The organism is Providencia sp. PROV188 (assembly GCF_027595165.1).
GTDB lineage: Bacteria > Pseudomonadota > Gammaproteobacteria > Enterobacterales > Enterobacteriaceae > Providencia > Providencia lanzhouensis.
In genome coordinates this window covers 3,633,304-3,690,974 of sequence record NZ_CP097291.1, presented here as the reverse complement: position 1 = coordinate 3,690,974, position 57,671 = coordinate 3,633,304, and the positions used below count along the sequence as shown (strand labels likewise).

Below are 57,671 nucleotides of genomic sequence, written 5' to 3'. Positions count from 1 at the left end.
CGGGCGGCGTCGCGAAAGAGTTTAACACTATTGCAGTGGATGATGGGATTGCAATGGGACATGGTGGTATGCTGTATTCCTTACCTTCCCGTGAACTGATAGCAGACTCAGTAGAATATATGGTGAATGCGCACTGCGCAGATGCCATGGTATGTATTTCCAACTGTGACAAAATCACCCCAGGTATGTTAATGGCATCCTTGCGCCTGAATATTCCCGTGATTTTTGTTTCCGGTGGACCAATGGAAGCAGGAAAAACCAAGCTTTCAGATCAAATCATCAAACTTGACCTTGTGGATGCGATGATCCAAGGCGCGAATCCAAATGTCAGTGATGAAGATAGTGAAAAAATTGAACGTTCAGCATGTCCAACATGTGGGTCATGCTCAGGGATGTTCACTGCGAATTCAATGAACTGTTTAACCGAAGCATTGGGTCTTTCTCAGCCAGGAAATGGTTCATTACTTGCGACTCACGCTGATCGTAAAACGTTATTTATCAATGCAGGTAAGCGAATTGTTGAGCTGACTAAACGTTATTACGAACAGAATGATGAAAGCGCATTACCGCGTAATATCGCGACAAAGGCTGCATTTGAAAATGCGATGACATTAGATATTGCGATGGGAGGCTCTACAAATACTGTTCTGCATTTACTGGCAGCTGCACAAGAAGCAGAAGTAGATTTCACCATGGATGATATTGACCGCTTATCTCGTCAAGTCCCTCATTTATGTAAAGTTGCACCAAGCACACAAAAATATCATATGGAAGATGTACACCGTGCTGGTGGTGTGATTGGTATTCTTGGGGAGCTGAGCCGTGCAGGTTTATTGCAGGAAGATGTGAAGAATATTCTAGGTCTTTCATTACCAGAAACATTAGCTCAGTACGATGTTATGTTGACGAAGGATGAATCTGTAAGATCTATGTTTTCAGCGGGACCTGCGGGTATTCGTACCACTCAAGCATTTTCTCAAAATTGCCGTTGGCCATCGCTAGATACTGACCGTGAAAATGGTTGTATCCGCAATCTTGAGCATGCTTATAGCTTGGATGGTGGTTTGGCGGTACTTGCTGGCAATATCGCCGAAGATGGCTGTATCGTGAAAACGGCAGGGGTTGATGAAGGTAGCTTAACTTTCCGTGGACCTGCAAAAGTGTTTGAAAGCCAAGATGATGCGGTAGAGGCTATCTTAGGTGGAAAAGTTGTTGCCGGCGATGTTGTTGTTATCCGTTATGAAGGTCCTAAAGGCGGACCAGGTATGCAAGAAATGTTGTACCCAACTTCTTATCTGAAATCGATGGGATTAGGTAAAGATTGTGCACTGATCACCGATGGGCGTTTCTCAGGAGGAAGTTCAGGTTTATCAATCGGGCATATCTCTCCTGAAGCGGCAAGTGGCGGGTTACTGGCGTTGGTACAAGATGGGGATATTATCGATATCAATATTCCAAAGCGTACCATGTCCCTAGATGTTAACGACAGTGAGTTAGCCAAACGTCGCGAAGCAGAATTAGCGCGTGGAGATAAAGCCTATACTCCGCGTAATCGTCAGCGTGAGGTTTCTTTCGCTTTGCGTGCTTATGCTTCTTTGGCGACGAGTGCGGATAAAGGTGCTGTACGCGATAAGTCTAAATTAGGAGGCTAATTGTGGCAGCCGCAAAACCATTACCTGCGGCACCGACAGGTGCCGATTATCTCAAAGCGGCGCTTAGTGCGCCTGTTTATGAAGCAGCACAAGTGACGCCGCTACAAGAAATGAGCAAGCTCTCTTCACGTCTGGGTAATACGATTTTAGTCAAACGTGAAGATAGGCAGCCAGTACACAGTTTTAAATTACGTGGCGCTTACGCCATGATTGCGGGCTTGACCGAAGAGCAAAAAGCCAAAGGTGTTGTCACTGCATCCGCGGGGAATCATGCGCAAGGCGTAGCGTTGTCGGCTAATCGTGTCGGAATTAAGGCCAAAATTGTTATGCCAGTGGCAACCGCAGATATCAAAGTGGATGCTGTTCGCAGCTTTGGTGGAGAGGCCATTTTATACGGCGCAAATTTTGATGAAGCAAAAGCTCACGCAATTGAGATGGCAAAACGTGAAGGATATACCTTTGTGCCGCCATTTGATCATCCGTCAGTGATAGCCGGTCAAGCAACTATTGCACTAGAACTCCTTCAGCAGGATGCGCACCTCGACCGTATTTTTGTGCCTGTTGGGGGCGGTGGATTGATTGCCGGTGTCGCTGTATTAATCAAACAGTTGATGCCTGAAATTAAGATTATCGGTGTAGAAGCTGAAGATGCAGCCTGTTTAAAAGCGGCATTAGAGGCTGGTCATCCTGTTGATCTCCCTCGTGTTGGTTTATTTGCGGAAGGCGTTGCTGTGAAACGCATTGGTGACGAAACCTTTCGCCTATGCCAGCAGTATGTCGATGATGTGATCACCGTAGATAGTGATGCTATTTGTGCAGCACTGAAGGATATTTTTGAAGATGTGAGAGCGATTGCAGAACCGTCGGGGGCGTTAGCGTTGGCGGGACTAAAAAAATATGTTCAGCAACATAACATTAAAGGTGAAAGGCTGGCGCATATTTTGTCAGGTGCAAACATGAACTTCCATGGTTTACGTTATGTCTCCGAGCGTTGCGAATTAGGTGAACAACGAGAAGCGCTGCTTGCGGTGACTATTCCTGAACAGAAAGGTAGTTTTTTGCGATTCTGCCAATTGCTTGGTAACCGCTCAATCACTGAGTTTAATTATCGCTATACAGATGCTGACCCAGAGCGTGCCTGCATTTTTGTGGGTGTTCGCTTAAATGGTGGTGAGCAAGAGCGGCACGACATTATTCAAGGGCTGCAAAATAATGGTTATGAAGTCGCTGATTTATCGGATGATGAAATGGCGAAGTTGCATGTGCGCTATATGATTGGTGGGCGCCCATCGAAGCCATTGGATGAAAAGCTGTATAGTTTTGAGTTTCCTGAATCTCCAGGGGCGTTATTGAAGTTCTTAGAAACACTAGGAACTCACTGGAATATCACGCTATTTCATTATCGTAGTCATGGAACGGACTATGGGCGAGTGCTGGCGGCCTTTGAGCTTTCGGGTCCAGAAGTACGCTTTGATCGCCACCTTGATGCGCTAGGGTATGAATATCATGATGAAACAGGGAATCCATCCTTCCGTTTCTTTTTAGCGCCTCAAGATAGCAGAAAAACATTAGATTGAGTGTTCTGGGAGCAATTCCCAGAATGCCTTAATTAATGGCTCACTTAGGCGTTTGCTGAGAAGGCAAACGCCAAGTTCAAATGGTTCTACCATCGAAATATTATCGAGTTGAGAGACACGGCTACGAACAGGCTCGGGGCTATTATCGACGACGACACTCGGTATCAATGCAATACCGCAGCCCAATGCCACCATAGAAACAATGGCTTCATGACCCGAAACAGTCGCGTAAATCAAAGGGTTATGGATTCTATGGCGCTTAAACCATAATTCAATACGTTTACGAGAGGGCCCATGTTCAGGAAGAATAAATGGCACTGTAGACCAATCAGGCTCCTCTTCAGTCACCATACTCCGTACTGCACAAGGCAGTGATGGGGCAATAAGTACTAGGGGGATTTCCCCAATTTTTGCGAATCTCACGTTATCGGGCAATTTTTCAGGTTTACCTGCGATGCCTAAATCGGCTTCTTTGGTTTCGACTTTTTCAACGGCATCTGCGGCATCGCCTGTAGTGAGTTTTATTTCAACGAGTGGATGCAAAGCACGAAATTTATCAAGTACTTGAGGTAAATGACTATACGCGGCGGTGACTGAGCAAAATAGGCGTAATTCCCCGCTTAATGACGGGCTTTGCTGATTGAGAGCATGTTTTAGTTGCTGATATTGCAACAGCGTTTGCTGGGCAAATTGCTTGAGATGCTCACCCGCTTGGGTCAGTTTTACCGAACGGTTATCACGGATGAACAGAGGATGACCCAATTGATCTTCTAAACGCTGAATTTGTCTTGATAGTGTGGATGGGCTGACATGCATGGCCTTTGACGTTCGACCAAAGTGGCAGCTTTCTGCTAAGTGCAAAAACAGTTGTAGTTCACGAATATCCATTTTGCCCTCTGATGATACCTTGATTATCGTTGCAAATATTGCAACATTATATTGTTAATATATCAATTTAAGCAATGCTCATCATCGCATATAGTAAATCCATAACTGCTCAATAATGAGCAACAGGTAACGAAGTTGCCTGATAATACGAACACAACAGAACACTGACCGAATAATGGAGTAAGACCATGGCGAATTATTTTAATACATTGAATTTACGTGAGCAGTTAGCGCAATTAGGCAAATGTCGTTTCATGAAACGCGAAGAATTTGCGGATGAAGCTGGCTATCTGAAAGGTAAAAAAATCGTCATCGTCGGTTGTGGTGCTCAAGGTCTGAACCAAGGTTTGAACATGCGCGATTCTGGCTTAGATATCGCTTATGCGCTGCGTCCAGAAGCAATCAACGAGAAACGTGCATCATGGCGTAAGGCGACAGAAAACGGTTTCAAAGTTGGGACTTATGAAGAACTGATCCCTGAAGCAGATTTAGTTGTTAACTTAACGCCAGACAAACAACACTCCACTGTTGTTCGTGCTGTTCAGCCAATGATGAAACAAGGCGCTGCGCTGGGTTATTCTCATGGTTTTAACATCGTTGAAGTGGGTGAAGAAATCCGTAAAGACATCACGGTTGTGATGGTTGCACCAAAATGCCCAGGTACCGAAGTTCGTGAAGAATATAAGCGTGGTTTCGGTGTTCCAACATTGATCGCAGTTCATCCTGAAAATGACCCGAAAGGCGAGGGGATGGCAATTGCGAAAGCATGGGCTGCAGCGACTGGCGGCCATCGTGCGGGTGTTTTGGAGTCCTCTTTCGTTGCTGAAGTTAAGTCTGACTTAATGGGCGAGCAAACTATTCTGTGCGGTATGTTGCAAGCTGGTGCGTTACTGAGCTATGACAAAATGGTTGCTGATGGCGTAGAGCCAGGCTATGCAGGGAAATTAATTCAGTTTGGTTGGGAAACAATCACTGAGGCACTGAAGCAGGGCGGCATCACCCTGATGATGGATCGCTTATCTAACCCAGCGAAAATCCGTGCTTATGCATTATCAGAGCAACTGAAAACCATCTTAGCACCACTGTTCCAAAAACATATGGATGATATTATTTCTGGTGAGTTTTCATCAACAATGATGGCTGACTGGGCGAACAATGATAAAAACTTGCTGACATGGCGTGAAGAGACCGGTAAATCGTCTTTTGAAAATTACCCAGAGTTTGCGGGTAAAATTGCGGAACAAGAATATTTCGACCACGGTGTTCTGTTAGTTGCGATGGTTAAAGCGGGTGTTGAGTTAGCGTTCGATACCATGTTAGAAGCGGGTATCTTAGAAGAGTCAGCATACTATGAATCACTGCATGAGCTGCCACTGATTGCTAACACAATCGCACGTAAGCGTTTATATGAAATGAACGTCGTTATCTCTGATACTGCAGAGTACGGTAACTATCTGTTCTCATTTGCAGCAGTTCCAATGCTGAAAGAGTTTATGACCAAGTTACAAGCCGGTGATTTAGCGAAACCAGTTGCAGATAATGGTACCGATAACGCGCAATTACGTGATATTAACGAAGCTATCCGTAATCATCCTATCGAGAAGATCGGTAAGACTTTACGGGGGTATATGACGGATATGAAGAAGATTTCTAGCGCACAATAATTCCTCGTCATCCTTCGTACTATAGGTGCGTTGGCTTCACTAAACTACCCTAGTCACATACTTTTGTATGCTCCTAGGGATAGTTTTGTTTGCCGCCTTCCTCTAGTACAAATGATTTAGAGGAAGCCAACTGTGATTATTTTAAGTATAAAATTGAAGTCGTGCCATTTTATGGTGCGGCTTTTTTGCTTCTATAATCTTAATTACTTTAGATTGTCGACTATTAGCTCAGTTATTTTTCTGTGAGGTTTGGTTTCTGCTACAATTCGGGCTGCATCTTTTAGCATTAGAGAGTGACGTAAAAAACCATGCGATTAAATCCTAGCCAGCAACAGGCAGTTGAATATGTAGATGGTCCGTGCCTTGTTTTGGCCGGGGCAGGCTCGGGCAAAACACGGGTTATTACCAATAAAATTGCGCATTTGATCCGCCATTGTGGCTATCAACCTCGGCAAATTGCGGCGGTGACATTTACCAATAAAGCCGCGCGCGAAATGAAAGAGCGTGTGGGGCAAACATTAGGTAAAAAAGAAGCCCGTGGGTTAATTATTTCCACATTCCATACTTTGGGACTGGAAATTATCAAACGTGAATATAAGGCGCTAGGGATCAAAGCCAATTTTTCTTTGTTTGATGACCAAGACCAAATGGCATTACTGAAAGAACTCACGTTTGATTTGCTTGAAGAAGATAAAGATCTTCTCCAACAATTGATCTCTGCGATCTCAAATTGGAAAAACGATCTTATTTCTCCTCAGCAAGTGGTTGGGCAAGCGAGAACGGAAAAAGAGCATCATTTTGCTGAGTGCTATCGCCGCTATGAGCTGCATTTAAAAAGTTGTAATGTCTTGGATTTTGATGACTTAATCAGTAAACCAACATTGCTGCTGTATCATAATGAAGAAGTTAGGGAGCGCTGGCAGCAAAAAATCCGTTATTTGCTGGTGGATGAATACCAAGATACGAACACCAGCCAGTATCAGTTAGTGAAATTGCTGGTGGGTAGCCGTGCCCGCTTTACCGTCGTTGGCGATGATGATCAGTCTATTTACTCTTGGCGTGGCGCAAGACCGCAAAACTTAGTATTACTCAGCCAAGATTTTCCAAAGCTGAATGTGATTAAATTGGAGCAAAATTACCGCTCATCAGGTCGTATTTTAAAAGCCGCTAATATTTTGATTGCCAATAACCCCCATGTCTTCGAGAAAAAATTATTTTCTGAATTGGGCTTCGGGGCGCCATTAAAGGTGCTGACAGCAAATAATGAAGACCATGAAGCGGAACGCGTGATTGGTGAATTAATTGCTCACCACTTTATTAATAAAACCCAATATAAAGACTATGCAATTTTGTATCGCGGTAATCATCAGTCGCGTATTTTTGAAAAAATGCTGATGCAAAACCGCATTCCTTACCGAATTTCAGGTGGAACATCATTTTTCTCGCGTCCTGAAATTAAAGATCTTTTAGCTTATTTGCGGGTGCTGACTAACCCTGAAGATGACAGCGCTTTTTTGCGCATTGTGAATACGCCACGCCGAGAAATTGGCCCTAAAACTATCCAAAAATTGGGAGAATGGGCGAATCAACGAGGCAAAAGCTTATATCACGCCAGCTTTGATTTAGGTCTGGAACAGACTTTAACAGGGAAAGGGTTGGAAGCGTTGCAACGTTTCACTCATTGGATGGAAGGGATAGTCCGGATTTCGGAGCGTGAACCGTTGATAGCGGTACGGGATCTTTTACGGGAGATGGATTACGAAAGCTGGTTGTACGAAACCTCTGCCAGTACCAAAGCCGCCGAAATGCGAATGAAAAACGTCAATCAATTGTTTACATGGATGAGCGAAATGATTGAAGGGGATGAGCTGAATGACCCAATGACGCTCAATCAGGTTGTCACTCGTTTTACATTGCGCGATATGATGGAACGTGGGGAAGATGATGAAGATTCAGATCAGGTTCAGTTGATGACATTGCATGCATCTAAAGGTCTTGAATTTCCTTATGTTTTTTTAGTTGGAATGGAAGAGGGATTATTACCTCATCAAAGTAGTATCGATGAAAATAATATTGATGAAGAGCGCCGACTGGCTTACGTGGGTATTACGCGAGCACAGCGAGAGTTATTCTTTACTCATAGCCGTGAGCGTCGCCAATACGGTGAACTGATCCGCCCTGAACTGAGCCGCTTTTTGATGGAATTACCGCAAGATGATTTGGTGTGGGAGCAGCAACGAAAAGTAGTTACTGCTGAAGAGCGAATGCAAAAAGGGCAGTCTGCTTTAGCGGATATCAAGGCACGCTTAGGGTTAAATAAGAAAACCGATCAGTAGCGAAAGAGTTTAAGAGAGTTCCCACTACAAGGTGGGAACCTATCATCACCAATTTAGAACGATATCAATTGGAGCTATTACGCTCTTCTAAGGCCAATTGCCAATTCACATACCCTTGCCACTGAACCTCTTGCTGTAAATTCTCAGCTCGTAAAGGGTGCTCCTCAAGCCAGCGGTACGGCAATGCGATGGTTAAATCCTGTCCATTAGCATTAAGGCGCAATGCTGGTAATGTATCATCACGTCTACGGCTGGCGAAAATAATGGCTAGTCGTAATAAACGGCATAATGCGTAAGTTTGCTGAATGGGTAGTGCATTTTGTTGGCTCAGGGAAGCGAGATCGATTTGACCTTGCTGGTTCTTGAGAAGAACAGCGAGAAAACGTTTTTGCGCGGGAGTGAAGCCTGGTAAATCAAGGTGAGTGATTAAATAGCTTGCGTGCTCTGGACCTTTGCGAAAATCAACACTCAGCCCAATTTCATGTAATGCACAAGCGCTGGATAACAAATCACGGCAGCGGCTATCTAATTCCCACTCTTTGACTACTTGCAGGTAGAAATGTTCAGCAAGCTGACGCACGCGGGTAGCTTGCTCAATATCCACAAGGAAGCGTCGCTGAATATTGCGTAGCGTGCGCGCGCGAATATCTTGCTCAATAGGCAGTTCAAGCATGCCATACACTAAGCCTTCGCGAAGAGCGCCACCGGCTAATGTCATATTTTCGATATTCAGTGCTTTGAAAATCGCGATCAGAATCGATAAGCCACTCGGGAAAACGAGGGCACGTTCAAACGTGAGACCCTCGATTTCAAGCTCTTCCAATTTATGGCACTGGATAGCTTTGTGCTTCAGTTGCTGTAATTTACTCAGGGTGATGAGTTCATCCATCCCTTGAGCAATCATAATTTCCTGAATCGCCTGTACAGTGCCTGATGCGCCGACACAAATTTTCCACCCGTGATTTTTAAGGGCATCTGCGATAGGTGCAATGACGTGTTGAGCTGCTGCTTCGGCTTGAGCAAAGTTTTCTTCTGTTAGCGTTCTGTCGCTAAAGTAGCGTTCAAGCCAAGTTACACAACCCATTTCGAGGCTATAAAGTAACTGAGCTTTAGCGCCTGTACCGGTGACAAGTTCGGTGCTGCCGCCCCCGATGTCAACCACTAAGCGTTGCTCTGGACCGCCGGTTGTATGGGCGACGCCTTGATAAATCAAGCGAGCTTCTTCTTCTCCTTGGATCACTTTCACGGGATTTCCGAGGATCTGGCTGGCTTTCTCAATAAAAACATCGGCATTTTTGGCAAGGCGCAATGTCGCGGTTGCCACAACTCGAATTTGCGAGTTAGGAATATCTTGCAGATGTTCTGAGAAGAGACGCAGGCATTGCCAGCCTCGCTCCATGGCTTGCTCAGATAAAACATTATCTTTATCTAAACCCGCAGCCAGGCGAACTTTCCGTTTAACCCGAGAAATAATCTGAATGCTACCTGCGGTCTCGCGAACAACCAGCATATGAAAGCTGTTGGAACCCAAATCGATAGCGGCATACAGAGAAGAAGATTTCAGCATAGGGTATTTACTCAGCCTGCACGTTTATGGTTATTACGTGGGCCATTATGGCGACGCGGCGCATTAGAATTGCGGCGTGGACCACTTGGGCGCGGACGATGACGGCGTTTTGGTGCCGGCAGGTCGCTCAGCAGTGCATCACTGTTATATTTACTGACAGGGATAGAGTGCTGAATATACTCTTCGATTGCAGGTAAGTTTAGTGCGTATTCTTCACACGCTAAGCTGATAGAATTTCCGCTTTCACCCGCACGACCTGTACGTCCAATACGGTGTACATAGTCTTCGCAATCGTCAGGTAAATCATAGTTAAATACATGAGTTACTGATGGTATATGTAATCCACGAGCGGCAACGTCAGTCGCAACTAAGATATCAATTTGACCTTGAGTGAACTGATCTAAAATACGCAGACGTTTTTTCTGAGCGACATCGCCAGTCAATAACCCGACACGGTGACCATCAGCTGCAAGGTGAGCCCAGATATCATCACAACGATGTTTCGTATTTGCGAAAATAATGCAACGCTCAGGCCACTCTTCTTCGAGTAGCGTTTGCAGCAGGCGCATTTTTTCTTCGTTGGATGGATAAAATAACTCTTCTTTAATACGGTGACCGGTTTTTTGTAGTGGTTCAACTTCCACATATTCCGGGCTGTTCATTTGTTCGAACGCTAATTCTCTAACACGGTAAGAGAGCGTTGCGGAGAACAATAAGTTGAGTCTGTCCGCTGCGCCAGGCATACGGCGGAATAGCCAACGAATATCTTTAATAAAACCGAGGTCATACATACGGTCAGCTTCATCCAAAACAACAACTTGGATAGCCGCTAAATCAACGTGACCTTGTTTTGCGTAATCAATAAGGCGACCCGTTGTTCCAATAAGGATATCAACGCCGTTTTGTAGTACGCGTAATTGTTCGTCATAGCCATCACCACCATAGGCTAGACCCATTTTCAAACCAGTGTAATCAGCTAGCTCTTTAGCATCGGAGTAGATCTGTACGGCTAATTCGCGAGTCGGAGCCATAATCAGCGCACGTGGCTGATTGGTTTTTTTCCCCTCAATTGCCGGGTGAGTTAAGAGAAAATGAAATGTAGACGTTAGGAATGCTAACGTTTTACCTGTACCTGTTTGTGCTTGCCCCGCAACATCTTTGCCTTCGACAGTATAAGGCAGGGTAGACGCCTGAATAGGCGTGCAAAAGTTGAAGCCTTTTTTATTAAGTGCTTCAATGACTTTTGGGTGCAATGCGAAGTCGGAAAACTTCTTTTCTGTCAAGTGTGCTTTACTCATAGTATGTTAGAATATCAGTTATCGGTTGGTTTACGAAAGCGTATCTTTTGAAATAAAGCATACTGCTGCCAATTAATGTTACACTATGTCTGTAAAAATGATCCTTTGGAGTACAACATGAGCGACAAAATTAAACATATTACTGATGCAAGTTTTGAGTCAGACGTTCTAAATGCAAGTTCACCTGTTTTAGTCGACTTCTGGGCTGCATGGTGTGGACCTTGTAAAATGATCGCGCCAATCCTTGATGAAGTTGCTGAAGAATATACAGGCAAAGTGACTATCGCAAAACTGAATATTGATGATAATCCAGCGACTGCCCCAAAATTTGGTATTCGCGGTATCCCTACACTGTTATTATTCAAAAACGGCAGTGTAGCTGCAACTAAAGTTGGTGCTTTATCTAAAACTCAACTGAAAGAATTTCTAGACGAAAATCTGTAAGTTATAGCTTTATATAAGCCAAAACGTTTAGCGGCGCATTTATTTTATATAGAGAGTCGCTAGACGTCCCCATTTAAGCATGATAAGTTATCCGCATTCCTCATAGAGTACCCGTAAGAATTACCTTGTTTGCCTTTGCTCTTTTCTGAAACGTCTAGCTTGCAGTTCTGTTCAATGCCAATTTTAGTTACTGATTATTAATATAAAGTTGATAATTCATGGTTGTATCACTGTGGCTTAAGTCTTGAGTAAAATAAATGGGCTGTATTAGGGATAAGATGTTGTCCTAAAATGTATAAAAAACTATTGCTAATATTGATTACGTTTCTAATAATATGCGGCATGTCATCTTGATGATTATAACGCTTTCGTTAGTCACAACACCTTCACAGCAATATTAGTTGTAGCTAGCACAAATTTTAATGCATTGTTGTTGGTTATGAGTCCATATCTATCAACAGGGCACTATAAAGTTAAACTGGCGCTTCATAGGTTCACTATAAAAGTTGCCTCCAATTTACGTTCATAGTTCGAGAAATACCCCGAGTTAAAGAACCCACCATTATGAATCTTACCGAATTAAAAAATACGCCAGTATCAGAACTGATTACGTTAGGCGAAAACATGGGGCTAGAGAACTTAGCCCGTATGAGAAAGCAGGATATTATTTTCTCAATTTTGAAGCAGCATGCTAAAAGTGGAGAAGATATTTTCGGCGATGGCGTACTGGAAATATTGCAGGATGGATTTGGTTTCCTCCGTTCAGCAGACAGTTCTTACCTCGCAGGCCCTGATGATATCTATGTTTCCCCTAGCCAAATTCGCCGCTTTAACCTACGCACCGGCGACACCATTTCAGGAAAAATTCGTCCCCCGAAAGAAGGTGAACGTTATTTTGCCCTCTTGAAAGTTAACGAAGTTAACTTTGATAAACCTGAAAACGCCCGCAGCAAAATCCTTTTTGAAAACTTAACCCCATTACATGCCAATAATCGTTTGCGCATGGAGCGTGGTAACGGTTCTACTGAAGATTTAACTGCGCGTGTATTGGACTTAGCCGCACCTATCGGCCGTGGACAGCGTGGTTTGATCGTTGCACCTCCGAAAGCGGGTAAAACCATGTTACTGCAAAATATTGCGGCTAACATTGCCCACAACTATCCTGACTGCGTATTGATGGTTCTGCTGATCGATGAGCGTCCAGAAGAAGTTACTGAGATGCAACGCTTAGTTAAAGGTGAAGTGATCGCTTCGACATTTGATGAGCCAGCTGCGCGTCACGTTCAAGTTGCTGAAATGGTTATTGAGAAAGCGAAACGTCTGGTTGAGCATAAAAAAGACGTTATCATTTTACTGGATTCTATTACTCGTCTTGCTCGTGCATACAACACCGTCGTACCTTCTTCAGGTAAAGTATTGACTGGTGGTGTGGATGCAAACGCATTACATCGTCCAAAACGTTTCTTCGGTGCTGCTCGTAACGTTGAAGAAGGTGGTAGCTTGACTATCATCGCAACCGCGTTAGTTGATACCGGTTCAAAAATGGATGAAGTAATTTACGAAGAATTTAAAGGAACAGGTAACATGGAATTACACCTGTCCCGTAAAATTGCTGAAAAACGTGTTTTCCCTGCGATTGATTACAACCGCTCTGGTACACGTAAAGAAGAGCTGCTCACCTCTCAAGATGAACTGCAAAAAATGTGGATCCTGCGTAAGATTATTCACCCAATGGGCGAAATCGATGCAATGGAATTCCTTATCAGCAAATTAGCTATGACTAAGACTAACGAAGAGTTCTTTGATTTTATGAAAAGAGCATAGTCTCGTTAGGATTATGAGTATAGAAATAGGCGCTCTAATTAGAGCGCCTATTTTTTTATCAATGAACTGTGAGTATTCACAAAACAATAGTCTTTATTATTTATCAACATGAGCATGAGTTACTTTATTTATGTGTAAAATAAAATAATTAACGGATACTAGCTTATTCACTAGAAGATGGTATTTTCTACATTAATTTTTATACTTAAGTAGAACCAATGGGTGATGTTTACTCGTTTAGATGGAAACAATCATAAATCATGGTTAACAAATCTGAGATTGTGTTTTATGGCATGCATCTTGCTTTATTAAAGGATAAAATCTTTAGGTTAAATTTGTCACACAAAACTGTTTATTTATGCTGAATTTGAGCTGTATGTTTTTTTCGGCATGTTTTGTGCATGTTAAAAACAAGAAAAATGTGTTTTAGCGTACGATTGATTTTTGTTCGAATACTGTGTGATGGACTTCTATCACAGCAACCAAAAGTTTTAGTGTTTAAAAGTTAGATAGAAATATAAGAGAGTAGAACAGTGGATAGCACACACTTTATGAGTAATCTCTTCTATGTCTTTTTGTTTACCTTAGCCTTTATTTTTGTCGCGCGTATCGTAGCTAAAAAAATTGGCTTGGTTGATAAACCGAATTTCAGGAAGAAACACGTAGGATTGGTTCCGCTGGTTGGGGGGATCTCTGTTTTCTTTGGCGTTTGCTTCGCGTTTATGATCACAGAAGAATATATTCCCCATAAGTGGCTATATATTGCTTGTGCGGGGCTCTTAGTGTTCGTTGGTGCACTGGATGATAGGTTTGACATCAGTGTGAAGTTACGTGCTGGAGTTCAAGCGATTGTCGCCGTGATAATGATGACTGCGGGTGGGCTGTCACTGGAATCTCTAGGCCATGCATTTGGTCCTTGGGAACTGGTACTTGGGCCATTTGGTTATATCGTCACCTTATTTGCCGTTTGGGCTGCGATCAATGCCTTCAACATGGTTGATGGTATTGATGGCCTGTTAGGCGGCTTGTCCTCGGTTTCCTTTGGTGCCCTTGGTTTCTTACTGTATCAAAATGGTAACTATGCGTTAGCGTTTTGGTGTTTTGCGTTTATAGCGGCTATCCTTCCTTATATCCTCATGAATATGGGTGTTTTAGGGCGTCGCTTTAAAGTGTTCATGGGTGATGCGGGAAGTACGTTGATTGGTTTTACCATTATTTGGATCTTGGTAGCATCAACACAAGAAGACGTTCATCCAATCAACCCAGTGACTGCATTATGGATTATTGCTATTCCGCTTATGGATATGGTGGCAATTATGTACCGCCGTATTCGTAAAGGTATGAGTCCATTTTCACCGGATCGTCAGCATATTCATCACTTGATTATGCGCTCAGGTTTTACCCCGAAAGGGGCATTTGTAATCATCACATTGGCTGCGGCAATTCTTGCGTGTATTGGTATTATTGGCGAGCGCCTTTCATTCGTTCCTGAATGGGTAATGTTGGCATTATTTTTGCTTGTATTTATGATGTATGGTTACTGCATCAAGCGAGCATGGAAAGTCGCCCGTTTTATCAAACGAATTAGACGTCGTGCGCGTAAGAGTGCGGTCCGGTAACGACAAACGAACTATAGAGGTTCTGTGCAGTGAATAACTCAGAAACGCAACCTAATCAACATCAAACCTCGCTTGAAGCGGAGTTAGATATTCGTGATTTATGCCGCTCACTGTGGCAGGGTAAAATTTGGATCGTCGCATGTGCAGTGATTTTTGCTGCGATTGCACTGGGAGCGTCCTATTTTATGCAGCCGAAGTGGAGCACAACGGCTATCACGGATTTACCAACTGTGAACAATCTGGGAAGTTATTATTCTCAGCAACAGTTTCTGCGCAACCTTGATTCTCGTATTAATGCGGTGGGGCAAGAAGGGCAATTACCAACGATTGCCAAAGAAGCTTATGAAGAATTTACCAAACAACTTGGTTCTTACGATACTCGCCGCCAATTTTGGTTAGGTACTGAGTATTATAAACAGCGTTTGGAGAATGATCCGAAAGCGGATGCGGCATTGTTGGATGAGCTAATCAACAATATCGAATATACGCCAGCTGATGCACTTAAAAACCCAACAGATAGCGTGAAGTTAGTGGCTGAGACAGCAACAGACAGCAACCAACTCTTACGTGAATATATTGAGTTTGCTAATCAACGCGCAACCACAAATTTGAATGATGAATTGAAAGGGACGTGGGCAACCAAAACCCAATCAATGAAAGCGTTAGTTAAACGTGAAGCGATGGTCGCAACGGCAGCGTATGATCGTCGTCTAAATAGCCTTGAACAAGCCCTAAAAGTAGCGGAAAAACAAGGTATTTTACGTAATCAAACGACCGTGCCAGTGGATGAAATTCCCGACTCAAAAATGTTTATGTTAGGAGTTCCATTACTGCAAGCTCAAATTGAGACATTAAAAGCAACGGGTCCAGATTTTGACACGGATTATGATCAAAATGTGGCGATGTTATCGACGCTGAATGTTGAGCCTGTTCTTCAAGATAATTTCCATGCGTATCGTTATCTGCGAACGCCTGAAGATCCAATCAAACGCGATAGTCCGCGCAGAGCATTTATTGCTGTTCTGTGGGGTGCAATTGGTATGTTAGTAGGTGCCGGAGTGGTACTGTCTCGCCGTCGCCCATCGTAATGTCATATTCGCCACCGGCGGCAAGGTCGGTGGCGAAATAGCATCATTAAAACTAAAGAAAGCAGTAAACTGCGAAGAAAATATAAGAGAGTCACTGTGAAAGTATTGACTGTATTCGGCACACGGCCTGAAGCCATTAAAATGGCTCCATTGGTTCATGCTCTTGCTGATGATGCAGACTTTGAAGCGAAAGTGTGTGTCACCGCTCAGCACCGTGAAATGCTAGATCAAGTACTGAACTTATTTGAGATCACGCCCGATTATGATCTCAACATTATGAAACCAGGTCAGGATTTAACCGATATTACTTGCCGTATTCTGGAAGGATTAAAGGCAGTATTTGCGGATTTCCAACCCGATGTTGTCCTTGTTCATGGCGATACCGCCACAACAATGGCAACCAGTCTTGCGGCATTCTACCATCGCATCCCCGTTGGGCATGTTGAAGCTGGACTGCGCACAGGGAACCTCTACTCTCCATGGCCAGAAGAAGGTAACCGTAAAATTGCGGGGCACCTTGCTCAGTACCATTTTGCGCCTACAGAAAATTCGCGCCAAAACTTACTCAACGAATCCATTCCCGATAGCCATATTTTTGTGACTGGTAATACGGTCATTGATGCGCTGTTGTGGGTCAAAGAGAAGGTAATGGGTAACCAAAACATGATGGCTGAATTAGCCGGAAATTACCCATTTATCGATCCAAATAAAAAAATGTTGCTTGTAACGGGTCACCGCCGTGAAAGTTTTGGTGGTGGTTTTGAGCGCATTTGCCATGCATTAGCGGATATCGCTCAAACTCACCCTGATGTTCAAGTGGTTTACCCTGTTCACTTAAACCCGAATGTGAGCGAGCCTGTAAAACGTATTCTGCATGGTATTGATAATATTATCTTAATTAGCCCTCAAGAATATTTGCCGTTCGTCTATTTGATGAACCACGCGTATCTGATTTTAACGGATTCCGGCGGTATTCAAGAAGAAGCGCCATCTTTAGGCAAGCCTGTTTTAGTTATGAGAGATACCACTGAACGCCCTGAAGCTGTTGATGCAGGGACAGTCCGTTTAGTGGGTACAGATACAAAAACCATTGTAAATGAAGTTAATCGGTTACTGACAGATGAAGCGGAATATCACGAAATGAGCCGCGCACATAACCCGTATGGTGATGGTCATGCTTGTCAGCGTATTCTTGCAGCATTAAAAAGCAATCAGGTGAAATTATGAGTTTTGAAACTATTTCTGTTATCGGCCTCGGTTATATCGGTTTACCAACAGCGGCAGCCTTCGCATCTCGTAAGAAGCAGGTTGTCGGCGTAGATGTCAACCAACATGCTGTTGACACTATCAATCAAGGTAAAATCCATATTGTGGAACCTGAGCTGGACGTTGTGGTGAAAAAAGCAGTTGAAGAAGGTCACTTAAAAGCCTTCACCAAGCCACAACCCGCAGACGCATTCCTGATTGCTGTTCCGACACCATTCAAAGGTGAACACGAGCCTGATTTGGTGTACGTGAAAGCGGCAGCTGAATCTATCGCACCAGTCCTGAAAAAAGGCGACTTAGTGATTCTGGAGTCCACGTCTCCAGTAGGTACGACGGAGCAAATGGCACAGTGGTTAGCAGCAGCTCGCCCTGATTTGACCTTCCCTCACCAAGCTGGTGAAGAAGCAGATATCGACGTGGCATATTGCCCTGAGCGCGTACTGCCGGGTCAAGTGATGGTTGAACTGATCAAAAACGACCGTGTTGTCGGCGGGATGACACCTAAATCTTCACTGCGTGCTAGCGAACTGTATAACATCTTCTTAGAAGGTGAGTGTGTAATCACTAACTCAAGAACAGCTGAAATGTGCAAGTTAACGGAAAACAGCTTCCGTGACGTCAATATCGCATTTGCTAACGAATTATCGCTGATTTGTGCAGACCAAGATATCAATGTTTGGGAACTGATTAGCCTTGCAAACCGTCACCCTCGCGTGAACATTTTGCAACCGGGCCCAGGCGTTGGAGGTCACTGTATCGCAGTAGACCCATGGTTTATCGTGGCACAAAGCCCAAAACAATCTCGTTTAATCCACACTGCGCGTTTAGTTAACGATGGCAAGCCAATCTGGGTTGTTGATCAAGTGAAAGCCGCAGTGGCTGATTGCTTAGTGGAAACTGGCAAAAAAGCGAATGAAATCAAAATCGCATGTTTCGGTTTATCGTTCAAACCAAACATCGATGACCTGCGTGAAAGCCCAGCAATGCACATCACCAAAATGGTTGCGAACTGGAACCCAGGTAAAACATTTGCAGTTGAACCACATATTCACGAATTACCAACTGCACTGAAAGGTATTGCGGAGCTGGTTTCTATTGAAACTGCTGTGAGCGAAGCGGATGTGATCCTGATGTTAGTCGACCATAACCTGTTTAAAGGTATCCAAGGTTCTGCTATCCCACAAAAATGGGTTGTGGATACAAAAGGAGTATGGCGTTGAAACGTATTTTAATTACAGGTGGAGCCGGCTTTATCGGCTCTGCTGTTGTTCGTCATGTGATTGAAAACACAAAAGATCACGCGATTGTGGTTGACTGTTTAACCTACGCGGGCAATTTGGAATCATTAGCGGAAGTCGCCAATAGCGAGCGCTACGCTTTTGAACAAGTGAACATTTGTGACCGCGCTGCATTGGATAAAGTGTTTGCTGAACACAAGCCTGATGTTGTGATGCATTTAGCGGCAGAAAGCCACGTTGACCGCTCAATTGATGGTCCAGCGGCATTTATCGAAACCAACATAGTGGGTACTTACACACTGTTAGAAGCGGCTCGTCATTACTGGTCTGCACTTGAAGATAGTAAAAAAGCGGCTTTCCGTTTCCATCACATTTCAACCGATGAAGTGTATGGTGACTTGGAAGGTCCAGATGGCTTCTTTACGGAAACTACACCGTATGCACCAAGCAGCCCATATTCAGCCTCAAAAGCGTCCAGCGACCATTTAGTGCGTGCGTGGCAGAGAACGTATGGTTTACCGACCATGATCACCAACTGCTCAAATAACTATGGCCCTTATCACTTCCCTGAGAAGTTAATCCCATTGATTATTTTGAATGCGATTTCCGGCAAGCCGCTGCCAGTGTATGGCAAAGGTGAGCAAATTCGCGACTGGCTGTTTGTGGAAGACCATGCCCGTGCGCTGCATTTAGTGGCCACTCAAGCACAGCCGGGGTCAACCTACAATATTGGTGGCCATAACGAGCGTCGTAATATTCAAGTGGTTGAAACAATTTGTGAATTACTTGAAGAACTGCACCCGCAGAAACCTCAAGGGGTTGCTCATTACCGCGACTTAATCACGTATGTGAAAGATCGTCCTGGTCACGATATGCGCTACGCCATTGACGCCGATAAAATTGAGCGTGAATTAGGCTGGACACCTGAAGAGACGTTTGAATCCGGGATCCGTAAAACGGTTCTGTGGTATTTAAACAACGAAACTTGGTGGCGTCGTGTGCAAGATGGCTCCTATGCCGGTGAACGTCTGGGCTTAGGCAGCTAGGAGGCAATATGAAAGGTATTATTCTGGCTGGTGGCTCGGGAACGCGTTTGCACCCGATCACTCGCGGCATCTCAAAACAGTTGCTGCCGATTTATGACAAGCCAATGATCTACTATCCGCTGTCAGTGTTAATGCTAGCAGGGATCCGCGAAATTCTAGTGATTTCGACGCCGGATGATTTGCCAATGTTCCAGCGTTTGCTGGGCGACGGTCATGAGTTTGGTATCGAATTGAGCTACGCGGAACAGCCTTCTCCAGATGGGCTGGCTCAAGCGTTTATCATTGGTGAAGAGTTCATTAATGGGGACTCTTGCTGCTTAGTGCTGGGCGATAACATTTTCTTCGGTCACTCATTCAGCCCTAAATTAATGTCAGTCGCGGCACGCCAAAAAGGCGCGACAGTATTCGGCTACCAAGTCATGGATCCTGAGCGTTTTGGTGTGGTGGAATTTGATGACAATTTCAAAGCGTTGTCTATCGAAGAAAAACCAAAACAACCAAAATCAAACTGGGCAGTAACGGGTTTATATTTCTATGATAACCAAGTGGTTGATTTTGCTAAACAAGTAAAACCTTCCGAACGTGGTGAATTAGAAATTACCTCTATCAACCAAATGTATTTAGAGCGCGGCGAGCTTAGCGTTGAGCTGCTTGGTCGTGGATTCGCTTGGTTAGATACGGGAACTCATGACAGCTTAATTGAAGCCGGAACATTTGTTCAGACCGTTGAGAAACGCCAAGGCTTTAAAGTGGCTTGTTTAGAAGAGATTGCATGGCGCAATGGCTGGTTATCAGACGACCAAGTTAAAGAAGCCGCAACTCGCCTGAATAAAACAGGTTATGGCAAATATTTAGAGGACTTGCTTCGTGTCCGTCCGCGCCAATATTGATCCCCTAGATTGGGAGTCTGATTTTTTCAAACGTTCAACGGCGAAACTGGATTTCGCCGCGACTGATGCGCAAATTATTCTTTCTTATCAATTGGATAAGTTTGATATTGTGCAAGCGAAAGTCGCGGCATCCGAAACAGCTAAAATCGATGAACTTGCCAGTATGGGATTCAGTTTTGTTGAAGGCGAAATTGATTTTGCGTTAACTATTGGCACAGAAAATGCTTATCTAAACACAGCGTTATCAGAGACGGATAATGTGGTTGTTGCACAAACAGGGGATATTGTTTCTCTGCGCGACACCGCGGCCTCTGTGTTTAGTAACAGCCGCTTTAGAACCCCTTGGTACCATGAAGGGGACAGCGGTCGGTTTTATGCATTATGGATAGAAAAAGCCGTTCTCGGCACCTTTGACCACACCTGTTTACTCCTTAGAGATAATGCAGGTGATATTTTAGGTTTCGTTAGCCTACGCAGCCTTGATGCAAATACAGCGCGAATTGGGCTGTTAGCGGCAACGCCAAGTGCAGCAGGACGCGGTATCGGTCGGAAATTAATGTCAGCAGCGTATCAGTGGTGTGTGCAACACCAAAAAAGACAGTTAAATGTTGCCACACAAATGAGCAATGTTGCGGCGTTAAATCTTTATTCACGTAGCGGTGCGGCTATCGCCAGCACAGCATATTGGTTATACAGGGGACAACATGATTCCATTTAATAAACCACCCGTTGTAGGTACTGAAGTTGAGTATATGAAGCAGGCCATGGCAAGTGGCAAACTGTGCGGGGATGGTGGTTTCACTAAGCGTTGTGAAGAGTGGATGGAGAAACGTTTTAACTGTCCGAAAGTCCAGTTAACGCCGTCTTGCACCGCTTCATTAGAAATGGCAGCGATCCTGATTGATATTAAGCCAGGCGATGAAGTCATCATGCCAAGCTTTACCTTCGTATCGACCTCTAACGCATTCGTGTTACGTGGCGCTAAAATTGTGTTTGTGGATATTCGTCCAGATACGATGAATATCGATGAAACCAAAATTGAAGCGGCAATCACTGATCGTACACGTGCAATTGTTCCTGTTCACTACGCAGGCGTGGCTTGCGAAATGGACACCATCATGGCGATTGCGAAGAAACACAATTTATTTGTGATTGAAGACGCAGCGCAAGGCGTGATGTCCACCTATAAAGGTAAAGCACTGGGTGCCATCGGTCATATTGGTTGCTATAGCTTCCATGAAACCAAAAACTACTCTTCGGGTGGTGAAGGTGGTGCGACCTTAATCAATGATAAGGCGTTGATTAACCGCGCAGAAGTGATCCGCGAAAAAGGTACAAACCGCAGTCAATTCTTCCGTGGTCAAGTGGACAAATACACCTGGCGCGACATCGGTTCAAGCTACCTGTTATCTGACTTACAAGCAGCCTATTTATGGGCACAGTTAGAAGAGGCAGACAAAATCAACGAACGCCGCTTACTGCTGTGGGATCGCTATTATCAAGCGTTACAACCACTGGTGGCTGCCGGTCGCTTAGTGTTAGCAACCGTACCGGAAGATTTGAAACATAATGCTCATATGTTCTATATCAAACTCAAAGATGTGGAAGAGCGCACAGCGTTCAATGAGTATATGAAATCCCATGGTATTTTGACGGTGTTCCATTATGTGCCACTGCACACCAGCCCTGCTGGACTGGAATTCGGCTATTTCCACGGTGAAGACAAATACACCTCGGTTGAAAGTGACCGTTTAGTGCGCCTGCCAATGTTCTACAACATGACAGACGACGAGCAACAAGTGGTTATTGAGCGAATCAAAGCGTTCTTTGCCTAATGTCACTCGCTAAAGCATCGGTTTGGACTGCTGGGTCTACCCTGATTAAAATCGGGGTGGGCCTGTTGATCGTGAAATTATTTGCAGTCTCATTTGGCCCGAGTGGTGTGGGTCTGGCGGGGAACTTCCGCCAATTAATTACGGTGCTAGGCGTATTGTCTGGCGCTGGGATCTTCAATGGCGTCACAAAATATGTGGCAGAACACCATCAAGATCCGCAGAAATTAAGGGCTGTGCTGGGAACGTCTTCAACGATAATCCTCGGATTTTCAACGTTACTGGCGATTATTTTCTTGCTATGTAGCGCCCCTATCAGTGCTGCACTATTTGATACTGAGCAATACAGTGGCGTGATCCGCATGGTTGCCTTGATTCAAATGGGTATCGCGTATGCGAACTATTTCTTGGCGATTTTGAAAGGTTACCGAGACGCTGCTGGGAATGCGACGGCCATCATTTTTGGTAGCATAATCGGCGTAGTCGCCTATTATTTATGCTATCTGATGGGAGGTTATGATGGCGCACTTGCAGGGCTAGCATTGGTACCCGCTTTAGTGGTATTGCCTGCGGTTGGGATGATTATTCGACGTAAACAATTTGCGTTGTCATCACTAAAACCCGCATGGGATAAAGCTATTGCCACTAATTTAGGTAAGTTCACCATCATGGCAATGCTCACGGCAATCACACTGCCTGTTGCCTATATCATGATGCGAAATTTATTGGCACAGACTTATAGCTGGGATGAAGTGGGATTATGGACGGGCGTTACCACGATTTCGGATGCCTATTTACAATTCATCACAGCAACATTTTCGGTATATTTACTGCCCACGCTGTCCCGTTTACAGCATAAAAATGAAATTTCTGCCGAAATTGTTAAGGCATTGAAGTTTGTATTACCGGCTGTTGCCGCCGTGAGCTTTACGGTTTGGCTGCTGCGTGATTTTGCGATTTGGCTGCTGTTCTCAAAAGAGTTTACAGGGATGAGAGACCTGTTTGCTTGGCAGCTGGTCGGCGATGTATTGAAAGTGGGTGCTTACGTCTTTGGTTATCTCGTCATCGCGAAAGCAGCGCTACGTTTTTATGTTCTTACGGAAGTTAGCCAATTTGTTCTGTTAACGGGCTTTGCCCATTGGTTTATTCCTGAACATGGCGCCGTGGGGGCGACACAAGCCTATATGGCGACCTATATCGTATATTTTACTCTCTGTTGTTGCGTATTTTTGATCTACCGTAGGCGAGCATGACAACCTTAATACATGTACTGGGATCTGATCTCCCGCATCATAATCAGACGGTTTTAACGTTTTTTAATAACGTTATTTGCCAAGAGATGGCACCGTCACAAAAGCCGCATTTTATGGTGGTGAGCCAGGATGCGCAGCTTGCTGCTGCCTATCCGATGCTTGAAATTGAAGTTTTTGACAGCAAACAATCTATTGCAGATAGCGTTATTCGTCGCGCGAAAGCGGAGCGTCGTACACGCTTTTTCTTCCATGGGCAATTTAATGCGCCAATTTGGTTAGCACTGCTTTTTGGCAAGATAAAATCCCATCAATTCTGGTGGCATATTTGGGGCGCTGATCTCTATGAAGAATCTAGCTCACTGAAATTCAAGCTGTTTTATATTCTACGTCGTCTGGCTCAAAAAAAAGTGGGGCACGTTTGTGCAACACGGGGAGATTTGTGCCATTTTCAGCAGTCGAATCCTAATGTGCCATCGTCGGTTCTCTATTTCCCGACGCGTATGGATCCGGCATTGACGCTAAACGAACGTCAGCCTCGTGAGGGCGAGCAATTAACTATCCTGCTCGGTAACTCAGGTGACCGCTCTAATCGTCATGTGGAAGCGCTGAGCGCGATTAAACAGAAATTTGGTGACAAGGTGAAGGTGATAGTCCCGATGGGCTACCCAGCGAATAACCAAAACTATATTGCTGAAGTTGAGCAAGCAGCACAAAGCGAATTCCCTCAGGGGCAGGTGGATATTCTTAAAGAACGTATGGCGTTCGAAGATTACCTGAATTTGCTGAAAACCTGCGATCTTGGCTACTTTATTTTTAATCGCCAACAAGGGGTTGGAACGGTTTGTTTGCTTATTCAGTTCTCTATTCCTTTTGTCATTAGTCGCCAAAATACCTTCTGGCAAGATTTAACGGCGCAGAATGTCCCAGTCTTTTTCTATGGTGATGAGCTGACTCTGCCATTAGTGGATGAAGCACAACGCCAAATGAATTCGCTGAATAAACAGCATATTGAATTCTTTGCGCCTAACTTTACTGATGGCTGGAAACAGATCCTCAGCATTGCGGAGGCGAAAGCATGACATTGCTTGAATTGGGTGGCTTAGCGCTTATCTACCTAATCTCTATTATCTTTATCGGCACGCTGATGTATAAAGAGTTTTTGCGCGTGCGCTTTAATTTTAATATTTTCTTTACCTTATTGTATTTGCTGACGTTTTACTTCGGATTCCCGCTGACTTGTGCATTGGTTTTCCAGTTTGACGTGGCAATCGTCCCCGCAGATTACTTGATGTATGCCATGTTGGCATCAACCAGCTTCTACGCCATTTACTACGTGACGTACAAAACGCGTTTAACTAAGCGCGTGGATACCCAGCGTCGCGCCGTATTTAGTATGAATAAGGTGGAAACCAATCTGACCTGTCTACTGCTGATTGCCGTGGCGGTGGTTACTGTAGGCATTTTTTTCATGGATAACGGTTTCTTGCTGTTTAAGTTGAAATCCTATAGCCAGATATTCTCCAGTCAGGTGTCGGGCGTGGCATTGAAGCGCTTTTTCTACTTCTTTATCCCTGCAATGCTGATTGTTTATTTCTTGAAACCCACACAAAAACGCTGGATTTTCTTCCTGATCAGCACAGTCTCATTCGGTTTCTTAACTTATGTGATTGTAGGCGGAACCCGTGCCAACATTATCTTAGCATTTGCCCTGTTCCTATTTATCGGGATTGTCAGAGGCTGGATCACGCTTTGGATGCTGGCAGCGGCGGGTGTGGCAAGTATTGTTGGGATGTTCTGGTTAGCTCTCAAGCGTTACGGTCTTGATGTGAGCGGTGCCGAAGCGTTTTACACCTTCTTGTATCTAACTCGCGATACGTTCTCGCCATGGGAAAACTTAGGATTATTGCTCAGCTATTATGACCAAATGGAATTCCAAGGTTTAGCGCCGATTATCCGTGATTTCTATGTGTTTATTCCAGCATGGGTATGGCCTGAACGCCCTGATACGGTATTAAACTCGGCTAACTATTTTACCTGGGAAGTGCTGAATAACCATTCTGGGTTAGCGATTTCGCCTACGTTAATTGGCTCGCTGGTGGTCATGGGGGGCGTGCTGTTTATCCCGCTGGGCGCTATCGTGGTGGGCATGATCATTAAATGGTTTGATTGGATTTATGGGTTAAGTCTAAAAGAATCCAACCGTTACAAGGCTGCGATTATGCAGGCATTTTGTTTCGGCGCCATCTTCAACATGATTGTATTAGCTCGTGAAGGGGTCGATTCCTTTGTCTCGCGCGTAGTCTTTTTCTGCTTAGTCTTCGGGCTATGTTTAGTGTTAGCTAAATTACTGTACTGGTTATTTGAAAGTGCCGGTCTTATTCGTACCAAAGCCGCTTTATATTTAAAAAGTGGTCAACGGGAAAGCCGTTAAAAGGAGCATCATGGAACAGTCGTCAATTCCTCAATATAGCATCAGAGGTCATAATATTTGGGGCTTTAAAAACATGGCCCATTTCTTGGACTATCTGTTTGCTGACGGTAAGACCAAAACAGGCACATTAGTGGCTATCAACGCAGAGAAAGTGATGATCGCAGAGCAAGATACTGCGCTGAATACCTTATTAGGGCAGGCGGAATACCTTTATGCCGATGGGATCAGCATTGTGCGTGCTATTCGCCGTAAATATCCAAAAGCTGAGGTTTCTCGTGTGGCAGGTGCCGATTTATGGGAAGGCTTAATGGAGCGCGCAGGAAAAGAAGGCACCCCAGTATTTTTAGTGGGCGGCAAGCCAGAAATTCTTGAGCAGACTAAAGCGAAGCTACGCGCACAATGGAATGTCAACATTGTGGATTCCCAAGATGGCTACTTTACGGCAGAAGATCGCAGTGCGCTGTTTGAGCGTATTCACGCGAGCGGTGCCAAGATTGTGACCGTGGCGATGGGTTCTCCTAAGCAAGAAATCTTTATGCGTGATTGCCGTGTTGTGCATCCTGATGCTTTGTATATGGGCGTCGGTGGAACTTATGATGTGTTCACCGGGCATGTTAAGCGTGCGCCTAAAGTCTGGCAAAACTTAGGGCTAGAATGGCTGTATCGCTTACTTTCCCAACCAACACGAATTAAACGACAGTTTAAATTGCTGAAGTTTTTAGGCTACTACTACGGTGGTAAGCTTTAAGCGCTTTTCCGACTGAATAGACCCGCATTATGCGGGTCTATTTATTTCTGGCGCCCCCATTCTATCTTCAAATATACCTACAATTGTTCAAAAATAGATGCAACCTAAGGGATCTCACGGTATCTTGGGGGATTGTATTTTTTATTTTATTTTCGACAACCAGCCGCGATGACTAAAAAGTTATGGCTATTAGAGCTGCGAATATCGAATGGTTATTATCGACAGGGGAAATTATGGATAAGCCACAGCAAGGTCTTCAGCGAGGGCTAGAAGCCCGTCATATTGAGCTGATTGCTTTGGGCGGGACAATTGGGGTTGGGCTATTTATGGGCTCAGCGAGTACGTTGAAGTGGGCGGGACCATCCGTATTGTTGGCGTATATTATCGCAGGGTTATTTGTCTTCTTCATCATGCGTTCTATGGGCGAAATGCTCTTTCTGGAGCCAGTCACTGGTTCATTTGCTTCATTTGGTTATAAATATTTAAGTCCTTTTTGGGGATGTTTAACCGCGTGGGGTTATTGGTTTATGTGGGTCGCGGTTGGAATTTCAGAGATAACTGCAATAGGGGAATATGCAAAGTATTGGTTCCCTGATGTGCCCCAGTGGATATTTGCGATGGTTGCCGTTGCGTTGGTGGCACTGGCAAACCTCGCCGCAGTAAGGCTATACGGCGAGCTAGAATTCTGGTTTGCGATGATCAAAGTGACCACGATCGTCGTGATGATTTTGATTGGTTTGGGGCTAATTTTCTTTGGTCTTGGCAATAATTTCGAGCCGATTGGATTGGCTAACTTGACCGAGCATGGCGGATTCTTCGCTGGCGGCTGGAAAGGTTTCTTATTTGCGTTGTGTATCGTGGTGGCATCTTATCAAGGCGTTGAGCTCGTCGGGATCACCGCAGGAGAAGCCAAAAACCCACAAGTGACACTGAAAAAAGCCATCAATAATATTCTGTGGCGCATTCTTATTTTCTATGTCGGCGCCATTTTTATTGTGGTGACGCTGTTCCCGTGGACAGAAGTCGGGCAACAAGGCAGCCCGTTTGTGATGACATTCGCTAAAGTGGGGATTGTCTCGGCAGCGGCGGTAATTAACTTTGTGGTGCTCACTGCAGCATTGTCTGGCTGCAATAGCGGCATGTACAGCGGCGGGCGTATGTTATACGCGCTGGCGCAAAATAAGCAGTTACCGAGTGGACTATTAAAACTGACGAAAAACGGCGTTCCGGCGCGTTGTGTCGGTTTTACTATCTTATGCTTGGTTGCAGGGTCGAGCTTGAACTATATCATTCCAAACCCTGAACAGGTATTTGTGTATGTATATAGTGCAAGCGTCTTGCCAGGAATGGTGCCTTGGCTAGTGATCTTGACCAGCCAGCTACGTTTTCGTAAGCAGAACCAGCAGCAGATGGCAGGGCATACGTTTAAATCGATTCTGTTTCCATGGGTGAACTACGCCACGCTGCTGTTTTTAGCCTGTGTGCTGGTGGGGATGGCGATTAATCCAGAAACGCGTTTGTCACTGATTGTAGGGGCTATCTTTTTATTGACGGTTTCCGGGCTTTATTTTGTGATCCGCAGCTTTAGTCGCCATGATAAAAGCCCATCGTAAAAATATTTTGTGGGTAAAATTTCATCTAATAGACGAGAAAGAGGGAAAAAATGCTCTCTTTCTCGACGAAATGGATAAAAGGCAAGCAATCGATAATTTTATTGAAAAAAGGACTAGACAGCAGGGGGATAAATCCGTACTATCCTCTCCCGCAACGGCGTTAAGCGCCCGTAGCTCAGCTGGATAGAGCGCTGCCCTCCGGAGGCAGAGGTCTCAGGTTCGAATCCTGTCGGGCGCACCATCAAAAGGTGACAAGCTACGGTGGCAAAATAAAGTTGTATGTAGTAGTATGACAACACTTTGAAATAAGTGAAGTTATGGTGGCTATAGCTCAGTTGGTAGAGCCCTGGATTGTGATTCCAGTTGTCGTGGGTTCGAGTCCCATTAGCCACCCCATTTTTTTTGTGACATTGCGAGGGTGGCGGAATTGGTAGACGCGCTAGCTTCAGGTGTTAGTGTCCTATGGACGTGGGGGTTCAAGTCCCCCCTTTCGCACCACGAAAAAAATGATATCGAGTTACTGCCTTAAGCAGTTAAATTTCGGCGAGTAGCGCAGCTTGGTAGCGCAACTGGTTTGGGACCAGTGGGTCGGAGGTTCGAATCCTCTCTCGCCGACCAATTTAAAGAACCCCGCTCAATCGAGCGGGGTTTTTGCATTTTAAAACCGTAACCATTTCTAATCTGATTATTTTCCTTTCCGTATTCTTATCTTCTTATCTTCTTATCTTTATCCATGAATCTGTTTTTTTATTATCTTTATTCTTAATATCTCAGGCATCGCTTTTAACAAGAATGGTTCTTATCTGAATGTGCTTATAACGTTATGTTTTTTATGAATAAAAATATTTGTCTCAGATCCGATACAAACCCCTATTTCCATGTCGTCAAAAAGAGACATTTTACTGATTGATTTATATGGAGAAATTAATAGGCATTCTAAGCTGTCTCTAAATTGAGACAAAATAGCTGAATCGAACAGAATGGGATTTGGTAAGAGTGAGGTGTTAAAAAATCACAATAAGTAAGAAATAAAAATATCGTTTAGAAGCAGGGGAGTTACGAGGTTAAGAATAGAAAAACGTGCAGCGATATAAAAGTTGGCATGCATTCTGCATTATCTATTATGTAGATGCTCATCCCACTTATTATGACAGCCTAGCTTCATAAACCCAGGGATGACGCAAAGCCGATTATCGGTGCCTATTGTCCAATTTAGATGATCAAGAGCTAATCCTCTTACCATCAGCGAACGGGCGAAACGTTGAGTGAGGCACCATCCGTCTGTAGACCTGATTGTTATTTACACCTGCTTCGGCAGGTGTTTTTTTTTGTATCAATCTTGGGTTGTCATGTTCTTTCCTAACCTGATGAGCATTAGGAAAGAAACGTTATCTTCTCGCTTACGCTTTTTTCTCTTTGCTTAACCACTTGCTGATCCAGCGAGTCACATAGGTATAGGCAATAATAATAAAGGTAATAATAAAGATATCTTTATTCAGATCGGCGGTATTGAAGCCAATGATCGAAATAAAAATAAACGGGGATAAAATCAGAAGTAGCAGGTCAAAAAAGATCTGTAAACGATTTTGGCTCGCTACAATCCAACGCCAGAGAGTTTTCACTACATTCATATCTTTATCCTGAATTCATTCAAAACGAAAATGTATACGATTATTTATACACTATGTGACCCTTTTATAACATAGCAATATGCGGTTTGCCTCGATTCGCTAAAAGTGACGCTCTCAAAGACTATCTTTTTGAGATAAATAGTAAAGATCCAAATCGTAGATATAAAAAACGCCTCGGACTAGGAGGCGTTTTAGATCAAAGCTTAACGAATGAGTTAAAAATTTACGCTTTTGCTCGCTCTTGTTTGAGGGAGTGAGTGAGCGCCTCTTGGCGAATTTTCGCCGCTTCATGCGGTTTGTGTAGCTTGTCATAAGCATCGGCTAACCAAGCTGCATCATAAGCATCAAAACGCTGCGCTAATGCGGCTTTAAAGTAGGTTTCTGCTTTTTCCCATTGGGCATGTTGAAGCGCAAGGATCCCCAATGTGCTATTGAGTAATGGTGTCGCACCAGACTGTTTGACGAGGCTTAACAGAGTTTTTTCAAGCACTTCAGGTTGCTCGCTCTGTAATTTCGGGATCAACAACAATAGACGTTCGTCATATTGCTGCTTCAATCCATCAATAATCATCTTTTCTGCGCTACGCGTATCACCACATTCAATTAAATGTTCGGCTAAGAAAGCTTGTAATGGCACTTCATGGCGAACTTTACGCGGCTGAGCTTTCCACCAATTTTTCAAGCCATCGCTACCACCTTCAGCCATACATTGGTTCATGAGCCCTTTGTACGCTTTGAGTTTTAACGCTTCAAGCTCATCTTCATTATGTAACTGGACTTTTGCCATAATCGGCAGCAGCTCAATGAGTGCTTGGTATGCGCCGGTACCTAAATAAGCTTGTTCAGCTAAACGTAAAATTTCTGGGTGGCGTGGTGCTTGGTCGAGCAGCTTGTCGATGCCATTACGGGCAGCATGAATTTCGCCTTCCGCCAATTGGATGCGAACACGGCTAATATCCACGGGAAGTTGATCTTTACCTGCGGCTTCAGCAGCCCTATCTAAATATTGATGGGTGCGATAACTATCCCCACGCTGCTGGGCGGCTTCAGCTGCCATCAAGTAGTTAATGACTGGCTGCTGAGAAAAATCAGCATGCTTACTCATTAGTTTCTCGACTTGCTCCAAATCACCTTCGGCTAATTTGAGTAAGGCTTTTTGCGTTTGAGTGTGCGCTTTATGGTATTTATGACCGCTGAGCCAGCCTTTTGTCCGTGAGGTGGTGCTCATAAAGCGGCGGTAGCACCATCCAAGGAATAACAGAACAAATTGCAGCAGGATAAAACACAGCACAAGGCTGGTGACGCTGGTCGTAATATCGTAGCTATCGGTACGAATAAATACATAGCCTTGGTGACCTGCTAATAGAGGACCCAAGATAATGCCCGCAATCAGGACGATAAAGAGAACAAAGACTTTAATCATGATCACCCCTTATGCTCAGGGGCGTTTGCCGCGTCCGTTACAGGAGCTTCGGCGGCAACGTCCGGTTTGTCGGTTTGTGTATCTGATGGAGCCGTCACCTCTTCAGCAGCTTTATCGGCTTCTTTTACTGCCTCAAGCGCGGCATCCTCGGAAACGCCAGTCGGCTCTGGATTTTGAGATAATAAATTGCGCACTCGCGTTTGCATCACTTTTTCCAGCTTGGCTTGGCTTTCTAAAGTTTCAGGCATATCGGCATCAATCGGTTGATTAATTAAATCATCGAGTTCCGTCAAAAAGGCTTTAGTGGCTGGTGCGTCCACATCAAAGTAAGCGCGTACCCACGTGGAAGCTTGCTCAAGGGACTGTTTATATGTCTCTTCTTGATAACGTGGTACAGCTTGAGCCGCAATGAGCAATTGGGAGCGAATATTTTCACGTAGATAAATATCTTGGTTTGGTGCTAGCAATGGAGCTTCGGAGCCATCACGAGCGCGTACGGTGATAAAATCGCTCGTGAAACTTTTCCAGCTGCGCGCGAGGTTATCTTTCCAGTCTGCAATATCGTCGCTGACATTGGTGCCAGTATCTTCCGGTGCGTCGCCATTATTTAAATCGGCGAGGCGTAAGTTATCGACATCATTACTGAGCTGATTCAAACGTAAAATAATGCCGTCATAGTCAATTTGGTTGATGGCAGCTAGCTTGTTCATATCATTGGCGATAGCTTTACGAATATCCAGCAAACTTGGGTCATTCATTTCCGCTAAACTGGTGTCTGCGCTTTTGAGCAGAACGGCAGCGGTAACTGGATCATGGTCATTCCATAATTTGCGACCCGCCATTTTCACCATAAAATCAGCTTGGGCAATCAACCAGTTTTTTACGTCCGAGCTGGAAAGTGCGGTGACGTGAGCTTGTAATTCTTGCATGCGACGATTGAGTTGATCTTCATAATCACGCGCATGGTTTTTCAGCTCCGTGTTGGTTGCGATGAGCGCATCCACACGTTGTCTATCGGCATTTTGTTGTTCAACTAATTCACTGACTTGCTGTTTCAGTTGGTTATTATCATGAACCAATTGCGCATTACTTTGCTGAGTAAAGTAGTACATCCCGCCGCCCATGACGACGATAATGGCGATAGCGATCGCACTGACTGCAAGACCAGGGCGTTTCTGTTTGGATGAAGGCGTCGGCTGACGAGTCTCTTTTTTCTCTGTCACAGCTTCATCATTAACAGTGTCGGTAATTTTGTCTTGTTCCGTCATAAATTAGCATCCCATATCGGTTGAAATTAATGCTTCAAGTAAAGCGTGATTATCTGCGCTAGTTGCCACACAGACCCGACGCCACCCACTTTGGCGGGCTTTTTCTGCGATTCGTTCGCTGACAACCAGTAGCCGGCGGGAATACCACCATTGTTGCATATCTTCAGCAATCAAATCGTTAAGTAGGGTCAACATTTCACCGCTTGTAACCACAATATCGGTGATATCCGTGTTAAACCAAGTTTGGTTAAACTCAGTTTTATCATAGTGTACAGGTCGCCTTGCGTAGCATTCGCAGTAATCAACATCTGCACCTCGAGCGCGTAATGTTGAGGCAAGGAGTTCACGACCGCCATTACCTCGAAGGAGTAAGGCACGTTTCCCCACTAAATTTTGCAGGTTAGGGTGGGTGAGTAACACCTCGCTGGTTTCTCCTGCTTCAGCCCAACGGATAGTTTGCCCAGTTAGTTGCTGAAAATAGTGACCTGTAGATTGTCCTATACCATAGTAGGATAACTTATCTGACCAGTCTCGTCCTGCTTGTTCCAATGCTAAATTTGCATACCAGACGGCATTTTTGGATAAAAGAAAGACAAGGTCGTTTTCCGATAATCCATCTAAGCGAGAAGACAAAGTATTGAGCTGTGAACCCGCTTCAATCGTAATTAAGGGAGCCGGGTAAGCCTGCCCCCCAGTAGCATTAATGGCTGTTATCAACGCGGAGCCTGATGGCTCTGGGCGAGTAACAAGGACCCTCATGCTGGTGCATTGCCTTTATAGACTTCCGCGAGAATTTCACGGGCGCCATTATCAAGTAACTCTTCTGCGAGAGAAATACCAGCTTGGATTGCGTCGGCAGGCGCGATTAAGCGTTCTCCACGAATGACTTGGCTGCCATCTGGGGCACCGACGAGCGCACGTAACCAGATTTTATCCCCTTGCCAAATAGCATAGCTCCCAATAGGCACTTGGCAACCACCTTCAAGGCGCATATTCATGGCGCGTTCAGCAAGGACACACACGGAGGTTTCATCGTGATTCAATGCGGCGAGTAAGTCACGGGTGCGTTGATCATCTAAGCGGCACTCAATACCTACGGCGCCTTGTCCAACGGCAGGTAAAGATTGCTCTGGTTCTAGTGCAGCTTTGATACGCTCATCAAGTTTTAAGCGTTTTAGACCTGCCACCGCAAGGATAATGGCATCGTATTCGCCGTTGTCGAGCTTAGACAGGCGGGTGCCGACGTTGCCGCGTAGGTCACGGATAACTAAATCTGGACGTAATTCTCGTAACTGGCACTGACGGCGTAAGCTGGATGTACCGACGATGCTGCCCGCTGGGAGTGCATCAATATTGGCATAATGGTTAGAAACGAACGCATCTCGTGGGTCTTCTCGCTCACAAATGGTGACCAAGCCTAACCCTTCAGGGAACTCTACAGGTACGTCCTTCATTGAGTGAACGGCAATATCTGCGCGACCTTCAAGTAACGCCAGTTCTAATTCTTTGACGAATAAACCTTTTCCACCGACTTTCGCTAATGGGGTATCTAAAATAATGTCCCCTTTGGTAACCATTGGGACTAACTCTACTTGTAAGCCGGGATGTCGTTGCTCTAATTCTGCTTTTACGAAATAAGCTTGCCATAGCGCTAGAGGGCTTTTACGCGTTGCGATACGCACGATATTTGTTGATGTCATTTCACTGTTTTCTCAGGCGAATATCGCCGCAGATTAACCATACAATTGGCGTTAGTTTTAACATGTTAGCGGTAATTTTTCCAGTTGGTCGCAGAATGAGCGATATAAGAAGAATGAACGGATGAGATGTATCAAGTGAAGTTCGCTTTTTTACATCTTTTTTGTGAGTCTCTTGGAAAAAAATGACTTAAAAGAGGATCTAGATAACAAATTTCTTTAGCTATTCGTGCTTTTTTAGAATTGCAGTGGGTGATATTTTGAAGGAATTTTGTTGAAGCGTGTAAGCGCAGAGCCTGCCAGCACTGGGCTGAATTTAGAGTAAGGCCGCTTTTTTGTTATACAACCCATGATGGTGATATTATTCCATTGAAAAACAAGGGATATTTCTGCAATGCAAAAATAAAAAGTCTTTTTATACAATATGTTGAAAAATAATTTGTACTAAAAATAGACGGGAAAAATTATGTGATCTACTTTACCCTTTTACTCCAAGGTGTTAAATTGATCACGTTTCCGACAATCCCTTTGAAAAGTAATTTAAGTTTTTCTCTATCTGTTGGGTGCTGGGAAAATTCCCCAGGTTTGTCATTACATTCTTTCAGTCAGGCGTAACCTTTGTACCTCTATATTGAAACTTTAAAGCAAAGACTTGATGCGATAAACCAATTACGGTTGGAACGCGCGACGGCTTCTATGAGTGAAACCTTTTCGAAGGTTTACAGCTTGTTGCCGGTCTTGTTTCATTATCATCATCCAATGATGCCGGGTTATATTGAAGGCAACGTCCCTCATGGCGTCTGTTTCTTCTCGCCAGATGCAGAACAACTCAAATGGTTACAACCTTTCGAACGCTTCTTATCCACAAACAACCAAGCTAATGGTGAATTGCCAATTACAGGCATTTACTCGATGGGTAGTACCTCTTCTGTGGGGCAAAGTCACTGCTCTGATATTGATGTGTGGGTTTGTCATCCTTCTTGGTTAGATAACGAAGAAAAACGATCTTTACAGAAAAAATGTACGTTAATTGAACAGTGGGCAGCCTCGCTGGGCATTGATGTCACTGTCTTTTTAATCGATGAAAATCGTTTTCGCCATAATGCAAGCGGGCATCTTGGTGGTGAAGATTGTGGCTCCACACAACATATTTTATTGCTGGATGAATTTTATCGTACAGCGGTGCGTATGGCTGGGAAACGTCTGTTATGGACAATGGTGCCTGTTGAAGAAGAGCAACACTATGACGAATATGTCATGGGGCTGTACGCTCAAGGGGTACTAACACCAAACGAATGGCTGGATTTAGGCGGCCTCGGTGAATTGTCAGCCGCGGAATACTTTGGTGCCAGTTTGTGGCAGCTATATAAAAGTGTCGATTCTCCGTATAAAGCGGTGTTGAAAAGTATTTTACTGGAGTCCTACTCTTGGGATTATCCACACGGTAAGTTGTTAGCGTTGGAGTTTAAACGCCATTTACATGCCGGTGAAATCGTCTGTTATGGATTGGATTCATATTGCCTCATGTTGGAGCGCGTAACTCGTTATCTGACTGAAATTAATGATTCCACGCGTTTGGATTTAATTCGTCGCTGCTTCTATCTAAAAGTCTGTGAAAAGCTTTCTGAAGATGAAGATGACCAATGTTCCGGTTGGCGTCGTGATGTACTGTCCCAGTTAGTGGAGTCGTGGGGATGGAGCGCCGAGCGTCTGGCTGTGTTAGATACGCGTAGCCAGTGGAAAATTGAGCGTGTGCGTGAAGCGCATAATGAGCTGCTCGATACGATGATGCAAAGTTACCGTAACTTAATTCGATTTGCCCGTCGTAATAATTTAAGTGTTAGTGCTAGCCCGCAAGATATTGGGGTATTAACCCGTAAGTTATATGCCGCGTTTGAAGCGCTACCCGGTAAAGTGACATTAGTAAATCCGCAAATTTCCCCGGATCTTAGCGAAGAGCACCTGACATTTATTTATGTGCCTGAAGGGCGTGCCAATCGTAGCGGCTGGTATCTGTATAACCAAGCGCCGCAAATCGACACGATTATCGGTCATCAACCTTTAGAATATAACCGCTATCTGAATAAATTGGTGGCGTGGGCCTATTTTAATGGGTTACTGACTGAAAATACGCAAGTTCATATGCATCATGGCAAATCCCAATGCGATGAGCGTAAGTTATTGGAATTAATGCATGATGTATCGAGCCATTTCCCAATAAGATTGCCAGCTCCAACCCCTAAAGCACTGTATAGCCCGTGTGAAATCCGCCACTTAGCCATCATCGTTAACTTAGAAAAAGATCCGACACAGGTCTATTCTGAGCAGGTGGTGCATGTGGATTTCAGAAAACTGGATATTTTCAGTTTTGGTGAATCTCAACAATGTTTGATAAGCAGCATCGATCTTCTGTATCGCAATTCATGGAATGAAGTTCGTACCCTGCATTTCAGCGGCGAGCAGTGCATGTTAGAAGCGCTAAAAACCATCCTCGGTAAAATGCACCAAGACGCGGCTCCGCCTGAAGCAGTTGAAGTATTCTGTTATAGCGAACATTTACGTGGGCTTATTCGTACTCGTGTACAGCAGCTAGTGTCCGAATGCATTGAATTGCGCTTATCCAGCAATCGTCATGAACCTGGTCGCTTTAAGGCATTACGCATTGCAGGGCAAACATGGGGTCTGTTCTTTGAGCGTTTAAACGTCTCTGTACAAAAACTCGAAAATGCTGTTGAGTTTTACGGTGCAATCTCCCATAACAAGTTGCATGGTTGGCCGGTAAAATTACAAGCGAAAGGGGATAATCATCTTCCTGCAGTTGTGGATGGCTATGCCAGCGAAGGAATTGTGCAGTTTTTCTTTGAAAATACGCCAGATAATACAGGGTTTAATATCTACGTATTGGATGAAGCTAATCGCGTGGAAATATACTCTCATTGTGAGGGTTCCAAAGAAGAGCTAGTGCGCGATGTTAGCAAATTCTACTCTTCCTCCCATGACCGCTTTACCTACGGTGCAAACTTTATCAATTTCAATTTGCCACAGTTTTATCAAATTGTGGAAGAAGAAGGCAAAAAGCAAGTTATTGTCTTCTCTGACGCCTCTTGGTCATTTACTGAAGAAGAAGAGGATGATGAATATCCCTCAGCACCTCAGTTAAGCCAATCTGAGCAGCTAGAGCACTCTAAACAGCACGCTCAATATTATTGATTTTATTAAGATAAAAAATAGGCAGAGTAAATTATAGACTCCGCCTATGATTTTTTGTGTGCGTATTTAGAACGAGAATGGGAAGTGGCTTTGGAAGGTAATTGCATTGCCCAGCATGGACAAAAACTCTTGACCTGAACGGTCGCAAATCCATTTTCCATCTTTATAATCATAATGATAGCCACCTTGTTTGGTTGCTAACCAGATTTGGTGGAAGGCTTCTTGTTTGTTGATGATGATTTTGCTGCCATCTTCAAAGCTTAAGGTCATGACGCCGCCATTAATTTCACTATCAATATCCGCATCGCCATCGTAATTATCTAAATGCTCTTCAATCGAGCTGAGCAATTGCTCTGCTAACTGATGAAATTCGCTATCGTTCATGATGTATTTCCTGTTTATACTTTTATTTAGGCGAAATTATAGGGTTGAATGTGTTCAGGGGTCAAACGGCGCACATCTTACTTGTGAGATGCCATTTGAATTATTTAACGTATATAATATTAATATGTTTGATAAACAGGCGTGATTTGAAAAGCGACACCTGTTACTGTGTGAAATATCAGATTGCAAAATTTAGTCTTACAGGCGAAACATCATAATGAAAAAAAGTTTATTTGGACTTAGTGCACTTCTCGTTTTATTCACCCTTTCTGGCTGTGGCTTAAAAGGGCCGTTGTATTTTCCGCCTGAAGACAATGCAGCGGCGCCTGCTAAATCTGACGTGCAACCTAAAGCTCCAAGCAGCTCGAACCAAGAGCCTGCTGCGACCAAACAGTAAGCCTCTGTTATGGAACGTGAATTGCAGTTCTCAAAAATGCATGGCTTAGGCAATGATTTTATGGTGGTGGATGGCGTCACACAGAATGTCTATTTTTCACCTGAACTGATTTGTCGTTTAGCGGATAGGCATACTGGCGTCGGTTTTGACCAACTTTTATTGGTCGAAGCCCCTTATGATCCTGATCTCGATTTCCATTACCGTATTTTTAATGCGGATGGCAGTGAAGTTGCACAATGTGGCAACGGAGCGCGCTGTTTTGCACGTTTTGTCCGTTTAAAAGGTCTGACAAACAAACAAAAAATTAAAGTGAGCACTCAGTCTGGGCGTATGACTCTCACAATTAATGAAAATGATGATGTTTGTGTGAATATGGGCGAGCCTGATTTTGAGCCGCAAAACGTCCCTTTTCGTGCCGTGAAAGCGGAAAAAACCTATATTATTCGAGCACAAGAACGTACAGTGTTTGCGGGTGTTGTCTCCATGGGAAATCCGCACTGTGTGGTGCAAGTGGACAGTGTCCAAACTGCAGAGGTAGAAGTATTGGGCCCTGCATTGGAAAGCCACGAACGCTTCCCTGAACGTGCCAACATCGGTTTTATGGAGATTGTCAGCGCAGACTATATTCGCTTACGTGTTTATGAACGTGGTGCGGGGGAAACCCAAGCGTGCGGTAGCGGTGCATGCGCCGCAGTTGCCGTGGGTGTAGGACAGGGATTATTAGCTAGCCGTGTTCGTGTCGATTTGCCGGGCGGCTCCCTCGATATTAGTTGGGAAGGTCCCGGATCACCACTGTATATGACAGGTCCTGCGACCCATGTTTATGATGGAGTGATCCAAATTTAATCTTGATTGAGTGGAAAGAGGGGAATAATGGATAAGCCTGAACAAGTGCCGGAGATTGCTCAGTTAATTGATGAACAAGATGTGGTGCAATATTTAAAACAGAACCCTTATTTCTTTATTCGCAATGCGTCTCTTGCTGAACATATCAAGGTTCCTCATGCCGTTCAGGAGGCTATCTCGCTTCCTGAATTGGTGATGAGCCGTCAACGTCAAAAAATCAAAAATCTCGAGCAGGATATCCGCTTTATGGTGGAACAAGCCCACGAAAATGGGCAACTGTTCGATGAGCTTCTTTATCTCGTCATTGAAATGTCTTCCGCAAATAGTTTGCGGGAGATGCTGTTTGTGTTGAATCGCTGGGCTAAAAAGCTCGGGTTATCGGGGGCTTCTGTACGCCTATTTAGTGATAGCTGGCGATTATCTGCGCCATTGGATGCCTACGAATTGGTGCTCCCACGCCGCGTTTTTGAACCCGTACGTATTCAGCGTTTTGGGGATAACCTCAATTATCTTGGGCGGCTAAATGGTCCTGAGTTGCAGCTTTTACTTCCTGATGCACAAAATGTAGGTTCAGTAGCGATTTCGTTGTTTGGGCATCATGGGGAATCCGGCATGGTGATATTTACCAGTCGTGACCGTGAGCACTATCAACAGGGTATGGGTACAGTAATGCTGGAAAAAGTGGCTCAAATTCTACCGAGGTTATTATGTCAATGGATAGAGCGTCTGTAGACATTCAGCCCGAAGGGCTGATGATTCAAGTGGAAGCCTTTTTGCGTTACCTCCGTGTTGAACGCCGATTGAGTCCAGTCACGATAACGAATTATCGTCGCCAATTAGGTGCAGTTTGCCAAATTTTAGGTGAACTGAAAGTGAGCCAATGGCAGCAGTTGGATATGACGATAGGGCGCAATATTGCCGCGAAGAGCCGTCGAACAGGCTTGCAAGCAGCGAGCATGGCATTAAGGCTTTCCGCACTACGTAGTTTTTGTGATTGGATGGTGCAGCAAGGCGAACTACCGGCAAACCCAGTTAAAACTATTCATGCCCCTAAAGCGAAAAAACGTCTACCGAAAAATATGGATGTGGACGAAGTTTCTCAACTGTTGAATATGGACAGTGGCGACCCGCTCGTGGTGCGAGACAGAACCATGCTGGAAGTGATGTATGGCGCGGGATTGCGTCTCTCTGAGCTGGTTGGTTTGGATGTGAAGCACCTTGACCTCAATTTAGGTGAGGTTTGGGTGATGGGGAAAGGCAGCAAGGAACGCAAAATTCCTCTAGGGAAAACGGCAGTGAGTTGGCTAAAACGCTGGCTTGAAATGCGTGAATTGTACGAGCCTGTCGATGGTGCGGTATTTATTTCCACGAAAAGTGGTAAGCGTATCTCGAATCGCAATGTGCAAAAGCGGTTTGAGCAGTGGGGTATTAAACAAGCGGTAAATAGCCATATAAATCCCCATAAATTACGTCACTCTTTTGCAACTCATATTCTCGAATCAAGTGGTAATTTACGTGGGGTACAAGAGTTATTAGGTCATGCTAATCTCTCTACCACCCAAATCTATACCCATCTTGATTTCCAACATCTCGCTAATGTTTATGATGTGGCACATCCGCGAGCGAAGAGGGAGAAATCTTAATGCATTTTTACCGTCCGTTATCACCCATCAAAGCGATGACATTTGATTTGGATGATACGTTGTACGACAACCATCCCGTGATTGATAAAACGGAGGAAGAAGTTTTACGGTTTATTCGTGAATATGACCCGCGTTTTCATCATTTTACGAACGATGACATTTATGCTTTTCGCTATCTTGTGGAAGAACAAGAACCGGATATTCGCCATGATATTACCCGCTGGCGCTGGCTATCGTCGAAAATGATGCTGTGCCACTATGGTTATAATAAAGAGGATGCCCTCAAAGGTGCGGACGATATTATGGCGCACTTTACCTACTGGCGTAATCAAATTCATGTCCCGCAATCCACTCATGAAACGCTAGCAAAATTAGCCGAAAAATTACCGCTGGTGGCGATTACGAATGGTAACGCCGAGCCGCAAGCGTGTGGGCTAGGGCAATATTTTCAGTTTGTATTAAAAGCGGGGCCGGATGGGCGCTCTAAGCCATGCTGCGATATGTATCACCTTGCCTCTACGCGTTTGAATATCGAGCCAGGCGCTATTTTACATGTTGGAGATAATCTGCTGACCGACGTAGAAGGGGCGATTAATAGCGGTATGCAAGCCTGCTGGTTCAACGTGGATCATATGACGTTAATGGATGAGAAAGAGGGGCGTATATTGCCTCATGTGGAAATTTGTCGGTTGGATTCTCTCCTGTCATTGGTATAATCCTTTCTCTGTATAAAAACACAGTGGTGGTGGCCACTGTTAAACCATTTCCAAACCAATCAGGTTTGAAATGGTTGTTTAGGTTTATGAAAATAAACGAGGAAAATCAATTTATTGATTTTCGCCTGATAACACAAAGAGGGAAAAACCACGCTTTTCTCCCTCTTTGTCAGTAACCTCACAGTGGTGGTAGCCACTGTCTTGCTTTGATGGTAACTATGGACGTCTCATATCTGCTCGAAGGTCTTAATGACAAACAGCGCGAAGCGGTTGCAGCCCCGCGCACTAATTTACTGGTACTTGCAGGTGCAGGTAGCGGTAAAACCCGTGTGTTGGTTCATCGCATTGCATGGCTTATGTCGGTGGAGAATGCCTCCCCATTTTCGATTATGGCCGTGACGTTTACCAACAAAGCTGCCGCAGAAATGCGTCATCGTATCAATCAGTTGGTGGGGACTAGTGAAGGCGGCATGTGGATCGGTACTTTCCACGGTCTCGCACACCGTTTACTTCGCCAGCATTACTTGGATGCGAATCTGCCGCAAGATTTCCAAATTCTAGACAGTGATGACCAGTACCGTTTGATTCGTCGTCTGCTTAAAGCCATGAATCTTGATGAGAAGCAGTGGCCGCCTCGTCAGGGAATGTGGTACATCAACGGTAAAAAAGATGAAGGGCTGCGTCCCCAGCATGTTGAAAGCTATGGTAATCCAGTCGAAGCGACATGGCTGAAAGTGTATCAAGCCTATCAAGAAGCTTGTGACCGTGCAGGGCTGGTGGATTTTGCCGAATTACTGCTACGTGCACATGAGTTATGGCTGAATAAGCCCCATGTTTTACAGCATTATCGCGAGCGCTTTACCAATATTTTGGTGGATGAGTTCCAAGATACCAACAGCATTCAATATGCGTGGATCCGTGTGTTAGCGGGTGAGACTGGCAAAGTGATGATTGTCGGCGATGATGACCAGTCAATCTATGGCTGGCGTGGCGCTCAAGTTGAAAATATTCAGCGTTTCTTGAATGATTTTCCCGGTGCAGAAACTATCCGACTCGAGCAAAACTACCGTTCGACCAATAATATTTTGAAAGCGGCAAATACGCTTATCGCCAATAACAGCGACCGTCTCGGTAAGAATTTATGGACGGAGGGCGGTGATGGTGAGCCGATTTCCCTTTATTGCGCCTTTAATGAGCTTGATGAAGCTCGCTATGTGGTTGGGCGCATTAAACAGTGGCATGAAAACGGGGGAGCGCTACAAGATTGTGCTATTCTTTACCGTAGCAACGCACAATCCCGTGTGATGGAAGAAGCGTTAATTCAAGGGGCGATGGCATACCGTATTTATGGCGGTCAGCGCTTCTTTGAACGCCAAGAGATCAAAGACGCATTATCCTACCTTCGATTAATTGCTAACCGTAACGACGATGCCTCTTTTGAGCGTGTGGTCAACACTCCAACACGAGGCATTGGTGAGCGAACGCTGGATACCGTTCGCCAAACTGCTCGGGATCAGCAACTGACATTATGGGAAAGTTGTGAGTACTTACTTCGCGAGCAAGTCCTGGGAGGAAGAGCGGCAAGCTCCATCGAGCGTTTCTTAGAGTTAATCGACGCATTAGCGAAAGAAACCCAAGAGATGCCACTGCATGTGCAAGCTGACCGCGTGATTAATGACTCTGGTTTGCGTGCGATGTATGAGCAGGAAAAAGGTGAAAAAGCCCAAGCACGAATTGAAAACTTGGAAGAGTTAGTTAACGCAACCCGCGATTTTAGCTATCAAGATGAAGACCAAGATTTGATGCCATTGCAGGCATTTTTATCTCATGCGGCATTGGAGTCTGGGGACGGTCAAGCGGATGCCAGCCAAGATGCAGTGCAATTGATGACGCTACACTCAGCGAAAGGGCTGGAATTCCCTGTCGTGTTTATGGTTGGCGTGGAAGAAGGCATGTTCCCAAGCCAAATGTCGATGGATGAAAGTGGGCGCTTAGAAGAGGAGCGCCGTCTTGCCTATGTGGGTATCACCCGTGCTATGGTGAAATTGACAATCACTTATGCCGAGAGTCGCCGCCTATATGGCAAGGAAGTTTACCATCGCCCATCCCGCTTTATTGGTGAGCTACCGACGGAGTGTGTGGAAGAAGTTCGATTAAGAGCCACGGTTTCACGGCCTGTCAGCCATCAACGTCTTGGCACACCGATTAGCCAAAATGATTCTGGCTATGCGTTAGGGCAGAGAGTGATGCACCCTAAATTCGGCGAAGGCACCATTATTAATCTCGAAGGTAGTGGTGAACATTGCCGCTTGCAAATTGCTTTTCAAGGGCAAGGGATTAAATGGCTAGTGGCGTCTTACGCGCGGTTAGAGAATTTATAGTCAATTATAGAGAATGGAAATATTATTAGATTTAAGCTTCCATTCTCTTTATCTATATAAATAATAAATTATTAATTAGTTTCGGTTCTATTTATCATCATAATCTCTGAGTTATTTGATTTGTTAAATTAAGGATGATTGTATGGTTTATAGAACTGTTTATGTTGATTTTGATATTAATGATAAAAAGTATAAGGAAATAGAGAGGAAAATTGGTTATGTAGAAAGGCAAATAGATAGATTAAAAAAAGATGCATCTGATTTTTATGAGATAGTCGAGAGGGAAGGTGGAGCGGAACGTTTATCTCAATATAATGAATTAATGGTGACTATTCATCGTTATGAAATGTTCTTAGTTCAAATGAAAGAATATCATAATGATGATAAAAAATATATTTCTGAAAATTTAGTATTGGAGTTTAATAGTAAAAAAGAATTTAATCAGCGATTTAAAACATTAGAAAAAGAGAATAATAAGATTCAGATTGAAATGCTAGAGAGTAATTCTATTAAATTTAAAAATAAATATTTACCCTCTGAAATTGGATTTAATATAAAGAAACAGTCATTTAATGATGAAAAGGCGTTAACTATTAGGATTGACAACCATATACGACAAACTAATTATGCTATTCAGGAGGTAAGAAGCCTTTCTTTTGCTAGGATGTACGATTACAACAATGCACTTGGAAATGAAAATTATTCTATGCATGACGGGAAAGTATATATTTTATCTTCTCGTGAAAGCCGTATAAGAGATCAAATGTCAGCGTTTTCAAGTAATGAAATGAGCGTTATGGGTGAATATCAGCAAGGTATGCCACAAACCCCAGTGAACCACATCGTAAAGGGTATTGATAATATAGGAATGTAAGCTTAGCCATCGAGATTATTTGGTGCTTAATGGCAGTTAAGCACCATTTTTGTTATAGCGCGGTAATTTTGGGGGAATGGAAATAGAGTTTTATTTGAAAAATAAGGATATTTTTAGTTTTTTCTTTGATTCATCGATTGAATCATTAAGATTTACGTTTTTTATTTTAATTTTTTCCGATAATCAAGTATAAAATCTCACCTAATAACCACTCTTAGATTCATCATGTCTATCAATCAACTTATTGATTCACTTTCCACACAAGGTTGGTATGTGTGGAACGATTTTCTGAATCTGTCAGAAATTCAGGCTATTAAAAGTTGTATCCCCGATACGCTACAAGACGCGCGTATTGGCTATCAAAATACATTACAAGACAACAAAACCATCCGTGGCGACCAAACGGTGTGGCTTGAACCTGAAATGGGGGCGCCAGTCGTACATTATCTAGATAAAATGGAAAACTTGCGTCAGGAACTTAACTGTCAGTTATTTCTTGGATTGCGGGATTTTGAAACCCATTTCTGTCGTTATCCTAATGGTGGATTCTATAAAAAGCATGTGGATAACTTCCGTGGGCAAGGACGCCGTAAAATCACCACTGTGCTATATATGAATGAATCATGGCAGCAGGGTGATGGTGGTGAAATTGTGATGTATGACATGCAAGATAACGAGCTATTTACCTTGGAGCCGCTAGCGGGTCGCATGGTATTTTTTATGTCTGAAGATTTTCCCCATGAAGTTCTGCCTACCCAAAAAAAGCGTGAAAGTATTGCCGGTTGGTTTCTGACCGAAAAAATACTGTAACCCTTTCTCGTCTATGCCGCCTCTGCAAAGGGGCGGGCTGTAAACTAATCACCTTAATAATAAAACTAAAAGTTGTATATAAACTATGAGTTTGTTTTTTTTAATTATTCCCTTTATTTTAAATTTATTATCTTGAGCGGCATAAAGATAATAAATATTTGTTAATTTAAATATAAATAAAGGATGAATTATATGATTAAGTTAAAAAATGAATTTGCCAAATTTAAATTAGACTTCGAAGAATACAAACAATCTTTTAAAAAATACGAAGAAAACCATAAAAAGTATCTGAGTGAATTGGAAAGGCTGACTGATAGATATGGTGAAATTTTGACGAGAGATAGAAAACCTACAGATAGATATATTTCACAAGCGCAAAGAGATATTCGCATTAACCAAAAAAGATATTCTAGCTATGAGGCTGCAATAATAAAAATTGATAACTATATGGATAGTTTAGAATACGGTGATAATTTAGATGATGCCGTGAATTTTATTAATAAATTGCAATCCATTATAGATTCACTGCCTCAGAAACCGGCTGCTTTTCCTAAGATGAATTTATCGTCAACCCCACTTATTCAGCACGCAGTATTGTCGCTTTATAATAATAACTTAGGAATGGACAAGAAATTTTATAATTTAAATGGTCAATATCTTCAACTCAGTGAGGTTGCAAATGAGACATTAACAAGAATGAATGAGCCGCAAATTTCGATCTGTTTTGGTGGCGATGAAATTGAATCAGTGATGATTGAGCAAATGGCTATATTAAGTTCAAAAGACGGTAGCCCAGTTAATAACAATCTGTTGAATGCATTTGAGCCAAGCACCATTTATGGTGGCTGTGAAATTTATCTTGGTACTCAATATTGCTACTAGGAAGTAAATTGGGAAGCCACCGACTTACGGTGGCTCCCCATAACTTAATTAACTCGTTTAAACTCTTTTCCAGCAAACATTAATGACGCATTGCCCCGCTCAATTTGATAATGAGAAAGATGGCGCTGCTTATCTAAGGAATTCAGTTGCTGAGATTGAAACTCACTGAGCTTCCAATGGATTAGCTCTTTCGCCAGTTTCTTATTTGCATGCTGGCTGCGCTCCGATTGGACTTTCACACTGATCCCCGTTGCGACATGCTTGGCTCGTACCGCGGAACAGGTTTTATTCACATGCTGACCTCCGGCACCTTGAGATTTTGTGAATTCATATTCGATTTCACTCTCCTCTAGGGGCTGAATAGGCGCAAATGTGATTATGCTAATAAACCAGTTTTTGCGTTTATGGCGTGGTCGCAGAGGGCTTTGGCATTGCCATTGAACGGTTCCACTCCACGCGTTGACCAGCTGTTCGCTCTGTTTCCCCTCTAAGGAGACTAACACTGACTTTAGTCCCTGCTTGGATGGAAAAGACTCCAACACATCAACTTGAACATCTAACAAAGCGGCTTCTTTTAAAAAACAAGAAAACGCTTTTTCCACGGCGATACAGCACTCATCGGGTCCTTGAGCTGAGGAAAACTGTAATAATGTCATTAACAATCTCCGCTCGTTTTATAGGTGATCACGGGCGCTAAGCGGGCAATAACCTGAATAATGCCGACCTCAACCATGCTTTCGATAACGGTATCAATGGATTTATAGGACTGCGGTGCTTCTTCATAAATCAATTGTTTGTTTGCACAAATAACTCGGCTGCCTAAAGTGGTTCGGGATAGCTGTAATGGCGTATATTTATGTGATAAACGACCTTTGCATTCCGTTCTCATCCACTTGCGTCCAGCGCCATGAGCGAGGGAATTTAAGCTCAAATCACTGGCAACTGGCGCCACTAAATAGCTGTAGTCACCGCGAGAGCCGGGGATCACCACGAAACCTCTATCGGATGGGGTCGCACCTTTGCGATGTAGCCAACCGTCAATGCCATCAATACGGCTTGGCTCAACAAGATTATGATTGAGGTCGAAACGCTGCTCCCCCGAAGCTTTAACTTGCTGCATCATGCGCAGCCCAATCAATTGGCGGTTGATCTGTGCAAACTGTAGCGCGTCTTGGTGTGCTTTGAGGTAAGTCTTGGCATCATCGGATTGTTCATCCAGCCCATTATGGCTATGTTGCTCAACATGCTGGCGTAGAATAGATTGCCCTAAACCACGCGATCCACTGTGCACGAGTAATAACAATTTTTGTTTATCAAGACCGCTTTGCTCAAACAATTCTTGGTTTATGATTTTATCGACGGATTGAAACTCCGCGAAATGGTTACCGCCACCAATAGAACTGAGCGAAGTCATAAAATCATGGGATTTCATCGACTCAGGAACGTGTTCATTTAGCCACTCTAATGGCGCATGATCCGTCATTTCAGACAGCTGTTTTTCCAGCTTATCCAAGTTAACTTTGGCGCGCTTAATATCAGTTTGAAACAGGCTCATGCCACAGCCAATATCATTGCCAACCAACGCCGGATAGAAGCGTTTAGCTGAGAAAAATGCTGCACCAATTGGGTAGCCACGTCCTGGGTGTAAGTCAGGCATGCCGACCACAGAAACCATGTCGGGTAAATTAGCGGTTGTTTGTAATTGCTGGATTGCTTTACTTTCAATCCATGTAGATTCTGTCGCGATATAACTAACGTGTTCACCGACAGAATGAAGGGTATTGCCCATAAGCTATTAACTCATTTTTAATGTGAAAAATAAGGTGATTAGCAGGCAAGTTTTGAGAAGATAGCTGAACTAACGTTTAAAACGATTTATAACGTCTAAGGTTATTTTTAACGTTTAAGACTATTTCTGTGGTTGCCCGCAAAGAGTTTGATTAGTTGTTGTCATGATGAACCTCCTTGCAGTGAATTGATTGAATGAATGAATGAATGAATGAAAACGCGGCGGATATTAACGGGAACTTTTTTCTTTTGCAAGAGGAGAAAGAAAAAAAGTGTAAAATTAATCTTTATCCTAAAATTAATTCCTTTATAAATAAATGTTTCATTCTTTAACTTTATGGCTTTAATTTTTTATATGAGTATTTTCGTTGATTTCTTTTCAGGTTTTGAATTAGCTCCTAAAATAAGTTTAAATTCACATTGTCTATTGATAATTTGAAAATTAATCAATAGTATCGATTAAGTAGGGTTGCAATACTTAATTTTTTATATTTCTCAATAGCTATTGATGTATTGATAATGATTTATTTTCAAATTGTGAATGATTGTTATTAATTTAATTGATCTATATTATTAATCTTAATGATAATAGCTAAATGGATATTTTATCTAGTTTGTACTCTCTAATCAGATGGTTTTTTAATAAAAGAATTATTTCTTATGAAAGGAATAATTCTTTCAGCATGGATGAAGTTATAAATGAATGAACTTGAAAGTAACAATAAATTCCTTGAATTGCTAAGGAAGGAAAAATATGAACTGGAACATGAGGTTAATGTACTGAGATATAATGACTATAAATTAGAAGAACGCTTGGATTCTGAGTTTCTTAATAAGAATAGGGATGGTTTTTCTAGTGATTTAGAATATTATGAATTTAGAATTGAGCAAAGTAAGGTTTTTGATGAGTATTATGAAAATAATGCCAGGATAAAAGAAAAAGAAGCTAAAATAAAGGAGAGCAGTGAATTAATTCGTGAAGCTGAGCATAATGATAGGTTGATAAGGAAAGCTAAGCAACCAATTATAGAGCACGATGAAGGCAAATTTATTTCGGATAGCAAATTGAATTTTGGTAAAATCTCATCTCATCAATACAATATTGACACAACAGCAAATCGTATAGTTGAAAACAGTGCTAGCATGAAGATGGAAGTCAGCGTTTCAGATCATGTTAAAAGTGCAGATACCATAAACTCTTATTATCAAGTCATATTCGGTGTCCCTGTTTATACAACAGGCTTTTAGCATTAAATGATTATTTTAGATCAGGAGGTTATTGGTTTTAACTTACGGGTTTAATTGATTGACAAAACTCCATTATTGGTTAACGGCTAAATAGATGTTTTGTTATCTGGTTTTTGCTTTTTAATAAAAGCATGACTTCTTATAAAGAGCGTCATGCTTTCAATATGGATAAAATTATAAATGAAAGCACGTAAGAAGAAGTATGAAGATCTGGATTCGATGATAAAAGAAAGAAATGAATTGAAAGATAGATATGATTCATTGAAATTCAATCATAATAAATTAAGGAATTATTTAATTTCTGAGCCTCCTGATAAGAATGTAAATTGTTTAGATACTTATACGGATTATTATAAATATGCCGGTGAGGGAGGTGAACTTATTAATGAATATGATGAAAAATGTAACGAGATTAATGAAATAAAAGCTAAATTAATTGAGGCCGATAAATTAATTTATAAGTATAGAAATTACAATATACTTCCGCTAACCAATCAAGCACTCTACGACAAATGGGAGTCCGAGTATGTAAAGTTGGACGACCAACATAATTTCGACACATCAATAAGTTGTATTGCTGAGGGTGTTGCTCGCATGAATAAGGAAGTCAGCATTTCAGATCATGTTAAAAGTGCAGAGATCACTAGCTTCTATCATGAAGCCCTATTTGGTGTTCCTGTTTATATAACAGGCTTTTAGCATTAAATTATTATTTTAGACTAAAAAGTTATTGGTTTTAACTTACTGGCTTAATTGATTGAGATGAAGGCATATTTTTATGCCTTCATCAGATTAATGATAATTAAATACTTAAGACGCGATATGAACTGTTTTTCCGCCTACAATAGTGCGCAGTACTTTCACATTTTCAATATCATCTGCTGGGATGGTAAATACATTGCGATCCAGCACAATCATATCCGCGAATTTACCTGCCTCAAGTGATCCTAAAACATCTTCACGATGTTGAGCATAAGCAGAATCAATCGTTGCCGAACGCAAAACTTCGATCACGGTCATATCACGGTCGTTATCCAGCCTTGGGGCTGGCTGACCATTAATATCACGACCACGGCGGGTCGCGGCGACTTTTAAGTCATACCATTCGTCAAAATCATCGATTGGCCAGTCACTACCAAAGGCAACCACCGCACCTGCATCAATAAACTTAGCGATCGGCTCTAGCTGCTGGAAGCGGGTTTCACCCAGCATGTTTTTCTCGAATGCAGCCAGCTCTGGTGTTGGCGCAGCCCATTGGAATGATAAGCATGCAATGGTTTTCAGGCGTGCAAAACGGGCATAATCTTTGGCATCAACCAGCTCATTATGGGCAAGGCCTGGGCGGATATCTTTCTCTGGGTGAGCTGCTCGCATTTTTTCAATGGCATCCAGCACGATAGATACGGCACCTTCACCGACGGTATGTAAGTGAGGATCGTAACCCGCTGCGGCGATTTTTTCGAGTAGCTCATCCAGAATTCCAGCCGTGAAATAGAGGTCGCCGTAGTTATCGGTTTCTACCCAATTCGGGGCGGAATCAGTTCCTTTGTTCACGCGGTATGGCTGTAATAATGAGGCGGTCATGGTTGGGTATTGCAGCACGCCATCCACAAACATTTTGATATTACGCAGACCGATACCTGGTGTCGGTGTCCACTCTGCTTGGTGCCATTTTTTGGCGAACGCCACGGCTTTATCGACAGCAGCCGCAACGGCAGCCACATTCGGGGTATCATCAGGCGTGATTTCGCGCGCAGCTTGGAAGCGCAAAGTGAGTTCACCACGTTGTTGAAGTTGGTGGAACGCGCTTAATTGCTGCTCAGAAACACGGGCATCCATCACCATGGTAACGCCTTGCTGATTCAATACTTTTTGGACTAACTCAGCCACTTCAACCGCTTGCTCATCACGAATAGACGGGATGCTATCCGCAGCACGCATGGCAGGCGCATCTTCTAAAATTCCGTTAAGTTCGCCATTCTCGTATTTACCGATTTTGCCATCAGGTGGCTCAGGAGTCTCTTTGGTGATCCCGAATAATTCGAGGGCGCGACTATTGGCTAAGAGGGTATGGCAGTCATTAGAGAACAACACCACTGGGCGCTTAGTATTGAGCTTGTCCATGTCTTCACGGTACATATCAATACCTGCTGGTAACATGCCTTGGCGTAACCATGCCGTGACTTTTAGCCAGTCATTTTCGCCGGTGCGAGGATCTTTATCTAGGTGATCTTGCACGCGCTGTAAAATTTGGTCGATAGTCAGGGATTCGTAATTAAGATGGCAGCCGAACAGCTGAATGCCGCCCCAAAATGGGTGCATATGTCCATCAATGATCCCTGGCATCATCATCTTGCCTTCAAGGTCGATGCTCTCAGTTTCTGGACCAACATATTGATGTAATTCATCCGAAGTCCCTGTTGCAAGAATATAACCTTCTTTCAAGGCGATAGCGTCGACAACACTATCTTGACTGTCTGCGGTATAGATATAACCGTTGAAATAAATAACATCAGCAATTTTATTATTCATCGTAAACCGTCTGTATCAGGGGCTCCTACGGAGCCAGAACCAAAAAAACAATGGGGAAGATAAGCTTCCCCATAATCAACGAAAGGTACCGGAGGATTAATTGATAATCATCTCAGTCTCGGCATCAGAGATAGCAGGTGGACGACGAGTAAAACCATGAGTCAGAAGCGTGAGGTAGCCTGCCCCTGCCGCTAGCCAGCATAAGCCGACTGTGAAGGCTTCTGCATCTAAACTTGTCCATAACCACAAGGTTAAAACAACCCCAATAGATGGCATGACCAGGCAAGTGAGCAACTTAGTATTATCCAAGGAGGCTTTGCGGTCGATGTAGAAATGTTTGATGACTGACAAGTTCACAAAGGTAAAGGCTATCAGCGCACCAAAGCTAATCATCGACGCAACCATGCTGAGTGATAACACCAGTGACATCAACGAAGCCACAGCCACAAAGATAATGGAATAGACCGGTGTATTCAGGCGTGGGTGCAAATACGCGAAGATTGAGCGAGGTAACACACCTTCACGACCCATTGCATAGAAAATACGCACGATACTGGCTTGCGAAGTCATTGCAGACGCAAAGACACCAATAACATAAGCGGTAATAAAGCTCGATGCCATCAAGGAGGCGCCGATCCACTTCATTTTATCGCCCACTTGCTGCATCACCGCGATACTGGCGACATCCGTATTAGGGAGAAAATCTTGCCATACCGGATACATTAAATGTGCGCCGTAAGAGATGGCAATAAACAAGGCTCCCGCAATAAATACGGTATATAAAATCGCTTTAGGTAAAGCACGGCGTGCGTCTTTTGTCTCTTCGGCCATGGTTGAAATAGCATCAAAGCCCAAGAAAGCTAAGCACAGTACCGCAGCACCCGCAAACAGCCCCGACACTTGTGATGACATCACAGTGAGCGGTGCCATCAATGCTTCAACATCCAGTACCATCGCGTTTTGCAAGCAGATGTATAAGAAGATGGCGATGAAGACAAATTGCATCAGAATAATCAGCATATTCATCCAAGATACCAATTTGATACCCAAAATGTTCATGATGCTGACAACAGCGATGGTTGAGCAGATTATCACTGGCATTGGGATATTCGGGAACGCTTCGTGGACAAAGATCCCAATCGCAATGTAGTTAATAATCGGCAGAAATAGATAATCCAGCAGTTGTGCCCAACCAACAAGAAATCCAAGAGTGCCACCAAAGGTTTTTTGCACATACGAATAAGCAGACCCAGAAAGCGGGAGTGCGCTGGTCATACGGCAATAGCTCATGGCGGTAAAGAAGACAGCAGCGAGCGTAATTAAATAAGCGATAGGCAGATGCCCTTCACTTAATACAGTCACTTGTCCATAGGTGGTAAAAATTCCGAGTGGCACCATATAGGCCAGCCCGAAAAATACTAACGCAGGGGTGGTCAGTACACGTTTCATTTGAACGGTATTCTGTTGCATTTTGAAGCCCTTCCCAAAAGCCCTTAACAACGTTAACTCTGTCTGAATACACAGGCCGAGTGAACCTAAAATGCAGCCATATAACTTGAGCTATAGCACTACATGTTTTGTTTTTTTACATACACAAATCATTTAATTAGGTATGTGGATAGACGCCTTGTATTCAATTTCAGAAAACCTCGCACCAGGACAGAATATAAATCACTGTCATCGTGCGCACTTTAATGAAACGTCAGTAATGAATCGGACCATTACCATCCGCTGGGGTGAATACAAGCGGCGTACAATATAATTATCAAGTTCCTATTAAGCAATCATTTATTTCAACAAATAAATATACTGTTTTATTTCAATGGGTTGATATTTGAAAGGTGTATAAATAAGGTTAAATTTAACGTAAGTTAAATATGAATCAAATTCCCGATAAAATCAAGGAATAAAAATTTTTATAATATATTGAAATATAAAAAGAAAATCTTTTATTTTAGAATTAATCCAAACAAGAGAAAAACACCCAAAAGGTAAATTATTTTTAATGAAAATAAGCTGATTATATTAAATAATTTAAACTTTCCAGTTCCATTAAATGAAACGTGCATTAAGTGGGTAATATAATAAGCGGGTTAATACTAATTTAAGACAGATATTATGGGCAGGAATGCCCATAATACGAAAAATTAAATTCTATTTTCTTCTGAGTTTCTGCTGTGTATATAAAGCATCTAAAGTAAATAAAATTAATGCAACCCAGATAAAACCAAATGTAATTAACAATTCTTGGGTCATCACCTCACCATACACAAATACGGCAAGCAAGAACATAATGCTTGGACCTAAATACTGGAAGAACCCTAACGTTGATAGTCTTAAATGGTTAGCGGCTTCAGTAAACAGTAACAATGGCACTGTGGTAATAATCCCTGCAGCGATCAGGAGAATATTTAAATGCCAGCTGTTCATTGTCATGTCGCTTGTTGGGCTATCTGCAAAGAATAGTAGAAAGATAACGCCGACAGGTAGCAACCATAAGGTTTCAAATGTCATACCCGTTTGCGCATCAACACCCAATTTTTTACGTAATAAACCGTAGGTGGCAAACGTCACGGCAAGGCTTAATCCAATGATTGGCACGGAGCCAAACTGCCAGAGTTGAATTAATACGCCGGTAAGTGCTAATCCGACCGCAACCCATTGCATTCGGCGGAAGCGTTCATGTAAAAATATCATGCCAAACAATACGTTAACCAGAGGGTTGATAAAATACCCTAAGCTGGCTTGTAGCATATGCCCATTATTTACCGCCCAGATATAAATCAGCCAGTTAGACGCAATTGTCACAGCTGTTACACCTAAAATTAAGATCTTTTTAGGCTGTTTTAAGACTTGGCGGAAATAATTCCAATGGCGCGTGATGGTCAGTAATAGCAGCATAAAGAAGAATGACCAAATAATACGGTGAGTCAAAATTTCTTCTGCAGGCACTTCTTTGATTGATTTAAAATAAATGGGAGCGACACCCCAAATAAAATAAGCGCCTAAGGCACATAGTACGCCTTTGGTAGTATTTTGTTGGCTCATGAATAGCTCTGAAATTGATATAAAGTCAAACTGAGAGATCGAAGCCAAGAATGTGAGAGGCTCGATGTGTGATGCCGTTAATGTGACATTGCTCAGGTTTTTTTACAAGCTATTAGTTAATGAGGTTATTAATTATTTACTAGGCTGTTTCATCCGCTCAGATTTTTTTACCCAATCAAATAAGTCGCAGTGGCTGTAGCAATATGCTGATTTTTCTCATTATGTAATTCACTGCGGGTGACGGCGATTTTATTACCATCGCGTAGTAAGCTGGCGCTCGCGATAAAAACCTCTCCACGCCCAGGGCGCAAATAATCAACGCGTAAATCAATCGTACCCATTTTGGACATCTTGTCGGCAATATCTTGGTGAACGAGAGGCTCAATGCGTTGAAGGATCCGGTTGATGCACACCATGCCTCCTGCCACATCTAATAGGGATGCAATAACACCGCCATGGAGAATGTTTTGGGTGAAATTACCAATAAGCTCAGGTCGATTTTTCACGGATAGCTGGACTAAGTCATCCGTCATTTGTAGTAGTTCAATCCCAAGTAATTGATTAAAAGGCATTCTATAGATAAATGCATCGCTCATAAATTTGCTAGCTTCTTCGAAGGTATAGATGCGGTCATTCATTTTAGGATCCTTGTCTGTGATGTTAATGATAAGTTAACATTATGTATGTGCTAATATCTAGAAAACAAATGAATAATCTTTCAACGGTGAATCATTTTTCGGTGTAAAATGAGACAAATTTTTTCACCGCAGTTGAAATAGGAATGGCAAATGCGCGCTTTACAAATGTTGTTGAGTTCTGTGCTCTGTTTCTGGTCTGTTTCACTTTTTGCATCTGACAATACCAACGAACCGGCACAGCAGGATACTGAAAATCATACGCCCGTTCGCGGAAGTATTATTTCGGGGTTACTGCAAAATTATGATAACCCATTCGTTCTGTATCCTTATGAACCCAATTACATCATTTATACCTATACGTCTTCGATAAATAAGAAAGCCATCGCGAGTTATGATTGGGGTAATGATGCACTGAAAGATGAAGTGAAATTCCAATTAAGCTTGGCGTTTCCTATTTGGCGTGGAATTGCGGGGGAAAACTCGGTTCTTGCGGCGTCTTATACTCAGCGTTCTTGGTGGCAACTAAGTAATAAGAAAGAGTCTTCACCATTTCGTGAAACCAACTATGAACCACAGATTTTTGTCGGTTGGGCGCTTGATAACCAATTTGCAGGCTGGACGTTACGCGAATTCGAAACGGGCTTTAACCATGAATCAAATGGTCGCTCTGATCCAACATCCCGTAGTTGGAACCGTATTTATGCCCGAGCAATGGCGCAAAAGGGTGACTGGCAAGTTGAATTAAAACCATGGTACCGCATTCCTGAAAGTGAAAGCAGTGATGACAACCCAGACATTAATAAATATCTCGGCTATTACCGCGTAAAAGTGGGGTATGCACTTGGGGATAGCGTTATTTCAGCTGCGGGTCACTATAACTGGAACTCTGGGTATGGTAACGCGGAGTTGGGCTGGAGCTATCCAATGACGAAGCACGTGCGTTTGTATACCCAACTGTTTAGCGGTTATGGTGAGTCGATGATAGACTACGACTATCGCCAAACACGTTTTGGTATCGGTGTGATGCTTAACGATATCATGTGATCTGGGCAGACATCCCAGTCATTTCAGGGTAATATCTTGCCAATAGCTGCTCTTTTTGGGCAGCTATTTGTTTCAACCTCTAGAGGGAATTCGTGTCTACCGCTTGCGTTATCAATCAACTTTCACTAGCTGAAAATGTGCTCAACAGCACGTTCGGCTACCAATCCTTTCGTCCGGGACAAGATGCTGTCATTGGCGGTATCCTCGATGGTCGTGACTGCTTAGTATTGATGCCAACAGGGGGCGGAAAGTCGCTCTGCTACCAAGTGCCTGCGCTGGTCAAACAAGGCATTACGCTGGTGGTATCACCTTTAATTTCCTTAATGAAGGATCAAGTTGATCAACTCAAGTTACACGGTGTTGAAGCGGCTTGTTTAAATTCCTCACAAACCCCGCTAGAGCAGCGCCAAATTATGGAATTATGCGCTCAAGGGAAAATCAAACTTTTGTATGTGGCGCCAGAGCGCTTATTGACCGACTACTTTATTCAGCAAATTGGTGGCTGGGATATTGCCTTACTGGCGGTAGATGAAGCGCACTGTATTTCCCAATGGGGCCACGATTTCCGCCCTGAATATCGTTCGTTAGGTCAATTACGCCATTCTTTACCGAATGTACCAGTGATGGCGCTGACTGCCACGGCAGATGAAACCACGCGTGCTGATATTATTCGCTTACTCGAGCTTAATGACCCATTAGTTCATGTGAGCAGCTTTGATCGCCCGAACATCCGCTATACTTTAGTCGAGAAGTATAAGCCGTTAGATCAATTATGGTTTTTTATTAAGGCTCAGAAAGGTAAATCGGGAATTGTTTACTGTAATAGCCGTAGTAAAGTTGAAGAAACCGCGGAAAGATTGCAAAAACGTGGCTTGAGTGTGGCTGCCTACCACGCAGGTTTGGAGAGCGCTCAACGTGACTGGGTGCAAGATGCATT

General features: G+C 43.5%; 48 protein-coding genes and 4 tRNA genes (2 of these 52 only partly in view). 37 read left to right on the top strand and 15 right to left on the bottom strand.

The features are described 5' to 3' along the window. Nucleotides 1-1,652 carry the 3' portion of a dihydroxy-acid dehydratase gene (ilvD, locus tag M5X66_RS16935; RefSeq protein ID WP_036948781.1) on the top strand. It extends 199 nt beyond the left edge of the window, so only the last 1,652 of its 1,851 coding nucleotides appear in the window; the start codon falls outside the window, past its left edge; its stop codon occupies nt 1,650-1,652. Between the two features lie 2 nt (nt 1,653-1,654). Beyond that, entirely contained in the window at nt 1,655-3,229 is a 1,575-nt protein-coding gene (gene ilvA, locus M5X66_RS16930) for a threonine ammonia-lyase, biosynthetic (RefSeq protein ID WP_108478775.1), read from the top strand. On the opposite strand, the gene ilvY is transcribed toward ilvA, so the two are convergent. Beyond that, nucleotides 3,221-4,117 carry an HTH-type transcriptional activator IlvY gene (gene ilvY / locus M5X66_RS16925; protein ID WP_036948787.1) on the bottom strand — a complete coding sequence of 299 codons (897 nt, stop codon included), beginning with the start codon at nt 4,115-4,117 and terminating at the stop codon, nt 3,221-3,223. The two genes, ilvA and ilvY, sit on opposite strands and share 9 nt — an antisense overlap. 188 nt (nt 4,118-4,305) lie before the next feature. On the opposite strand from ilvY, the gene ilvC reads away from it, so the two are divergent. Both ilvC and rep read left to right on the top strand, forming a co-directional pair. Then, nucleotides 4,306-5,781 (top strand): ketol-acid reductoisomerase, encoded by a 1,476-nt coding sequence (ilvC, locus tag M5X66_RS16920; RefSeq protein WP_132496296.1) that lies wholly within the window; start codon nt 4,306-4,308, stop codon nt 5,779-5,781. Between the two features lie 308 nt (nt 5,782-6,089). Next, entirely contained in the window at nt 6,090-8,117 is a 2,028-nt protein-coding gene (rep, locus tag M5X66_RS16915; protein ID WP_108478778.1) for a DNA helicase Rep, read from the top strand. Nucleotides 8,118-8,181: 64 nt separating this feature from the next. Here rep and gppA read toward each other — a convergent pair whose 3' ends face one another. Together gppA and rhlB are read right to left on the bottom strand one after the other, a co-directional pair. Next, nucleotides 8,182-9,684 carry a guanosine-5'-triphosphate,3'-diphosphate diphosphatase gene (gppA, locus tag M5X66_RS16910; RefSeq protein WP_036948798.1) on the bottom strand — a complete coding sequence of 501 codons (1,503 nt, stop codon included), beginning with the start codon at nt 9,682-9,684 and terminating at the stop codon, nt 8,182-8,184. Nucleotides 9,685-9,695: 11 nt separating this feature from the next. After that, entirely contained in the window at nt 9,696-10,982 is a 1,287-nt protein-coding gene (rhlB, locus tag M5X66_RS16905; RefSeq protein ID WP_154637071.1) for an ATP-dependent RNA helicase RhlB, read from the bottom strand. A gap of 117 nt (nt 10,983-11,099) precedes the next feature. On the opposite strand from rhlB, the gene trxA reads away from it, so the two are divergent. The 19 genes from trxA (at nt 11,100) to M5X66_RS16810 (ending at nt 28,892) form a co-directional block, all read left to right on the top strand. Further along, complete coding sequence (trxA, locus tag M5X66_RS16900; protein WP_036948804.1) at nt 11,100-11,426, top strand: thioredoxin TrxA; 327 nt, start codon at nt 11,100-11,102, stop codon at nt 11,424-11,426. A 564-nt stretch (nt 11,427-11,990) separates the two neighbouring features. After that, nucleotides 11,991-13,250 (top strand): transcription termination factor Rho, encoded by a 1,260-nt coding sequence (gene rho / locus M5X66_RS16895; protein ID WP_004915469.1) that lies wholly within the window; start codon nt 11,991-11,993, stop codon nt 13,248-13,250. Between the two features lie 551 nt (nt 13,251-13,801). After that, nucleotides 13,802-14,869 (top strand): UDP-N-acetylglucosamine--undecaprenyl-phosphate N-acetylglucosaminephosphotransferase, encoded by a 1,068-nt coding sequence (gene wecA, locus M5X66_RS16890; RefSeq protein ID WP_036948807.1) that lies wholly within the window; start codon nt 13,802-13,804, stop codon nt 14,867-14,869. 29 nt (nt 14,870-14,898) lie between these two features. Beyond that, a complete protein-coding gene (wzzE, locus tag M5X66_RS16885) occupies nt 14,899-15,957 on the top strand; it encodes an ECA polysaccharide chain length modulation protein (RefSeq protein WP_270103748.1) in 1,059 nt (352 codons plus the stop codon). Between the two features lie 96 nt (nt 15,958-16,053). Then, nucleotides 16,054-17,184 carry a non-hydrolyzing UDP-N-acetylglucosamine 2-epimerase gene (gene wecB, locus M5X66_RS16880; RefSeq protein ID WP_036948815.1) on the top strand — a complete coding sequence of 377 codons (1,131 nt, stop codon included), beginning with the start codon at nt 16,054-16,056 and terminating at the stop codon, nt 17,182-17,184. Beyond that, nucleotides 17,181-18,443 carry a UDP-N-acetyl-D-mannosamine dehydrogenase gene (gene wecC / locus M5X66_RS16875; RefSeq protein ID WP_036948818.1) on the top strand — a complete coding sequence of 421 codons (1,263 nt, stop codon included), beginning with the start codon at nt 17,181-17,183 and terminating at the stop codon, nt 18,441-18,443. The genes wecB and wecC overlap by 4 nt, the downstream gene beginning before the upstream one ends. Beyond that, nucleotides 18,434-19,507 (top strand): dTDP-glucose 4,6-dehydratase, encoded by a 1,074-nt coding sequence (gene rffG, locus M5X66_RS16870; protein ID WP_181477694.1) that lies wholly within the window; start codon nt 18,434-18,436, stop codon nt 19,505-19,507. Before wecC ends, rffG begins: the two co-directional genes overlap by 10 nt. 8 nt (nt 19,508-19,515) lie before the next feature. Continuing rightward, nucleotides 19,516-20,397, top strand: coding sequence for a glucose-1-phosphate thymidylyltransferase RfbA (gene rfbA, locus M5X66_RS16865; RefSeq protein WP_036948820.1), 882 nt, complete (start codon nt 19,516-19,518; stop codon nt 20,395-20,397). After that, nucleotides 20,375-21,115 (top strand): dTDP-4-amino-4,6-dideoxy-D-galactose acyltransferase, encoded by a 741-nt coding sequence (gene rffC, locus M5X66_RS16860; protein WP_036948823.1) that lies wholly within the window; start codon nt 20,375-20,377, stop codon nt 21,113-21,115. Before rfbA ends, rffC begins: the two co-directional genes overlap by 23 nt. Then, nucleotides 21,102-22,232 (top strand): dTDP-4-amino-4,6-dideoxygalactose transaminase, encoded by a 1,131-nt coding sequence (rffA, locus tag M5X66_RS16855; protein ID WP_270103747.1) that lies wholly within the window; start codon nt 21,102-21,104, stop codon nt 22,230-22,232. Before rffC ends, rffA begins: the two co-directional genes overlap by 14 nt. Beyond that, on the top strand, nt 22,232-23,482 hold the full coding sequence (gene wzxE / locus M5X66_RS16850; RefSeq protein ID WP_036948828.1) for a lipid III flippase WzxE: 1,251 nt from the start codon (nt 22,232-22,234) through the stop codon (nt 23,480-23,482). Before rffA ends, wzxE begins: the two co-directional genes overlap by 1 nt. Then, nucleotides 23,479-24,561 (top strand): TDP-N-acetylfucosamine:lipid II N-acetylfucosaminyltransferase, encoded by a 1,083-nt coding sequence (locus M5X66_RS16845; RefSeq protein ID WP_270103746.1) that lies wholly within the window; start codon nt 23,479-23,481, stop codon nt 24,559-24,561. Before wzxE ends, M5X66_RS16845 begins: the two co-directional genes overlap by 4 nt. Then, nucleotides 24,558-25,913, top strand: a complete 1,356-nt coding sequence (wzyE, locus tag M5X66_RS16840; RefSeq protein WP_154599723.1) for an ECA oligosaccharide polymerase — start codon at nt 24,558-24,560, stop codon at nt 25,911-25,913. Before M5X66_RS16845 ends, wzyE begins: the two co-directional genes overlap by 4 nt. Before the next feature lie 10 nt (nt 25,914-25,923). Continuing rightward, complete coding sequence (gene wecG / locus M5X66_RS16835) at nt 25,924-26,661, top strand: lipopolysaccharide N-acetylmannosaminouronosyltransferase (RefSeq protein ID WP_036948834.1); 738 nt, start codon at nt 25,924-25,926, stop codon at nt 26,659-26,661. A gap of 233 nt (nt 26,662-26,894) precedes the next feature. Continuing rightward, on the top strand, nt 26,895-28,274 hold the full coding sequence (gene thrP, locus M5X66_RS16830) for a bifunctional threonine/serine APC transporter ThrP (protein WP_108478785.1): 1,380 nt from the start codon (nt 26,895-26,897) through the stop codon (nt 28,272-28,274). Nucleotides 28,275-28,438: 164 nt separating this feature from the next. Continuing rightward, nucleotides 28,439-28,515, top strand: a tRNA-Arg gene (locus M5X66_RS16825). Between the two features lie 79 nt (nt 28,516-28,594). Beyond that, nucleotides 28,595-28,670, top strand: a tRNA-His gene (locus M5X66_RS16820). A gap of 16 nt (nt 28,671-28,686) precedes the next feature. Then, nucleotides 28,687-28,772: transfer RNA gene (locus tag M5X66_RS16815), tRNA-Leu, on the top strand. A gap of 43 nt (nt 28,773-28,815) precedes the next feature. Next, nucleotides 28,816-28,892 (top strand) — tRNA-Pro (locus M5X66_RS16810). Nucleotides 28,893-29,674: 782 nt separating this feature from the next. Here the strand turns inward: M5X66_RS16810 and M5X66_RS16805 are convergent. The 5 genes from M5X66_RS16805 to hemC all read right to left on the bottom strand — a co-directional run bounded on the left by M5X66_RS16805 (nt 29,675) and on the right by hemC (nt 34,296). Then, complete coding sequence (locus M5X66_RS16805) at nt 29,675-29,905, bottom strand: DUF4014 domain-containing protein (protein ID WP_006658197.1); 231 nt, start codon at nt 29,903-29,905, stop codon at nt 29,675-29,677. Nucleotides 29,906-30,128: 223 nt separating this feature from the next. Continuing rightward, nucleotides 30,129-31,328: a protoheme IX biogenesis protein HemY gene (gene hemY, locus M5X66_RS16800; RefSeq protein WP_036948838.1), complete on the bottom strand. Its 1,200-nt coding sequence runs from the start codon at nt 31,326-31,328 to the stop codon at nt 30,129-30,131. 2 nt (nt 31,329-31,330) lie between these two features. Further along, nucleotides 31,331-32,596 carry a uroporphyrinogen-III C-methyltransferase gene (gene hemX, locus M5X66_RS16795; RefSeq protein WP_108478787.1) on the bottom strand — a complete coding sequence of 422 codons (1,266 nt, stop codon included), beginning with the start codon at nt 32,594-32,596 and terminating at the stop codon, nt 31,331-31,333. Nucleotides 32,597-32,599: 3 nt separating this feature from the next. Next, nucleotides 32,600-33,355 (bottom strand): uroporphyrinogen-III synthase, encoded by a 756-nt coding sequence (locus tag M5X66_RS16790; protein ID WP_036948843.1) that lies wholly within the window; start codon nt 33,353-33,355, stop codon nt 32,600-32,602. Beyond that, nucleotides 33,352-34,296, bottom strand: coding sequence for a hydroxymethylbilane synthase (gene hemC, locus M5X66_RS16785; RefSeq protein WP_036948844.1), 945 nt, complete (start codon nt 34,294-34,296; stop codon nt 33,352-33,354). The genes M5X66_RS16790 and hemC overlap by 4 nt, the downstream gene beginning before the upstream one ends. Before the next feature lie 615 nt (nt 34,297-34,911). Here hemC and M5X66_RS16780 point away from each other — a divergent pair. Continuing rightward, nucleotides 34,912-37,503, top strand: coding sequence for a class I adenylate cyclase (locus M5X66_RS16780; protein ID WP_036948846.1), 2,592 nt, complete (start codon nt 34,912-34,914; stop codon nt 37,501-37,503). 66 nt (nt 37,504-37,569) lie between these two features. On the opposite strand, the gene cyaY is transcribed toward M5X66_RS16780, so the two are convergent. After that, on the bottom strand, nt 37,570-37,887 hold the full coding sequence (gene cyaY, locus M5X66_RS16775; protein ID WP_006658190.1) for an iron donor protein CyaY: 318 nt from the start codon (nt 37,885-37,887) through the stop codon (nt 37,570-37,572). Between the two features lie 217 nt (nt 37,888-38,104). Here cyaY and lptM point away from each other — a divergent pair, with 217 nt between their 5' ends. From lptM to M5X66_RS16730, 9 genes are all read left to right on the top strand, one after another. Further along, complete coding sequence (lptM, locus tag M5X66_RS16770) at nt 38,105-38,284, top strand: LPS translocon maturation chaperone LptM (protein ID WP_036948849.1); 180 nt, start codon at nt 38,105-38,107, stop codon at nt 38,282-38,284. Between the two features lie 21 nt (nt 38,285-38,305). Beyond that, on the top strand, nt 38,306-39,130 hold the full coding sequence (gene dapF, locus M5X66_RS16765) for a diaminopimelate epimerase (protein ID WP_036949260.1): 825 nt from the start codon (nt 38,306-38,308) through the stop codon (nt 39,128-39,130). Nucleotides 39,131-39,157: 27 nt separating this feature from the next. Further along, on the top strand, nt 39,158-39,862 hold the full coding sequence (locus tag M5X66_RS16760; RefSeq protein WP_036948852.1) for a DUF484 domain-containing protein: 705 nt from the start codon (nt 39,158-39,160) through the stop codon (nt 39,860-39,862). Beyond that, nucleotides 39,844-40,773 (top strand): tyrosine recombinase XerC, encoded by a 930-nt coding sequence (gene xerC / locus M5X66_RS16755; protein WP_036948854.1) that lies wholly within the window; start codon nt 39,844-39,846, stop codon nt 40,771-40,773. Before M5X66_RS16760 ends, xerC begins: the two co-directional genes overlap by 19 nt. After that, nucleotides 40,773-41,489, top strand: a complete 717-nt coding sequence (gene yigB, locus M5X66_RS16750) for a 5-amino-6-(5-phospho-D-ribitylamino)uracil phosphatase YigB (protein WP_036948857.1) — start codon at nt 40,773-40,775, stop codon at nt 41,487-41,489. The genes xerC and yigB overlap by 1 nt, the downstream gene beginning before the upstream one ends. A 218-nt stretch (nt 41,490-41,707) precedes the next feature. Further along, nucleotides 41,708-43,870, top strand: coding sequence for a DNA helicase II (gene uvrD / locus M5X66_RS16745; protein ID WP_108478790.1), 2,163 nt, complete (start codon nt 41,708-41,710; stop codon nt 43,868-43,870). 142 nt (nt 43,871-44,012) lie between these two features. Continuing rightward, complete coding sequence (locus tag M5X66_RS16740; RefSeq protein ID WP_270103745.1) at nt 44,013-44,744, top strand: hypothetical protein; 732 nt, start codon at nt 44,013-44,015, stop codon at nt 44,742-44,744. A gap of 225 nt (nt 44,745-44,969) precedes the next feature. Then, on the top strand, nt 44,970-45,554 hold the full coding sequence (locus M5X66_RS16735; RefSeq protein WP_036948865.1) for a 2OG-Fe(II) oxygenase: 585 nt from the start codon (nt 44,970-44,972) through the stop codon (nt 45,552-45,554). A gap of 192 nt (nt 45,555-45,746) precedes the next feature. Beyond that, nucleotides 45,747-46,436, top strand: coding sequence for a hypothetical protein (locus M5X66_RS16730; RefSeq protein WP_154599720.1), 690 nt, complete (start codon nt 45,747-45,749; stop codon nt 46,434-46,436). Between the two features lie 44 nt (nt 46,437-46,480). Here the strand turns inward: M5X66_RS16730 and prfH are convergent, their stop codons facing one another. Both prfH and M5X66_RS16720 read right to left on the bottom strand, forming a co-directional pair. Next, on the bottom strand, nt 46,481-47,092 hold the full coding sequence (gene prfH / locus M5X66_RS16725; RefSeq protein WP_108478794.1) for a peptide chain release factor H: 612 nt from the start codon (nt 47,090-47,092) through the stop codon (nt 46,481-46,483). After that, nucleotides 47,092-48,225: an RNA ligase RtcB family protein gene (locus M5X66_RS16720; protein ID WP_270103744.1), complete on the bottom strand. Its 1,134-nt coding sequence runs from the start codon at nt 48,223-48,225 to the stop codon at nt 47,092-47,094. Before M5X66_RS16720 ends, prfH begins: the two co-directional genes overlap by 1 nt. A gap of 698 nt (nt 48,226-48,923) precedes the next feature. Here M5X66_RS16720 and M5X66_RS16715 point away from each other — a divergent pair. Beyond that, nucleotides 48,924-49,472: a hypothetical protein gene (locus M5X66_RS16715; protein WP_036948874.1), complete on the top strand. Its 549-nt coding sequence runs from the start codon at nt 48,924-48,926 to the stop codon at nt 49,470-49,472. Between the two features lie 180 nt (nt 49,473-49,652). Beyond that, on the top strand, nt 49,653-50,171 hold the full coding sequence (locus M5X66_RS16710; RefSeq protein ID WP_270103743.1) for a hypothetical protein: 519 nt from the start codon (nt 49,653-49,655) through the stop codon (nt 50,169-50,171). A 111-nt stretch (nt 50,172-50,282) separates the two neighbouring features. On the opposite strand, the gene M5X66_RS16705 is transcribed toward M5X66_RS16710, so the two are convergent. The 4 genes from M5X66_RS16705 to M5X66_RS16690 form a co-directional block, all read right to left on the bottom strand. Beyond that, entirely contained in the window at nt 50,283-52,004 is a 1,722-nt protein-coding gene (locus tag M5X66_RS16705) for an amidohydrolase (protein WP_154634197.1), read from the bottom strand. A gap of 96 nt (nt 52,005-52,100) precedes the next feature. Beyond that, a complete protein-coding gene (locus M5X66_RS16700) occupies nt 52,101-53,474 on the bottom strand; it encodes an APC family permease (RefSeq protein WP_036948882.1) in 1,374 nt (457 codons plus the stop codon). 684 nt (nt 53,475-54,158) lie between these two features. Next, entirely contained in the window at nt 54,159-55,052 is an 894-nt protein-coding gene (rarD, locus tag M5X66_RS16695) for an EamA family transporter RarD (RefSeq protein ID WP_036948885.1), read from the bottom strand. Nucleotides 55,053-55,219: 167 nt separating this feature from the next. Further along, nucleotides 55,220-55,690 carry a thioesterase family protein gene (locus tag M5X66_RS16690; RefSeq protein WP_108478800.1) on the bottom strand — a complete coding sequence of 157 codons (471 nt, stop codon included), beginning with the start codon at nt 55,688-55,690 and terminating at the stop codon, nt 55,220-55,222. Between the two features lie 150 nt (nt 55,691-55,840). On the opposite strand from M5X66_RS16690, the gene pldA reads away from it, so the two are divergent. Both pldA and recQ read left to right on the top strand, forming a co-directional pair. Beyond that, on the top strand, nt 55,841-56,734 hold the full coding sequence (gene pldA, locus M5X66_RS16685; RefSeq protein ID WP_108478801.1) for a phospholipase A: 894 nt from the start codon (nt 55,841-55,843) through the stop codon (nt 56,732-56,734). A 92-nt stretch (nt 56,735-56,826) separates the two neighbouring features. Beyond that, nucleotides 56,827-57,671: the beginning of an ATP-dependent DNA helicase RecQ gene (gene recQ / locus M5X66_RS16680; protein ID WP_230085052.1), read on the top strand. It continues 982 nt past the right edge of the window; the window shows 845 of its 1,827 coding nt (coding positions 1-845); the start codon lies at nt 56,827-56,829; its stop codon lies off the right edge, out of view.

What these genes read in the sequence shown, in the direction of transcription:
- M5X66_RS16735 (WP_036948865.1), top strand. Translation starts at nt 44,970, where the DNA reads ATGTCTATCAATCAACTTATTGATTCACTTTCCACACAAGGTTGGTAT.
- rho (WP_004915469.1), top strand. Translation starts at nt 11,991, where the DNA reads ATGAATCTTACCGAATTAAAAAATACGCCAGTATCAGAACTGATTACG.
- hemY (WP_036948838.1), bottom strand. Translation starts at nt 31,328, where the DNA reads ATGATTAAAGTCTTTGTTCTCTTTATCGTCCTGATTGCGGGCATTATC.
- wecC (WP_036948818.1), top strand. Translation starts at nt 17,181, where the DNA reads ATGAGTTTTGAAACTATTTCTGTTATCGGCCTCGGTTATATCGGTTTA.
- M5X66_RS16740 (WP_270103745.1), top strand. Translation starts at nt 44,013, where the DNA reads ATGGTTTATAGAACTGTTTATGTTGATTTTGATATTAATGATAAAAAG.
- wzxE (WP_036948828.1), top strand. Translation starts at nt 22,232, where the DNA reads ATGTCACTCGCTAAAGCATCGGTTTGGACTGCTGGGTCTACCCTGATT.
- uvrD (WP_108478790.1), top strand. Translation starts at nt 41,708, where the DNA reads ATGGACGTCTCATATCTGCTCGAAGGTCTTAATGACAAACAGCGCGAA.
- wecG (WP_036948834.1), top strand. Translation starts at nt 25,924, where the DNA reads ATGGAACAGTCGTCAATTCCTCAATATAGCATCAGAGGTCATAATATT.
- M5X66_RS16690 (WP_108478800.1), bottom strand. Translation starts at nt 55,690, where the DNA reads ATGAATGACCGCATCTATACCTTCGAAGAAGCTAGCAAATTTATGAGC.
- trxA (WP_036948804.1), top strand. Translation starts at nt 11,100, where the DNA reads ATGAGCGACAAAATTAAACATATTACTGATGCAAGTTTTGAGTCAGAC.
- M5X66_RS16715 (WP_036948874.1), top strand. Translation starts at nt 48,924, where the DNA reads ATGAATGAACTTGAAAGTAACAATAAATTCCTTGAATTGCTAAGGAAG.
- prfH (WP_108478794.1), bottom strand. Translation starts at nt 47,092, where the DNA reads ATGACATTATTACAGTTTTCCTCAGCTCAAGGACCCGATGAGTGCTGT.
- cyaY (WP_006658190.1), bottom strand. Translation starts at nt 37,887, where the DNA reads ATGAACGATAGCGAATTTCATCAGTTAGCAGAGCAATTGCTCAGCTCG.
- rhlB (WP_154637071.1), bottom strand. Translation starts at nt 10,982, where the DNA reads ATGAGTAAAGCACACTTGACAGAAAAGAAGTTTTCCGACTTCGCATTG.
- M5X66_RS16710 (WP_270103743.1), top strand. Translation starts at nt 49,653, where the DNA reads ATGAAAGCACGTAAGAAGAAGTATGAAGATCTGGATTCGATGATAAAA.
- wecA (WP_036948807.1), top strand. Translation starts at nt 13,802, where the DNA reads ATGAGTAATCTCTTCTATGTCTTTTTGTTTACCTTAGCCTTTATTTTT.
- rffG (WP_181477694.1), top strand. Translation starts at nt 18,434, where the DNA reads ATGGCGTTGAAACGTATTTTAATTACAGGTGGAGCCGGCTTTATCGGC.
- hemC (WP_036948844.1), bottom strand. Translation starts at nt 34,296, where the DNA reads ATGACATCAACAAATATCGTGCGTATCGCAACGCGTAAAAGCCCTCTA.
- M5X66_RS16845 (WP_270103746.1), top strand. Translation starts at nt 23,479, where the DNA reads ATGACAACCTTAATACATGTACTGGGATCTGATCTCCCGCATCATAAT.
- xerC (WP_036948854.1), top strand. Translation starts at nt 39,844, where the DNA reads ATGGATAGAGCGTCTGTAGACATTCAGCCCGAAGGGCTGATGATTCAA.
- lptM (WP_036948849.1), top strand. Translation starts at nt 38,105, where the DNA reads ATGAAAAAAAGTTTATTTGGACTTAGTGCACTTCTCGTTTTATTCACC.
- hemX (WP_108478787.1), bottom strand. Translation starts at nt 32,596, where the DNA reads ATGACGGAACAAGACAAAATTACCGACACTGTTAATGATGAAGCTGTG.
- M5X66_RS16700 (WP_036948882.1), bottom strand. Translation starts at nt 53,474, where the DNA reads ATGCAACAGAATACCGTTCAAATGAAACGTGTACTGACCACCCCTGCG.
- rffA (WP_270103747.1), top strand. Translation starts at nt 21,102, where the DNA reads ATGATTCCATTTAATAAACCACCCGTTGTAGGTACTGAAGTTGAGTAT.
- rfbA (WP_036948820.1), top strand. Translation starts at nt 19,516, where the DNA reads ATGAAAGGTATTATTCTGGCTGGTGGCTCGGGAACGCGTTTGCACCCG.
- rarD (WP_036948885.1), bottom strand. Translation starts at nt 55,052, where the DNA reads ATGAGCCAACAAAATACTACCAAAGGCGTACTATGTGCCTTAGGCGCT.
- rep (WP_108478778.1), top strand. Translation starts at nt 6,090, where the DNA reads ATGCGATTAAATCCTAGCCAGCAACAGGCAGTTGAATATGTAGATGGT.
- gppA (WP_036948798.1), bottom strand. Translation starts at nt 9,684, where the DNA reads ATGCTGAAATCTTCTTCTCTGTATGCCGCTATCGATTTGGGTTCCAAC.
- ilvY (WP_036948787.1), bottom strand. Translation starts at nt 4,117, where the DNA reads ATGGATATTCGTGAACTACAACTGTTTTTGCACTTAGCAGAAAGCTGC.
- M5X66_RS16790 (WP_036948843.1), bottom strand. Translation starts at nt 33,355, where the DNA reads ATGAGGGTCCTTGTTACTCGCCCAGAGCCATCAGGCTCCGCGTTGATA.
- yigB (WP_036948857.1), top strand. Translation starts at nt 40,773, where the DNA reads ATGCATTTTTACCGTCCGTTATCACCCATCAAAGCGATGACATTTGAT.
- M5X66_RS16705 (WP_154634197.1), bottom strand. Translation starts at nt 52,004, where the DNA reads ATGAATAATAAAATTGCTGATGTTATTTATTTCAACGGTTATATCTAT.
- pldA (WP_108478801.1), top strand. Translation starts at nt 55,841, where the DNA reads ATGCGCGCTTTACAAATGTTGTTGAGTTCTGTGCTCTGTTTCTGGTCT.
- M5X66_RS16805 (WP_006658197.1), bottom strand. Translation starts at nt 29,905, where the DNA reads ATGAATGTAGTGAAAACTCTCTGGCGTTGGATTGTAGCGAGCCAAAAT.
- M5X66_RS16720 (WP_270103744.1), bottom strand. Translation starts at nt 48,225, where the DNA reads ATGGGCAATACCCTTCATTCTGTCGGTGAACACGTTAGTTATATCGCG.
- wzyE (WP_154599723.1), top strand. Translation starts at nt 24,558, where the DNA reads ATGACATTGCTTGAATTGGGTGGCTTAGCGCTTATCTACCTAATCTCT.
- M5X66_RS16730 (WP_154599720.1), top strand. Translation starts at nt 45,747, where the DNA reads ATGATTAAGTTAAAAAATGAATTTGCCAAATTTAAATTAGACTTCGAA.
- ilvC (WP_132496296.1), top strand. Translation starts at nt 4,306, where the DNA reads ATGGCGAATTATTTTAATACATTGAATTTACGTGAGCAGTTAGCGCAA.
- M5X66_RS16760 (WP_036948852.1), top strand. Translation starts at nt 39,158, where the DNA reads ATGGATAAGCCTGAACAAGTGCCGGAGATTGCTCAGTTAATTGATGAA.
- thrP (WP_108478785.1), top strand. Translation starts at nt 26,895, where the DNA reads ATGGATAAGCCACAGCAAGGTCTTCAGCGAGGGCTAGAAGCCCGTCAT.